This is a genomic window from Bacillus marasmi (assembly GCF_902168435.1).
In the GTDB taxonomy this organism is placed as follows: domain Bacteria; phylum Bacillota; class Bacilli; order Bacillales; family Cytobacillaceae; genus Bacillus_BU; species Bacillus_BU marasmi.
This window is the reverse complement of record NZ_LR656180.1, coordinates 1-56,583: the sequence shown is the minus strand read 5'-3', so window position 1 is coordinate 56,583 and position 56,583 is coordinate 1. Positions and strand designations below refer to the sequence as shown.

At 38.9% G+C, this 56,583-nt stretch carries 69 protein-coding genes, 1 rRNA gene, 1 pseudogene and 1 other annotated feature (1 of these 72 only partly in view); of the genes and pseudogenes, 65 read left to right on the top strand and 6 right to left on the bottom strand.

Going from position 1 to position 56,583, the window contains the following annotated elements; genetic code table 11:
- From nusG to rpsI (FXW34_RS19110), 49 genes are all read left to right on the top strand, one after another.
- Positions 1-396 carry the 3' portion of a transcription termination/antitermination protein NusG gene (gene nusG / locus FXW34_RS19350; RefSeq protein ID WP_147535700.1) on the top strand. The gene continues 141 nt to the left of window position 1, outside the view, so only the last 396 of its 537 coding nucleotides appear in the window; its start codon lies off the left edge, out of view; it ends in the stop codon at positions 394-396.
- 165 nt (positions 397-561) lie between these two features.
- Positions 562-987: a 50S ribosomal protein L11 gene (rplK, locus tag FXW34_RS19345; protein ID WP_147535699.1), complete on the top strand. Its 426-nt coding sequence runs from the start codon at positions 562-564 to the stop codon at positions 985-987.
- 110 nt (positions 988-1,097) lie between these two features.
- Positions 1,098-1,796, top strand: a complete 699-nt coding sequence (gene rplA, locus FXW34_RS19340; RefSeq protein WP_147535698.1) for a 50S ribosomal protein L1 — start codon at positions 1,098-1,100, stop codon at positions 1,794-1,796.
- A 50-nt stretch (positions 1,797-1,846) separates the two neighbouring features.
- Positions 1,847-1,989: a sequence feature (ribosomal protein L10 leader region), on the top strand.
- A gap of 32 nt (positions 1,990-2,021) precedes the next feature.
- A complete protein-coding gene (rplJ, locus tag FXW34_RS19335) occupies positions 2,022-2,522 on the top strand; it encodes a 50S ribosomal protein L10 (protein WP_147535697.1) in 501 nt (166 codons plus the stop codon).
- 56 nt (positions 2,523-2,578) lie between these two features.
- Positions 2,579-2,941: a 50S ribosomal protein L7/L12 gene (rplL, locus tag FXW34_RS19330; protein WP_147535696.1), complete on the top strand. Its 363-nt coding sequence runs from the start codon at positions 2,579-2,581 to the stop codon at positions 2,939-2,941.
- Positions 2,942-3,088: 147 nt separating this feature from the next.
- The gene (locus FXW34_RS19325; protein WP_147535695.1) at positions 3,089-3,691 is read left to right on the top strand and encodes a class I SAM-dependent methyltransferase; all 603 of its coding nucleotides are present in this window, start codon (positions 3,089-3,091) and stop codon (positions 3,689-3,691) included.
- A 220-nt stretch (positions 3,692-3,911) separates the two neighbouring features.
- Positions 3,912-7,472 carry a DNA-directed RNA polymerase subunit beta gene (gene rpoB / locus FXW34_RS19320; protein ID WP_147535694.1) on the top strand — a complete coding sequence of 1,187 codons (3,561 nt, stop codon included), beginning with the start codon at positions 3,912-3,914 and terminating at the stop codon, positions 7,470-7,472.
- A 155-nt stretch (positions 7,473-7,627) separates the two neighbouring features.
- Entirely contained in the window at positions 7,628-11,227 is a 3,600-nt protein-coding gene (rpoC, locus tag FXW34_RS19315) for a DNA-directed RNA polymerase subunit beta' (RefSeq protein WP_147535693.1), read from the top strand.
- 159 nt (positions 11,228-11,386) lie between these two features.
- Entirely contained in the window at positions 11,387-11,635 is a 249-nt protein-coding gene (locus FXW34_RS19310; RefSeq protein ID WP_147535692.1) for a 50S ribosomal protein L7ae-like protein, read from the top strand.
- Positions 11,636-11,738: 103 nt separating this feature from the next.
- Positions 11,739-12,161 (top strand): 30S ribosomal protein S12, encoded by a 423-nt coding sequence (rpsL, locus tag FXW34_RS19305; protein ID WP_026565517.1) that lies wholly within the window; start codon positions 11,739-11,741, stop codon positions 12,159-12,161.
- A gap of 39 nt (positions 12,162-12,200) precedes the next feature.
- On the top strand, positions 12,201-12,671 hold the full coding sequence (gene rpsG / locus FXW34_RS19300) for a 30S ribosomal protein S7 (protein WP_147535691.1): 471 nt from the start codon (positions 12,201-12,203) through the stop codon (positions 12,669-12,671).
- 50 nt (positions 12,672-12,721) lie between these two features.
- Positions 12,722-14,800, top strand: a complete 2,079-nt coding sequence (gene fusA / locus FXW34_RS19295; protein ID WP_147535690.1) for an elongation factor G — start codon at positions 12,722-12,724, stop codon at positions 14,798-14,800.
- A gap of 131 nt (positions 14,801-14,931) precedes the next feature.
- Positions 14,932-16,119 carry an elongation factor Tu gene (tuf, locus tag FXW34_RS19290; protein WP_147535689.1) on the top strand — a complete coding sequence of 396 codons (1,188 nt, stop codon included), beginning with the start codon at positions 14,932-14,934 and terminating at the stop codon, positions 16,117-16,119.
- Between the two features lie 312 nt (positions 16,120-16,431).
- Positions 16,432-16,740, top strand: a complete 309-nt coding sequence (rpsJ, locus tag FXW34_RS19285; RefSeq protein ID WP_009791329.1) for a 30S ribosomal protein S10 — start codon at positions 16,432-16,434, stop codon at positions 16,738-16,740.
- Between the two features lie 35 nt (positions 16,741-16,775).
- Positions 16,776-17,405, top strand: coding sequence for a 50S ribosomal protein L3 (gene rplC / locus FXW34_RS19280; protein ID WP_147535688.1), 630 nt, complete (start codon positions 16,776-16,778; stop codon positions 17,403-17,405).
- 24 nt (positions 17,406-17,429) lie between these two features.
- On the top strand, positions 17,430-18,053 hold the full coding sequence (gene rplD, locus FXW34_RS19275; protein ID WP_147535687.1) for a 50S ribosomal protein L4: 624 nt from the start codon (positions 17,430-17,432) through the stop codon (positions 18,051-18,053).
- Positions 18,053-18,337, top strand: coding sequence for a 50S ribosomal protein L23 (rplW, locus tag FXW34_RS19270; RefSeq protein ID WP_147535686.1), 285 nt, complete (start codon positions 18,053-18,055; stop codon positions 18,335-18,337). The genes rplD and rplW overlap by 1 nt, the downstream gene beginning before the upstream one ends.
- A 33-nt stretch (positions 18,338-18,370) precedes the next feature.
- A complete protein-coding gene (gene rplB / locus FXW34_RS19265; RefSeq protein ID WP_147535685.1) occupies positions 18,371-19,201 on the top strand; it encodes a 50S ribosomal protein L2 in 831 nt (276 codons plus the stop codon).
- 60 nt (positions 19,202-19,261) lie between these two features.
- On the top strand, positions 19,262-19,540 hold the full coding sequence (rpsS, locus tag FXW34_RS19260) for a 30S ribosomal protein S19 (protein WP_147535684.1): 279 nt from the start codon (positions 19,262-19,264) through the stop codon (positions 19,538-19,540).
- 18 nt (positions 19,541-19,558) lie between these two features.
- Entirely contained in the window at positions 19,559-19,900 is a 342-nt protein-coding gene (gene rplV, locus FXW34_RS19255) for a 50S ribosomal protein L22 (RefSeq protein WP_147535683.1), read from the top strand.
- 3 nt (positions 19,901-19,903) lie between these two features.
- Complete coding sequence (gene rpsC / locus FXW34_RS19250; protein ID WP_147535682.1) at positions 19,904-20,560, top strand: 30S ribosomal protein S3; 657 nt, start codon at positions 19,904-19,906, stop codon at positions 20,558-20,560.
- Between the two features lies 1 nt (position 20,561).
- Entirely contained in the window at positions 20,562-20,996 is a 435-nt protein-coding gene (gene rplP / locus FXW34_RS19245) for a 50S ribosomal protein L16 (RefSeq protein ID WP_147535681.1), read from the top strand.
- Positions 20,986-21,189: a 50S ribosomal protein L29 gene (gene rpmC, locus FXW34_RS19240; protein ID WP_003351417.1), complete on the top strand. Its 204-nt coding sequence runs from the start codon at positions 20,986-20,988 to the stop codon at positions 21,187-21,189. The genes rplP and rpmC overlap by 11 nt, the downstream gene beginning before the upstream one ends.
- Positions 21,190-21,209: 20 nt before the next feature.
- Positions 21,210-21,473 (top strand): 30S ribosomal protein S17, encoded by a 264-nt coding sequence (gene rpsQ / locus FXW34_RS19235; RefSeq protein ID WP_147535680.1) that lies wholly within the window; start codon positions 21,210-21,212, stop codon positions 21,471-21,473.
- A gap of 40 nt (positions 21,474-21,513) precedes the next feature.
- Positions 21,514-21,882 carry a 50S ribosomal protein L14 gene (rplN, locus tag FXW34_RS19230; protein WP_147535679.1) on the top strand — a complete coding sequence of 123 codons (369 nt, stop codon included), beginning with the start codon at positions 21,514-21,516 and terminating at the stop codon, positions 21,880-21,882.
- Positions 21,883-21,919: 37 nt separating this feature from the next.
- Positions 21,920-22,231: a 50S ribosomal protein L24 gene (gene rplX / locus FXW34_RS19225; protein WP_147535678.1), complete on the top strand. Its 312-nt coding sequence runs from the start codon at positions 21,920-21,922 to the stop codon at positions 22,229-22,231.
- Positions 22,232-22,257: 26 nt separating this feature from the next.
- The gene (rplE, locus tag FXW34_RS19220; protein WP_147535677.1) at positions 22,258-22,797 is read left to right on the top strand and encodes a 50S ribosomal protein L5; all 540 of its coding nucleotides are present in this window, start codon (positions 22,258-22,260) and stop codon (positions 22,795-22,797) included.
- 24 nt (positions 22,798-22,821) lie between these two features.
- Positions 22,822-23,007 carry a 30S ribosomal protein S14 gene (gene rpsN / locus FXW34_RS19215; RefSeq protein WP_009336593.1) on the top strand — a complete coding sequence of 62 codons (186 nt, stop codon included), beginning with the start codon at positions 22,822-22,824 and terminating at the stop codon, positions 23,005-23,007.
- Positions 23,008-23,037: 30 nt separating this feature from the next.
- Entirely contained in the window at positions 23,038-23,436 is a 399-nt protein-coding gene (gene rpsH, locus FXW34_RS19210) for a 30S ribosomal protein S8 (RefSeq protein WP_147535676.1), read from the top strand.
- 30 nt (positions 23,437-23,466) lie between these two features.
- Positions 23,467-24,003, top strand: a complete 537-nt coding sequence (gene rplF / locus FXW34_RS19205) for a 50S ribosomal protein L6 (protein ID WP_147535675.1) — start codon at positions 23,467-23,469, stop codon at positions 24,001-24,003.
- Between the two features lie 35 nt (positions 24,004-24,038).
- Entirely contained in the window at positions 24,039-24,401 is a 363-nt protein-coding gene (gene rplR / locus FXW34_RS19200) for a 50S ribosomal protein L18 (RefSeq protein WP_147535674.1), read from the top strand.
- A 24-nt stretch (positions 24,402-24,425) separates the two neighbouring features.
- The gene (rpsE, locus tag FXW34_RS19195; RefSeq protein WP_147535673.1) at positions 24,426-24,926 is read left to right on the top strand and encodes a 30S ribosomal protein S5; all 501 of its coding nucleotides are present in this window, start codon (positions 24,426-24,428) and stop codon (positions 24,924-24,926) included.
- Positions 24,927-24,940: 14 nt separating this feature from the next.
- A complete protein-coding gene (gene rpmD, locus FXW34_RS19190; RefSeq protein ID WP_147535672.1) occupies positions 24,941-25,123 on the top strand; it encodes a 50S ribosomal protein L30 in 183 nt (60 codons plus the stop codon).
- A gap of 33 nt (positions 25,124-25,156) precedes the next feature.
- On the top strand, positions 25,157-25,597 hold the full coding sequence (gene rplO / locus FXW34_RS19185) for a 50S ribosomal protein L15 (RefSeq protein WP_147535671.1): 441 nt from the start codon (positions 25,157-25,159) through the stop codon (positions 25,595-25,597).
- The gene (secY, locus tag FXW34_RS19180; RefSeq protein WP_147535670.1) at positions 25,597-26,895 is read left to right on the top strand and encodes a preprotein translocase subunit SecY; all 1,299 of its coding nucleotides are present in this window, start codon (positions 25,597-25,599) and stop codon (positions 26,893-26,895) included. Before rplO ends, secY begins: the two co-directional genes overlap by 1 nt.
- Before the next feature lie 55 nt (positions 26,896-26,950).
- Positions 26,951-27,601, top strand: coding sequence for an adenylate kinase (locus tag FXW34_RS19175; protein ID WP_147535669.1), 651 nt, complete (start codon positions 26,951-26,953; stop codon positions 27,599-27,601).
- Positions 27,601-28,347, top strand: a complete 747-nt coding sequence (gene map, locus FXW34_RS19170) for a type I methionyl aminopeptidase (RefSeq protein ID WP_147535668.1) — start codon at positions 27,601-27,603, stop codon at positions 28,345-28,347. Before FXW34_RS19175 ends, map begins: the two co-directional genes overlap by 1 nt.
- Before the next feature lie 110 nt (positions 28,348-28,457).
- Positions 28,458-28,676, top strand: coding sequence for a translation initiation factor IF-1 (gene infA / locus FXW34_RS19165; RefSeq protein ID WP_096155951.1), 219 nt, complete (start codon positions 28,458-28,460; stop codon positions 28,674-28,676).
- A gap of 36 nt (positions 28,677-28,712) precedes the next feature.
- On the top strand, positions 28,713-28,826 hold the full coding sequence (gene rpmJ / locus FXW34_RS19160; RefSeq protein WP_000868344.1) for a 50S ribosomal protein L36: 114 nt from the start codon (positions 28,713-28,715) through the stop codon (positions 28,824-28,826).
- Between the two features lie 21 nt (positions 28,827-28,847).
- Positions 28,848-29,213, top strand: coding sequence for a 30S ribosomal protein S13 (gene rpsM / locus FXW34_RS19155; protein WP_147535667.1), 366 nt, complete (start codon positions 28,848-28,850; stop codon positions 29,211-29,213).
- Positions 29,214-29,237: 24 nt separating this feature from the next.
- Entirely contained in the window at positions 29,238-29,627 is a 390-nt protein-coding gene (rpsK, locus tag FXW34_RS19150) for a 30S ribosomal protein S11 (RefSeq protein ID WP_147535666.1), read from the top strand.
- 171 nt (positions 29,628-29,798) lie between these two features.
- Positions 29,799-30,743, top strand: a complete 945-nt coding sequence (locus FXW34_RS19145) for a DNA-directed RNA polymerase subunit alpha (RefSeq protein ID WP_147535665.1) — start codon at positions 29,799-29,801, stop codon at positions 30,741-30,743.
- 66 nt (positions 30,744-30,809) lie between these two features.
- Positions 30,810-31,172: a 50S ribosomal protein L17 gene (gene rplQ, locus FXW34_RS19140; RefSeq protein WP_147535664.1), complete on the top strand. Its 363-nt coding sequence runs from the start codon at positions 30,810-30,812 to the stop codon at positions 31,170-31,172.
- A gap of 368 nt (positions 31,173-31,540) precedes the next feature.
- Positions 31,541-32,380, top strand: coding sequence for an energy-coupling factor ABC transporter ATP-binding protein (locus FXW34_RS19135; protein WP_147535663.1), 840 nt, complete (start codon positions 31,541-31,543; stop codon positions 32,378-32,380).
- Positions 32,356-33,225, top strand: coding sequence for an energy-coupling factor ABC transporter ATP-binding protein (locus tag FXW34_RS19130; protein WP_147535662.1), 870 nt, complete (start codon positions 32,356-32,358; stop codon positions 33,223-33,225). Before FXW34_RS19135 ends, FXW34_RS19130 begins: the two co-directional genes overlap by 25 nt.
- Positions 33,222-34,019, top strand: a complete 798-nt coding sequence (locus tag FXW34_RS19125) for an energy-coupling factor transporter transmembrane component T family protein (RefSeq protein WP_147535661.1) — start codon at positions 33,222-33,224, stop codon at positions 34,017-34,019. Before FXW34_RS19130 ends, FXW34_RS19125 begins: the two co-directional genes overlap by 4 nt.
- A 12-nt stretch (positions 34,020-34,031) precedes the next feature.
- Positions 34,032-34,769, top strand: coding sequence for a tRNA pseudouridine(38-40) synthase TruA (gene truA, locus FXW34_RS19120; RefSeq protein ID WP_147535660.1), 738 nt, complete (start codon positions 34,032-34,034; stop codon positions 34,767-34,769).
- 148 nt (positions 34,770-34,917) lie between these two features.
- Positions 34,918-35,355: a 50S ribosomal protein L13 gene (gene rplM / locus FXW34_RS19115; protein WP_147535659.1), complete on the top strand. Its 438-nt coding sequence runs from the start codon at positions 34,918-34,920 to the stop codon at positions 35,353-35,355.
- Between the two features lie 21 nt (positions 35,356-35,376).
- On the top strand, positions 35,377-35,769 hold the full coding sequence (rpsI, locus tag FXW34_RS19110) for a 30S ribosomal protein S9 (protein WP_147535658.1): 393 nt from the start codon (positions 35,377-35,379) through the stop codon (positions 35,767-35,769).
- 117 nt (positions 35,770-35,886) lie between these two features.
- Here the strand turns inward: rpsI (FXW34_RS19110) and FXW34_RS19105 are convergent, their stop codons facing one another.
- Positions 35,887-37,038 (bottom strand): site-specific integrase, encoded by a 1,152-nt coding sequence (locus FXW34_RS19105; protein ID WP_147535657.1) that lies wholly within the window; start codon positions 37,036-37,038, stop codon positions 35,887-35,889.
- Between the two features lie 66 nt (positions 37,039-37,104).
- A complete protein-coding gene (locus tag FXW34_RS19100) occupies positions 37,105-38,130 on the bottom strand; it encodes a hypothetical protein (RefSeq protein ID WP_147535656.1) in 1,026 nt (341 codons plus the stop codon).
- Between the two features lie 144 nt (positions 38,131-38,274).
- Here FXW34_RS19100 and FXW34_RS19095 point away from each other — a divergent pair, with 144 nt between their 5' ends.
- The 5 genes from FXW34_RS19095 (at position 38,275) to FXW34_RS23080 (ending at position 41,023) form a co-directional block, all read left to right on the top strand.
- Complete coding sequence (locus FXW34_RS19095; protein ID WP_147535655.1) at positions 38,275-38,460, top strand: XRE family transcriptional regulator; 186 nt, start codon at positions 38,275-38,277, stop codon at positions 38,458-38,460.
- Positions 38,457-38,732 carry a helix-turn-helix domain-containing protein gene (locus FXW34_RS19090; RefSeq protein WP_147535654.1) on the top strand — a complete coding sequence of 92 codons (276 nt, stop codon included), beginning with the start codon at positions 38,457-38,459 and terminating at the stop codon, positions 38,730-38,732. Before FXW34_RS19095 ends, FXW34_RS19090 begins: the two co-directional genes overlap by 4 nt.
- An 83-nt stretch (positions 38,733-38,815) precedes the next feature.
- On the top strand, positions 38,816-40,468 hold the full coding sequence (locus FXW34_RS19085) for a hypothetical protein (RefSeq protein WP_147535653.1): 1,653 nt from the start codon (positions 38,816-38,818) through the stop codon (positions 40,466-40,468).
- Positions 40,468-40,890, top strand: coding sequence for a hypothetical protein (locus FXW34_RS19080; protein ID WP_147535652.1), 423 nt, complete (start codon positions 40,468-40,470; stop codon positions 40,888-40,890). Before FXW34_RS19085 ends, FXW34_RS19080 begins: the two co-directional genes overlap by 1 nt.
- Positions 40,880-41,023, top strand: a complete 144-nt coding sequence (locus tag FXW34_RS23080; RefSeq protein WP_187119035.1) for a hypothetical protein — start codon at positions 40,880-40,882, stop codon at positions 41,021-41,023. Before FXW34_RS19080 ends, FXW34_RS23080 begins: the two co-directional genes overlap by 11 nt.
- Positions 41,024-41,686: 663 nt before the next feature.
- Here the strand turns inward: FXW34_RS23080 and FXW34_RS19075 are convergent.
- Positions 41,687-43,117 (bottom strand): hypothetical protein, encoded by a 1,431-nt coding sequence (locus tag FXW34_RS19075; protein WP_147535651.1) that lies wholly within the window; start codon positions 43,115-43,117, stop codon positions 41,687-41,689.
- Positions 43,118-43,448: 331 nt separating this feature from the next.
- Here FXW34_RS19075 and FXW34_RS19070 point away from each other — a divergent pair, with 331 nt between their 5' ends.
- From FXW34_RS19070 to FXW34_RS19055, 4 genes are read left to right on the top strand one after another with little or no spacing between them, the layout of a single operon-like run.
- Positions 43,449-44,930, top strand: a complete 1,482-nt coding sequence (locus FXW34_RS19070; protein ID WP_147535650.1) for a type I restriction-modification system subunit M — start codon at positions 43,449-43,451, stop codon at positions 44,928-44,930.
- Positions 44,923-46,191 carry a restriction endonuclease subunit S gene (locus tag FXW34_RS23205; RefSeq protein WP_222705338.1) on the top strand — a complete coding sequence of 423 codons (1,269 nt, stop codon included), beginning with the start codon at positions 44,923-44,925 and terminating at the stop codon, positions 46,189-46,191. The genes FXW34_RS19070 and FXW34_RS23205 overlap by 8 nt, the downstream gene beginning before the upstream one ends.
- Positions 46,188-49,127, top strand: a complete 2,940-nt coding sequence (locus tag FXW34_RS19060; protein ID WP_147535649.1) for a type I restriction endonuclease subunit R — start codon at positions 46,188-46,190, stop codon at positions 49,125-49,127. The genes FXW34_RS23205 and FXW34_RS19060 overlap by 4 nt, the downstream gene beginning before the upstream one ends.
- A 26-nt stretch (positions 49,128-49,153) precedes the next feature.
- Complete coding sequence (locus tag FXW34_RS19055; RefSeq protein WP_147535648.1) at positions 49,154-49,537, top strand: hypothetical protein; 384 nt, start codon at positions 49,154-49,156, stop codon at positions 49,535-49,537.
- A 54-nt stretch (positions 49,538-49,591) separates the two neighbouring features.
- Here FXW34_RS19055 and FXW34_RS19050 read toward each other — a convergent pair whose 3' ends face one another.
- Positions 49,592-50,323: a M48 family metallopeptidase gene (locus tag FXW34_RS19050; protein WP_147535647.1), complete on the bottom strand. Its 732-nt coding sequence runs from the start codon at positions 50,321-50,323 to the stop codon at positions 49,592-49,594.
- A 249-nt stretch (positions 50,324-50,572) separates the two neighbouring features.
- On the opposite strand from FXW34_RS19050, the pseudogene rpsI (FXW34_RS19045) reads away from it, so the two are divergent.
- The 4 genes and pseudogenes from rpsI (FXW34_RS19045) to FXW34_RS19030 all read left to right on the top strand — a co-directional run.
- Positions 50,573-50,638 (top strand): annotated as a pseudogene (gene rpsI / locus FXW34_RS19045) (30S ribosomal protein S9); the annotation flags it as partial.
- Between the two features lie 456 nt (positions 50,639-51,094).
- Positions 51,095-51,544, top strand: coding sequence for a YbaK family protein (locus FXW34_RS19040; RefSeq protein ID WP_147535646.1), 450 nt, complete (start codon positions 51,095-51,097; stop codon positions 51,542-51,544).
- Positions 51,545-51,643: 99 nt separating this feature from the next.
- On the top strand, positions 51,644-52,363 hold the full coding sequence (gene cwlD, locus FXW34_RS19035) for an N-acetylmuramoyl-L-alanine amidase CwlD (protein WP_147535645.1): 720 nt from the start codon (positions 51,644-51,646) through the stop codon (positions 52,361-52,363).
- A gap of 140 nt (positions 52,364-52,503) precedes the next feature.
- Positions 52,504-53,559: an Mrp/NBP35 family ATP-binding protein gene (locus tag FXW34_RS19030; protein WP_147535644.1), complete on the top strand. Its 1,056-nt coding sequence runs from the start codon at positions 52,504-52,506 to the stop codon at positions 53,557-53,559.
- A 51-nt stretch (positions 53,560-53,610) separates the two neighbouring features.
- Here the strand turns inward: FXW34_RS19030 and gerD are convergent, their stop codons facing one another.
- Entirely contained in the window at positions 53,611-54,195 is a 585-nt protein-coding gene (gene gerD / locus FXW34_RS19025) for a spore germination lipoprotein GerD (RefSeq protein WP_147535643.1), read from the bottom strand.
- Positions 54,196-54,395: 200 nt separating this feature from the next.
- On the opposite strand from gerD, the gene FXW34_RS19020 reads away from it, so the two are divergent.
- Positions 54,396-55,025, top strand: a complete 630-nt coding sequence (locus FXW34_RS19020) for a KinB-signaling pathway activation protein (protein ID WP_147535642.1) — start codon at positions 54,396-54,398, stop codon at positions 55,023-55,025.
- A gap of 42 nt (positions 55,026-55,067) precedes the next feature.
- On the opposite strand, the gene pdaB is transcribed toward FXW34_RS19020, so the two are convergent.
- Positions 55,068-55,820 (bottom strand): polysaccharide deacetylase family sporulation protein PdaB, encoded by a 753-nt coding sequence (pdaB, locus tag FXW34_RS19015; protein WP_147535641.1) that lies wholly within the window; start codon positions 55,818-55,820, stop codon positions 55,068-55,070.
- Positions 55,821-55,954: 134 nt separating this feature from the next.
- On the opposite strand from pdaB, the gene FXW34_RS19010 reads away from it, so the two are divergent.
- A complete protein-coding gene (locus FXW34_RS19010) occupies positions 55,955-56,185 on the top strand; it encodes a hypothetical protein (RefSeq protein WP_147535640.1) in 231 nt (76 codons plus the stop codon).
- A gap of 267 nt (positions 56,186-56,452) precedes the next feature.
- Positions 56,453-56,583, top strand: a 16S ribosomal RNA gene (locus FXW34_RS19005); the annotation flags it as partial.

Genomic DNA, 56,583 nt, shown 5'->3' with positions numbered 1-56,583 from the left:
ATTAAAAATGGTAAGAAAAAGGTTGTAAAACGTAAGGTGTTTCCAGGTTACGTATTAGTTGAAATAATCATGACGGATGATTCTTGGTATGTTGTCCGTAATACGCCTGGTGTCACAGGGTTTGTTGGTTCTGCTGGGTCTGGTTCAAAGCCAACGCCACTACTACCAGAAGAAGTAGTTGTAATTTTAAAACGAATGGGCGTCGACGAAAAGCGTGTCGATATCGACTTTGAACTAGGAGAAACTGTGAAGGTTAAAGAAGGCCCATTTGCGAATTTCACAGGAACAATTGAGGAAATTGAAAAGGATAAATCTAAACTGAAGGTATTAGTAAATATGTTCGGTCGTGATACTCCAGTTGAGCTTGATTTTACACAAATTGATAAATTAGATTAAAAGAACTTGAAATAGTTATTGAATAGTGATAAAATTTCATAGGTCAATATGTCTCGAAACGAGAGTGACAATTGTCAAGTTCTTTATATTTAGATAAAGACTTTTCTATGAGTGGGAGGGAGTTTTCCCTATTACCACATCACGGACTTTAAGGAGGTGTGTCTCGTGGCTAAAAAAGTAATTAAAGTTGTCAAATTGCAAATTCCTGCAGGCAAAGCTAATCCAGCGCCACCAGTTGGTCCTGCATTAGGTCAAGCCGGTGTTAACATCATGGGATTCTGTAAGGAGTTTAACGCTCGTACGGCTGATCAAGCTGGCTTAATCATCCCGGTTGAAATTACGGTATTCGAAGACCGTTCTTTTACATTTATTACGAAAACTCCGCCTGCTGCCGTTCTTTTGAAAGTAGCAGCTGGAATTCAGTCTGGTTCAGGCCAGCCTAACCGTAATAAAGTAGCGACAGTTAAACGTGCAACAGTACGCGAGATTGCTGAACAGAAAATGCCTGACCTTAACGCAGCTAGTGTAGAAGCAGCTATGCGTATGGTTGAAGGTACTGCACGCAGCATGGGTATTGTTATCGAAGATTAATTTCGAAGTTTACTGTTTTGTAAGAGGGGGTTGCGTGCTGAAAATTTCACTCGCAACCTTTATTCGTGGGAGGTACATCCGTTAATACCACATTCTAGGAGGATTTAAAAATGGCTAAAAAAGGTAAAAAGTATTTAGAAGCAGTTAAGCTTGTAGATCGTACTAAAGCTTACCCAATTGCAGAAGCAATTGAACTTGCAAAAAAGACTAGTACTGTTAAATTTGATGCAACTCTTGAAGTAGCTTTCCGTCTTGGAGTAGATCCTAAGAAAGCTGACCAACAAATTCGTGGTGCTGTAGTTCTTCCAAACGGAACTGGTAAAGTACAACGCGTACTAGTTTTCGCTAAAGGTGAAAAAGCTAAAGAAGCTGAAGCAGCAGGCGCTGATTATGTTGGCGATTCAGAATACATCAACAAAATCCAACAAGGTTGGTTTGAATTTGATGTAATCGTTGCTACTCCTGATATGATGGGTGAAGTTGGTAAACTTGGTCGTACATTAGGACCTAAAGGTTTAATGCCAAACCCTAAAACAGGTACTGTTACATTTGATGTAACTAAAGCAATCAACGAAATTAAAGCTGGTAAAGTTGAATACCGTGTTGATAAAGCTGGAAACATCCATGTTCCAATCGGTAAGCAATCTTTCGAAGATCAAAAATTAATCGAAAACTTTAACACTATCTTTGATACAATGTTAAAAGTTAAACCAGCTGCTGCAAAAGGTACTTACATGAAGAACGTTACTGTTACTTCAACAATGGGACCTGGCGTAAAAGTTGATCCATCATCAGTTACAGTAAAATAATGGTATTGACAAACGAATTCACGTTTATTATAATGTGATTTGTTGTTGAAAATATAATAACATTTGTACCGCAGACAGTAGGTGCGTTTACGCTTAATTCCCTACCGAGGTCATACGATAGATTTTCTGTACGTCTACTATTGTATAAACTCCTCCATGTCTGAAAAGGTGTGGGGGATTTTTATTGTCCGGTATGAATGTAGTAAATCTACAGGAGGTGTAAGGATGAGCAGCGTTATTGAAACAAAAAAACAAATCGTAGAAGAAATTGCTGATAAATTAAAATCAAGTGTATCAACTGTTGTAGTTGACTACCGTGGTTTAAATGTTGCAGAAGTAACTGAACTTCGTAAACAACTTCGTGAAGCGGGTGTTGAGTTTAAAGTATACAAAAACTCAATGACTCGTCGTGCTGCGGATGCTTGTGAGCTTTCTGGTTTAAATGAAGCTCTTACAGGTCCAAACGCAATTGCGTTCAGTACTGAAGATGTAGTTGCTCCTGCTAAAATTATTAACGACTTCGCGAAAAAACACGAAGCTCTTGAAATTAAAGCGGGTGTAATTGAAGGAAACGTTTCGACTGCTGACGATATTAAAGCTCTTGCGGAACTACCGTCTCGCGAAGGTTTACTATCTATGTTACTCAGCGTTCTTCAAGCACCTATTCGCAATCTTGCTCTTGCTGCAAAAGCTGTTGCAGATCAAAAAGAAGAACAAGGCGCGTAAGTTAGAAATCTTATTTATCTATTAAAAAAAACAAAACTCTAAGGAGGAAAATAATCATGACTAAAGAACAAATCATTGAAGCGGTTAAAAATATGACTGTTTTAGAATTAAACGACTTAGTAAAAGCAATTGAAGAAGAATTCGGCGTAACTGCTGCAGCTCCTGTAGCTGTTGTTGGTGGAGCTGCTGGTGCTGCTGTTGAAGAAAAAACTGAATTTGATGTGGTACTTGCTTCTGCAGGCGATCAAAAAATCAAAGTTATCAAAGTTGTACGTGAAATCACAGGTCTTGGTCTTAAAGAAGCAAAAGAACTTGTTGACAACACTCCAAAAGCAGTTAAAGAAGGCGTTTCTAAAGAAGAAGCAGAAGAAATCAAAGGCAAACTTGAAGAAGTTGGCGCAAACGTTGAGGTTAAGTAATTTAGCCTTTGAAAAGCTCGCTGTATAAGCGAGCTTTTTTGCTTTTTCGATTCTTTTAACATATAATACTGTTCGGAAATGTATTTATTTTTACCTCAGTATCTTCTATAAAGAAATCTCTCCCCGATGGAGGTGGTTGTAAACCATATGACTGACCATTATTATTCCCGCACACAAAATGTTGAAAGTGACCCGAAGTATTGGGATTTTCAGTTAAGGAGTCACACATTCCGTTTCAAAACAGATAATGGTGTATTTTCAAAAAAAGAGGTTGATTTTGGCTCGCGTTTGTTGATTGAAGCGTTTGAAGCAACAGATAGCAAGGGGAAAATCCTTGATGTTGGCTGTGGATATGGACCGATCGGAATATCATTTGCGAAGACTCTTCCAGAGACAACCATACATATGATAGATGTTAACGAACGAGCATTAGAACTTGCTAGAGAAAACGCTAAATTAAATCATATAAATAATGTCAAAATCTATCAGAGTGATCGGTTATTAGGTGTATCCGACACGGACTTTGCTGATATCGTAACGAATCCGCCGATTAGGGCTGGAAAACAAACGGTTCATGATATTTTTGAACAAAGTCATCGTCATCTAAAGTCAGGAGGCTCGCTTTGGGTTGTCATTCAGAAAAAGCAAGGTGCGCCATCAGCATTAACAAAACTACAGGAGCTTTTTAGTGAGGTAGAAACTGTAGATAAGAGTAAAGGGTATTTTATTTTCAAAGCAAAAAAACATTGACTCGTCAAGGGGGTTATGTTAATATTATAAAATGCCAATAGATTAGTTTCCGTTTTATTGCTAAAATCATCATTAATTGTATATATTTGGCTATTGACGGTTAAGCTAATAAAATAATAGTTCGTCATGTGAAATTGCGGTTTTTAACAGAAAAACCCTTTTTCTTTTTGTCTTATGGCAATAGATGTAATTATAACGCTTGATTTGAGGGGTGAATCAGTTGACAGGTCAACTAGTTCAGTATGGACGACACCGCCAACGAAGAAGTTATGCAAGAATCAGTGAAGTTTTAGAGTTACCAAATCTCATTGAAATTCAAACCTCTTCTTATCAGTGGTTTCTTGATGAGGGTTTACGTGAAATGTTCCAGGACATTTCTCCAATCGAAGACTTTACTGGTAACCTATCATTGGAATTCATTGATTATAGCTTAGGTGATCCTAAGTATTCCGTTGAGGAGTCGAAGGAACGAGACGTTACATATTCTGCACCATTGCGTGTAAAGGTACGTCTAGTGAACAAAGAAACAGGTGAAGTAAAAGACCAAGATGTATTTATGGGTGACTTCCCACTAATGACTGAAACAGGAACGTTTGTAATTAATGGTGCTGAGCGCGTCATTGTATCACAATTAGTGCGTTCTCCTAGTGTTTATTTTAGTGGAAAAGTGGATAAGAACGGAAAAAAAGGTTTTACTGCAACAGTAATTCCTAACCGTGGTGCTTGGTTGGAGTATGAAACAGACGCCAAGGATGTTGTGTATGTAAGAATAGATCGTACTCGGAAACTGCCCGTTACGGTTCTTTTGCGTTCACTAGGGTTCGGAGCGGATTCGGAAATTATCGATTTAATCGGTGATAATGAGTACATCCGTAATACTTTGGAAAAAGACAACACTGAAAGTACGGAAAAAGCGCTTTTAGAAATTTACGAGCGTCTTCGTCCGGGTGAACCACCAACTGTAGAAAATGCAAAGAGTTTATTAGTCTCACGCTTCTTTGATCCAAAGCGTTATGATTTAGCCAATGTGGGTCGTTACAAGATTAATAAAAAGCTTCATATTAAAAATAGACTTTTCGGTCAACGTTTAGCTGAAACTTTAGTTGATCCGGAAACAGGGGAAATTATTGCGGAAAAAGGTACAACGCTTGATCGTCGTACGTTAGACCGTATTCTTCCTAACCTTGAAAACAATATTGGTTTTAAATCTATCAATCCAATTGGTGGCGTGGTAGAGGATGATATTGTCCTTCAATCAATTAAAATTTATGCTCCAAATGATGATGGCGAAAAGGTCATTAATGTTATTGGTAATTCCAATATCGAAGAAGCAATTAAGAATATTACTCCTGCTGATATCATTGCTTCCATCAGCTATTTCTTCAATTTGCTGCACGGTGTTGGAAATACAGATGATATCGATCATTTAGGAAATAGACGTTTGCGTTCTGTTGGAGAATTGTTACAAAATCAATTCCGTATCGGTTTATCACGGATGGAACGTGTTGTTCGTGAGAGAATGTCAATTCAAGATACAGCAACGATTACTCCACAGCAATTAATTAATATTCGTCCTGTAATCGCATCGATTAAAGAGTTTTTTGGTAGCTCTCAATTATCGCAATTCATGGATCAAACGAATCCGTTAGCAGAGTTAACACACAAACGTCGTTTATCCGCGTTGGGACCTGGTGGTTTAACGCGTGAACGTGCAGGCTTTGAGGTGCGTGACGTTCACTATTCCCACTATGGACGTATGTGTCCGATTGAAACGCCAGAGGGTCCGAACATCGGATTGATTAACTCTCTATCATCATATGCAAAGGTTAATCGCTTTGGTTTTATTGAAACACCATATCGTCGTGTTGACCCAGAAACAGGAAAAGTGACATCTCGTATCGACTACCTAACTGCAGATGAGCAGGATAACTATGTAGTTGCCCAAGCGAATGTGCGCTTAGGTGAAGACGGTTCGTTCTTAGATGAAGATGTTGTTGCGCGTTTCCGTGATGAAAACGTTGTGGTTAATCGAGATCGAATCGATTACATGGATGTATCACCGAAACAGGTTGTTTCTGCCGCAACGGCGTGTATTCCATTTTTGGAAAATGATGACTCAAACCGTGCCTTAATGGGTGCGAACATGCAACGTCAAGCTGTTCCGCTTCTTCAACCAGAGGCGCCACGCGTTGGTACTGGGATGGAATATGTTTCGGCAAAGGATTCAGGTGCTGCAGTAATTTGTAAGCATCCTGGTATTGTTGAACATGTTGAGGCTCGTGAAGTTTGGGTTCGTCGTATCTCTGAGGTTGATGGCCAAGAGGTTAAAGGAAATCTTGATAAATATCGCATGCTGAAGTTTATTCGTTCAAACCAAGGTACTTGCTACAACCAACGCCCGATTGTTAGTGTTGGGAATCGTGTTGTCAAAGGTGAAATCCTTGCTGACGGACCTTCGATGGAAAAAGGCGAGCTTGCGCTTGGCCGTAACGTTCTTGTTGCCTTTATGACATGGGATGGTTATAACTACGAAGATGCGATTATTATGAGTGAGCGTCTTGTAAAAGACGATGTATATACTTCTATTCATATTGAAGAGTATGAATCTGAATCACGTGATACAAAATTAGGGCCTGAAGAAATTACTCGCGATATTCCAAATGTAGGGGAAGATGCTCTTCGTAATTTGGATGAGCGTGGAATTATTCGAATTGGTGCTGAAGTTAAAGATGGAGATTTATTGGTTGGTAAAGTAACGCCTAAAGGTGTAACTGAATTAACAGCTGAAGAGCGTCTCCTACATGCGATTTTCGGTGAAAAGGCTCGTGAAGTACGCGATACATCTTTACGTGTTCCACACGGTGGTGGCGGAATTGTCCTAGATGTAAAGGTCTTTAATCGTGAAGATGGCGATGAATTGCCTCCAGGTGTTAACCAACTTGTTCGGGTATACATCGTTCAAAAACGTAAAATTCACGAAGGTGACAAGATGGCGGGACGCCATGGTAATAAAGGGGTAATTTCGAAAATTATGCCTGAAGAGGATATGCCTTACTTACCAGATGGTACTCCTGTAGACATCATGTTAAATCCATTAGGGGTTCCTTCGCGGATGAACATCGGGCAAGTATTGGAGCTTCATTTAGGTATGGCGGCTAGAGCACTTGGAATTCATGTTGCATCGCCAGTATTTGATGGAGCGACAGAGGAAGATGTATGGTCAACGATTGAAGAAGCTGGTATGGCACGTGATGCAAAAACGGTTCTTTATGATGGCCGCTCTGGTGAACCTTTCGATAACCGTGTATCTGTCGGTGTTATGTACATGATTAAGCTTGCGCACATGGTAGATGATAAACTACATGCTCGCTCGACTGGTCCTTATTCACTTGTTACGCAGCAACCGCTTGGTGGTAAAGCACAATTTGGTGGACAGCGTTTCGGTGAGATGGAAGTATGGGCACTTGAAGCATATGGTGCTGCCTATACATTACAGGAAATCTTAACGGTTAAATCTGATGACGTTGTAGGTCGTGTGAAAACATACGAAGCAATCGTTAAAGGTGAAAATGTACCAGAACCAGGAGTTCCTGAATCATTCAAGGTATTAATTAAGGAGCTTCAAAGTTTAGGTATGGATGTAAAAATCCTTTCTGGTGATGAGCAAGAAATTGAAATGCGTGACCTAGAGGATGAAGAAGAAATTCAACAAGCTGAATCTCTTACTATTGCTCCAGAGCTTGACAGCATTGAGACAGAACCAGTTGGATCCAAGGAATAATATCAACAACTAAAGAGCTCAGTGAAGTCCTTTGACCTCACTGAGCACCGCTTTTTTCATATAAATGTCAATTGCATATGTAAACAAATTTACTATGTTGATTCCGTAATGCGGAATAAGGGTAAAACCTGAAGATCGAAAGGGAGGTAGGCCCCTTGCTAGATGTAAACAATTTTGAGTATATGAAAATTGGTCTAGCTTCACCGGATAAAATCCGTTCATGGTCATTTGGTGAGGTAAAAAAACCAGAAACGATTAACTATCGTACACTTAAACCGGAAAAAGACGGTTTATTTTGTGAACGAATCTTTGGTCCGCAAAAGGACTGGGAGTGTCATTGTGGAAAGTACAAGCGTGTTCGTTATAAAGGTGTAGTTTGTGACCGATGTGGCGTTGAAGTAACTCGTGCAAAAGTTCGCCGCGAACGGATGGGCCACATTGAATTAGCAGCACCAGTATCCCATATTTGGTATTTCAAAGGAATTCCAAGTCGCATGGGTCTTGTATTAGATATGTCTCCTCGTGCTCTAGAAGAAGTTATTTATTTCGCTTCATACGTAGTGACTGAACCTGGTGATACTGCGTTAGAAAAGAAACAGCTTCTTTCTGAAAAAGAGTACCGCACATATCGTGAGAAGTACGGAAATAAGTTTCAAGCATCGATGGGTGCAGAAGCGATTAAAAAGCTTTTATTTGATATCGACTTAGAAAAAGAAGTAGATACATTAAAAGAAGAATTAAAAACAGCACAAGGACAACGTCGTACTCGTGCAATTAAACGTCTGGAAGTACTTGAAGCATTCCGTGGTTCTGGCAACGAGCCGTCATGGATGATTTTAGATGTACTACCGGTTATTCCACCTGAATTACGCCCAATGGTACAGTTGGATGGTGGACGTTTTGCGACTTCGGACTTAAACGATTTATACCGACGTGTTATCAATCGGAACAACCGTTTAAAAAGATTGTTAGACCTTGGTGCACCAAGCATTATTGTTCAAAATGAAAAGCGTATGCTTCAAGAAGCTGTTGATGCGCTTATTGATAATGGTCGTCGTGGTCGTCCGGTAACTGGGCCAGGAAATCGTCCGTTGAAGTCTTTATCACATATGTTAAAAGGAAAGCAAGGACGTTTCCGTCAAAACCTATTAGGAAAACGTGTTGACTACTCTGGTCGTTCCGTTATCGTAGTAGGTCCGAATTTAAAAATGTATCAATGTGGCTTACCGAAAGAAATGGCTTTGGAATTATTCAAACCTTTCGTAATGAAGGAATTAGTTGAAAAAGGTCTAGCACATAACATTAAATCGGCAAAACGGAAAATCGAACGTGTGAACCCAGAAGTTTGGGATGTTTTAGAAGAAGTTATTCGTGAGCATCCGGTCCTTTTAAACCGTGCACCGACGCTTCACCGTCTGGGTATTCAAGCTTTTGAACCAACTTTGGTTGAAGGACGTGCAATTCGTCTCCATCCGCTTGTATGTACAGCATATAACGCTGACTTTGATGGTGACCAAATGGCGGTACACGTACCACTTTCGTCTGAAGCACAAGCGGAAGCGCGTTTGTTAATGCTTGCTGCACAAAATATCTTGAATCCGAAGGATGGTAAACCGGTTGTTACACCATCACAGGATATGGTATTAGGTAACTACTACTTAACAATGGAACGCGAAGGTGCCATTGGTGAGGGTATGATATTTAAAGATCGTAATGAGGCGTTAATCGCCTACCAAAATGGATATGTTCATTTGCATACAAGAGTAGCTGTCCATGCTGGCTCATTAGGAAATGTTACGTTTACAGAAGAACAAAACAATAAATTATTAATGACAACTGTTGGTAAATTAATCTTTAATGAAATTTTACCTGAATCTTTCCCGTACATTAATGAACCAACGAAGCTAAATCTTGAGGAAAAAACACCTGAAAGATACTTCGTTGAACCGGGTGCAGATGTTCGAGCGGCAATTAAAGAAATGCCATTAGTTGATCCATTTAAAAAGAAAATTCTTGGAAACATCATTGCGGAAGTATTTAAACGTTTCAAAATTACTGAAACCTCAAAAATGCTTGACCGTATGAAAGACCTTGGATTTAAACATTCAACTAAAGCGGGTATTACTGTAGGGGTAGCCGACATCGTCGTATTGGGTGAAAAGCAAGAAATTATCCATGAAGCGCAAGTAAAGGTTGATAATGTAACAAAGCAGTTTAGACGTGGTTTAATTACTGAAGATGAACGCTATGATCGTGTTATTTCAATCTGGAGTGCAGCGAAGGATACAATTCAAGCGAAACTGATGAAGTCATTGGAAAAAACTAACCCAATCTTCATGATGAGTGATTCCGGTGCCCGTGGTAACGCTTCTAACTTTACACAATTAGCAGGGATGCGTGGTTTGATGGCCAACCCGGCTGGTCGTATTATCGAATTACCGATTAAATCTAGTTTCCGTGAAGGATTAACGGTACTTGAATACTTTATTTCTACGCACGGTGCTCGTAAAGGATTGGCCGATACTGCACTTAAAACAGCTGACTCAGGTTACTTAACTCGTCGTCTTGTTGATGTTGCGCAGGATGTTATTGTCCGTGAAGATGACTGTGGTACAGATCGCGGCTTATTAATTAGCTCGCTTAAAGATGGTACTGAAGTAATTGAAGCGTTAGAAGAACGACTAATTGGTCGTTATGCACGTAAAGCGATTAAACATCCTGAAACAAATGAAGTAATTGTACCTGAAAACGGCTTGATTACTGAGGACCTAGCAGTTGAGGTATCTGAGGCAAATGTTGAACAAGTATGGATTCGTTCTGCATTTACATGTAATACTCGCCACGGTGTATGTAAAAAATGTTACGGTCGCAACTTAGCTACTGGTCAAGAAGTTGAAGTGGGCGAAGCAGTTGGTATTATTGCTGCACAATCAATCGGTGAACCAGGAACTCAGTTAACGATGCGTACATTCCATACTGGTGGGGTAGCAGGAGACGATATCACTCAAGGTTTACCGCGGATTCAAGAGCTATTTGAAGCTCGTAATCCGAAGGGGCAATCAGTTATTTCTGAAATTGAAGGTGTTGTTGTAGGTATTAATGAAGGACGGGATCGTCAGCACGAAATCGTTGTTCAAGGTGATGTTGAAAGCCGTACGTACACAGCTCCATATACAGCTCGTTTAAAGGTTGCAATTAATGATCGTGTAGACCGAGGGCAAGAGTTAACAGAGGGATCAATTGATCCTAAAGAACTATTGCGCGTTACTGATATGAAAACTGTTCAAGAATACTTACTCCGTGAAGTACAAAAGGTTTACCGTATGCAAGGGGTAGAAATTGGCGACAAACATATTGAAGTAATGGTTCGACAAATGCTTCGTAAAGTGCGAGTAGTCGATGCAGGTGAAACAAGTGTATTACCTGGAGCGCTATTAGACATTCATCAATTTACTGATGCGAATGAAAAAGCTTTACTTGCAGGAAAGCAACCAGCTACTGGTCGTCCAGTGTTACTTGGTATTACAAAAGCTTCACTTGAAACAGATTCATTCTTATCTGCAGCATCATTCCAAGAAACAACAAGAGTTCTTACGGATGCAGCAATTAAAGGTAAGCGCGATGAATTGCTCGGCTTAAAAGAAAATGTAATTATTGGTAAGTTAGTTCCAGCTGGTACTGGTATGCAACGCTATCGTCGTGCAGAACCAATTATCCAAGCTGAAACGACTGAAGATAAAGTTACAGTTGAATAAGTAAAAATAAATACTGAAAATCGCGGTACTTCGAACCGGTTATCATATCGAAGTACCGCATTTTTAATAAAAGATTTTTTTGATTGTTGACATTGTAATTTGAAGGTGTTAATATATCAAAGGTGCTCCTATTTACCTGATACTTTGGAGGATAGTAACATGTCTTATGAAAAAGTATTACAGGCAGAACACATTATTATTGGTACAAAACAAACAGTAAAAGCTCTAAAATCTGGTTCGGTCATTGAAGTAGTTGTAGCGACTGATGCTGATCTCAAAGTGGTTTCAAAAGTTGTGCAAACTGCTAAGGAAATGGAAGTTCCAATTTCTTATGTCGATTCTATGAAAAAACTCGGAAGAGCATGTAAGATAGATGTTGGAGCGGCGACTGTGGCTATTACTCGTTAAAAACTGTTTTTGTAGAAGTTATCTGCAAAAACTTTGTTTTTGCAAAAAATTGAACCACCTGGATGTGTGGGCTTACACAAAAATATGAAGGGAGGAAAAAAACATGCCTACAATTAACCAATTAGTGCGTAAACCTCGTCAATCAAAAGAGGAAAAGTCAAAATCACCAGCACTTAATAAAGGCTATAACAGCTTCAAGAAATCACAAACAAACGTATCTTCACCACAAAAACGTGGAGTATGTACTCGTGTTGGTACTATGACACCGAAAAAACCGAACTCAGCATTACGTAAATATGCCCGTGTTCGTTTAACAAACGGTATCGAGGTAACAGCTTACATTCCTGGGATTGGACACAACCTGCAAGAACACAGTGTTGTACTTATCCGTGGCGGACGTGTAAAGGACTTACCGGGGGTACGTTATCATATCGTTCGTGGAGCGCTTGATACAGCTGGTGTTAACAACCGTATGCAAGGTCGTTCTAAATACGGTACTAAGAGACCAAAAGCAGCGAAAAAATAATCAACTTAAATATTAGCTTCTTTGAAAGGAGGAAAAAACATGCCACGTAAAGGTCCAGTAGCAAAAAGAGACGTTTTACCAGATCCGATTTATAATTCAAAGCTTGTTACTCGTTTGATCAACAAAATGATGATCGACGGTAAAAGAGGTAAATCTCAAGAAATTCTTTACTCAGCGTTCGATATCATTCGTGAACGTACTGGCAAAGAGCCGATGGAAGTGTTCGAACAAGCACTTAAAAACATCATGCCAGTTCTAGAAGTAAGAGCACGCCGTGTAGGTGGTGCTAACTACCAAGTTCCAGTGGAGGTGCGTCCTGATCGTCGTACTACACTAGGTCTTCGTTGGTTAGTTAACTACGCTCGTCTTCGCGGTGAGAAAACAATGGAACAACGTTTAGCAAATGAAATCCTAGATGCAGCAAATGCAACAGGAGCATCTGTTAAGAAGCGTGAAGATACACATAAAATGGCTGAAGCAAACAAAGCGTTTGCTCACTATCGTTGGTAATCTAACCTTCAAAAAACAATACACTCATACATGGAAGGAGATAGACCAAAATGGCTAGAGAGTTCTCCTTGGAAAATACTCGTAATATCGGTATCATGGCACACATCGATGCTGGTAAAACAACCACCACTGAGCGTGTCCTTTATTACACAGGTCGTATTCATAAGATCGGTGAAACTCATGAAGGTGCATCTCAAATGGACTGGATGGAGCAAGAACAAGAACGTGGTATCACCATTACCTCTGCAGCAACAACTGCACAGTGGAAGGGCCACCGCGTAAACATCATCGACACACCAGGACACGTAGACTTCACAGTTGAAGTTGAACGTTCTCTTCGTGTACTAGATGGTGCAGTAGCAGTTCTTGATGCTCAATCTGGGGTTGAGCCACAAACTGAAACTGTTTGGCGTCAAGCTACAACTTACGGAGTTCCACGTGTTGTATTCGTTAATAAAATGGATAAAATCGGTGCGGACTTCTTATATTCAGTAAAAACAATTCATGACCGTCTTCAAGCGAATGCACATCCGATTCAATTACCAATTGGTGCTGAAGATCAATTTGAAGCAATCATTGACCTAGTGGAAATGAAAGCACACTTCTACACTAATGACCTTGGTACTGATATCCAAATTGGTGACATTCCTGAAGAATATCAAGCACAAGCTGAAGAATACCGCGAAAAATTGGTTGAAGCAGTTGCTGAGCTTGATGAAGAGTTAATGGAAAAATACCTAGGCGGAGAAGAAATCAGCATTCCTGAACTGAAAGCTGCTATCCGTAAAGGTACAACAAATGTTGAATTCTACCCAGTTATCTGTGGTTCAGCATTCAAAAACAAAGGTGTTCAATTAATGCTAGATGCTGTAATTGACTATCTTCCATCTCCGTTAGATGTACCTGCTATTAAAGGTACTCTACCAGATACTGATGAAGAAGTTGAACGTCATTCTGACGACAGCGAGCCATTCGCAGCGTTAGCATTTAAAGTAATGACTGACCCTTATGTAGGTAAATTAACATTCTTCCGTGTGTACTCTGGTACATTGCAATCAGGATCATATGTTCAAAACTCTACAAAAGGTAAACGTGAACGTATCGGCCGTATCCTGCAAATGCATGCGAACAGCCGTCAAGAGATTTCTGAAGTTTACGCAGGTGACATCGCTGCAGCTGTAGGTTTAAAAGATACTACAACTGGTGATACTTTATGTGATGATAAAGCTGCTGTAATCTTAGAATCTATGCAGTTCCCTGAACCAGTTATTCAACTTTCAGTTGAACCAAAATCTAAAGCAGACCAAGATAAAATGACAACTGCTTTACAAAAACTTCAAGAAGAAGATCCGACATTCCGTGCGCACACTGACCAGGAAACTGGACAAACAATCATCGCTGGTATGGGTGAGCTACACCTAGATATCATCGTTGACCGTATGCGCCGTGAATTCAAAGTAGAAGCTAACGTTGGTGCACCTCAGGTTGCCTACCGTGAAACTTTCCGTGCATCTGCACAAGTTGAAGGTAAGTTTGCTCGTCAGTCTGGTGGTCGCGGTCAATACGGTCACGTATGGATTGAATTCTCACCAAACGATGAGGGTAAAGGCTTCGAATTTGAAAACGGTATTGTTGGTGGTGTTGTTCCACGTGAATACATCCCAGCTGTACAAGCAGGTCTTGAGGACGCTCTTGAAAGAGGAGTACTTGCAGGATATCCATTGGTAGACATCAAAGCTAGACTATTTGATGGTTCATACCATGATGTTGACTCAAGTGAAATGGCGTTTAAAATTGCTGCTTCAATGGCACTTAAAAACGCAGCTTCTAAATGTCAACCTGTAGTTTTAGAGCCTGTTATGAGAGTTGAAGTTGTAATTCCTGAAGATTACCTTGGAGATATCATGGGTCAAATTACTGCTCGTCGCGGACGCGTTGAGGGTATGGAAGCTCGTGGTAATGCACAAGTAGTTCGCGCAATGGTTCCACTATCTGAGATGTTTGGTTATGCAACTGCATTACGTTCAAGCACTCAAGGACGTGGTGTGTTCTCAATGCACTTCGACCATTACGAAGAAGTACCTAAGTCAATCTCTGAAGAAATCATCAAAAAAAATAAAGGTGAATAATTGATTTCACCACACTTATAAAGTATAAATACTATTGTAAGCATTGGATGTATTGAAGATAGACTTGTTCTATCTTCATATACCCATATATACTTAACTATTTTTTTAAAATCAAAGGAGGATTTCCTAAAATGGCAAAAGCTAAATTCGACCGTTCTAAGCCACACGTTAACATTGGTACAATCGGACACGTTGACCATGGTAAAACAACTTTAACAGCTGCAATCACATCTGTACTTGCAAAAGTAGGTGGAGCAGAAGCTCGTGCATACGATCAAATCGATGGTGCACCTGAAGAAAGAGAACGTGGTATCACAATCTCAACTGCGCACGTAGAATATGAAACTGCAAATCGTCACTATGCACACGTTGACTGCCCAGGACATGCTGACTACGTTAAAAACATGATCACTGGTGCTGCTCAAATGGACGGCGGTATCCTTGTAGTATCTGCTGCTGACGGCCCAATGCCACAAACTCGTGAACACATCCTTCTTTCTCGTCAAGTAGGTGTACCATACCTTGTTGTATTCATGAACAAGTGTGACATGGTTGACGACGAAGAATTATTAGAATTAGTAGAAATGGAAATCCGTGATCTACTATCTGAATATGACTTCCCAGGCGATGATATCCCTGTAATCAAAGGTTCTGCTCTTAAAGCTCTTGAAGGCGAAGCAGAATGGGAAGAAAAAGTAAACGAACTTATGGCTGCTGTTGATGAGTACATCCCAACTCCAGCTCGTGATACTGAAAAGCCATTCATGATGCCAGTTGAGGACGTTTTCTCAATCACTGGTCGTGGAACTGTTGCTACAGGACGTGTTGAGCGTGGTGTAGTTAAAGTTGGTGACGTAGTTCAAATCGTAGGTTTCACTGAAGAACCAAAATCTACTACTGTAACTGGTGTAGAAATGTTCCGTAAGCTTCTTGATTATGCAGAAGCTGGAGACAACATCGGAGCTCTTCTTCGTGGGGTTGCTCGTGAAGAAATCGAACGTGGACAAGTATTAGCAAAACCAGGTTCAATCACTCCACACACTAAGTTTACTGCACAAGTTTATGTATTATCAAAAGAAGAAGGTGGACGTCATACTCCATTCTTCTCAAACTATCGTCCACAATTCTATTTCCGTACTTCTGATATTACTGGTATTTGTAACCTACCAGAAGGCGTTGAAATGGTTATGCCTGGCGACAACATCGAAATGACTGTAGAACTTATCGCTCCTGTAGCTGTTGAAGAAGGAACTAAGTTCTCAATCCGTGAAGGTGGCCGTACAGTAGGCGCTGGATCAGTTGCTAAAATCATCGAATAGTCTTTGACTATATAATAGAAGAAAGCAGATGGGTGACGACTCATCTGCTTTTTTTTATAAATTTTTCCTGATTGATTTTCATGGTTGCATTTATAGGTTGAAGTCTTTATAATAGTAAAAGTGTGCGAAACATAAAGGTGTTCAAAAAACTATTGCATTATCTTTATGGGTTCTGTATAATAGACAATGTTGGTCTTTGACTGCGATGATGCGGAAGGTTGCTGACACACCCGGCCGCTTTGCCATGGCGAGTGTGTGGGAAATTTTCGCGGAGAATGTCTATAGTAAAATAGGCGAAAAGGAGGGAAAATAATGGCAAAACAAAAAATTCGTATTCGTTTAAAGGCTTATGATCACAGAATTCTTGATCAATCTGCTGAAAAGATTGTTGAAACGGCAAAACGTTCTGGTGCAGCTGTATCTGGTCCGATTCCGCTTCCAACAGAAAAATCAATCTATACAATCTTACGTGCGGTGCATAAGTACAAAGATTCTCGTGAACAATTCGAGATGCGTACTCATAAGCGTTTAATCGATATCATTAACCCAACACCACAAACGGTTGATTCATTAATGCGTTTGGATTTACCATCAGGTGTGGACATCGAAATCAAATTATAATGAATAAATAATGAAAAAAACAGGAGGTGTGACTAATGACCAAAGGAATCTTAGGAAGAAAAATTGGTATGACTCAAGTGTTTGCTGAAAACGGAGATCTTATCCCGGTAACAGTTGTTCAAGCAGCTGGAAACGTAGTTCTTCAAGTGAAATCTGTTGAAACAGATGGTTACGAATCTATCCAATTAGGTTTTGAAGATAAACGTGAAAAGTTATCAAACAAGCCTGAAAAGGGACATGTTGCGAAAGCAAATACTGCTCCTAAGCGCTTCGTTCGTGAATTCCGCGACGTAAATTTAGGTGAGTATGAAGTTGGTCAGGAAGTCAAAGTTGATATTTTCGCAGAAGGCGAAATTGTTGATGTAACAGGAATTTCAAAGGGTAAAGGTTTCCAAGGTTCAATTAAGCGCCATGGACAATCTCGTGGACCTATGGCTCACGGTTCTCGTTATCATCGTCGCCCAGGTTCAATGGGACCAGTTGCTCCAAACCGCGTATTCAAAGGTAAAGCATTACCAGGAAGAATGGGTGGAGAGCAAATTACAGTTCAAAACCTACAGATCGTGAAGGTTGATGCTGAGCGCAACTTACTTTTAATCAAAGGTAACGTACCTGGACCTAAAAAAGCATTGCTTAAAATTAAAAGTGCGGTAAAAGCGAAGTAATTCACGTAGAAAGGAGGAAAAACAATGCCGAAAGTAGCGTTATTTAACCAAGGTGGATCACAAGTTGGTGAAATCGAACTTAATGATTCAGTATTTGGTATCGAGCCAAATAACCATGTGTTATTTGAAGCTGTAATCATGCAAAGAGCATCATTACGTCAAGGGACTCATAAAACAAAAGTACGTTCTGAAATCGCAGGCGGTGGCCGTAAGCCATGGCGTCAAAAAGGAACTGGTCGTGCACGTCAAGGTTCGATTCGTTCTCCACAATGGCGCGGTGGTGGTACAGTATTTGGACCTGTTCCACGTAGCTATAGCTATAAATTACCTAAGAAAGTTCGTCGCTTAGCGATTAAATCTGCTCTTTCTTCTAAAGTATTAGCAGAAAACATTCTTGTATTAGAAAACCTAGCTTTTGAAGCTCCAAAAACTAAAGAATTTACAAAAGTCCTAAAAGGTCTTTCTGTAGACAAAAAGGCGTTAATCGTAACAGCTGATTTAGATGAAAACGTAGCATTATCTGCTCGTAACATCCCTGGAATCACAGTTGTAACTGCTAACGGTATTAATGTTTTGGATGTTTTAAATCATGATAAATTAATCATGACTAAAGCTGCGGTTGAAAAAGTAGAGGAGGTGCTTGCATAATGGATGCGCGCGATATCATTAAGCGCCCCGTTATTACTGAAGCTTCAAGTGAAGCAATGGCTGAGAAAAAATACACTTTTGAAGTAGATGTTAGAGCTAATAAAACTCAAGTTAAAGATGCTGTACAAGAAATCTTTGGCGTAAAAGTTGAAAAAGTAAACATCATGAACTACAAAGGTAAATTCAAGCGTATGGGCAAGTTTGGTGGATACACAAACAAACGCCGTAAAGCAATCGTTAAATTAACTCAAGAAAGCAAAGAAATCGAATTCTTTGAAGTATAATAATTTCTATAACTAGAAGAGGAGGGAAAAAACATGGCGATTAAAAAGTACAAACCTACCTCTAATGGTCGTCGCGGCATGACAGTATCTGATTTCGCTGAAATCACTACTGACAAACCCGAAAAGTCTCTACTTGCTCCAGTAAAGAGAAAAGGCGGCCGTAATAACCAAGGTAAGTTAACAGTTCGTCATCAAGGTGGCGGCCATAAACGCCAATATCGTATTATCGATTTTAAGCGTGATAAAGATGGCATTCCAGGACGCGTTGCCACAGTTGAGTATGATCCAAACCGTTCTGCAAACATCGCATTAATTAATTATGTTGATGGAGAAAAGCGTTATATCTTAGCTCCAAAAAACCTAGTAGTAGGTATGGAGGTAATGAGCGGACCTGAAGCAGATATTAAAGTAGGTAATGCTCTTCCATTAACAAACATTCCAGTGGGTACAGTTATCCACAACATCGAATTAAAACCTGGTAAAGGCGGACAATTAGTTCGTTCAGCAGGTACTAGCGCACAAGTGCTTGGTAAAGAAGGTAAATACGTACTTGTTCGTTTAAATTCTGGTGAAGTTCGTATGATTCTTGCTACTTGCCGCGCATCAATCGGTCAAGTTGGTAACGAACAACACGAATTAATCAACATTGGTAAAGCAGGTCGTTCTCGTTGGTTAGGCAAACGCCCAACTGTTCGTGGATCTGTAATGAACCCTAATGACCATCCACACGGTGGTGGTGAAGGACGTTCACCTATCGGACGTAAATCACCAATGTCTCCATGGGGTAAACCAACTCTTGGATTCAAAACTCGTAAGAAGAAAAACAAATCAGATAAATTTATCGTACGTCGTCGTAAAAAATAACGGGATTGAACTACGGTTTGTAAAACGAACCGTAGAACAGTCACGAAGGGAGGTTCCGCTATGGGTCGCAGCTTGAAAAAAGGACCTTTTGTTGATGAGCATTTAATCACAAAGATCGAAAAGTTAAACGAAACTGAAGGCAAACAAGTAGTAAAAACTTGGTCTCGTCGTTCTACGATCTTCCCACAATTCATCGGACACACAATCGCTGTTTATGATGGTCGTAAACATGTTCCTGTATATGTTACTGAAGACATGGTAGGACACAAGCTTGGAGAATTCGCTCCAACACGTACTTACAAAGGCCATGCTAGTGATGATAAGAAAACAAGACGTTAATGAGAGGAGGGCATTCTGATGCAAGCTAAAGCTGTCGCAAGAACAGTTCGTATTGCTCCTCGTAAAGCTCGTTTAGTCGTAGATTTAATTCGAGGTAAGCAAGTAGGTGAGGCAGTAGCGATTTTAAAATTAACTCCAAAAGCTGCTTCTCCAATCGTTGAGAAAGTATTAAAATCTGCTATGGCAAATGCTGAGCACAACTACGAAATGGATATTAATAGCCTAGTTGTTGAGCAAGCATATGTAAACGAAGGACCAACATTAAAACGTTTCCGTCCACGTGCACAAGGCCGTGCAAGCCAAATTAACAAACGTACTAGCCATATTACAATCGTGCTATCAGAAAAGAAGGAGGGATAATCAGTGGGTCAAAAAGTAAATCCAGTCGGTTTGTGTGTCGGGATCATCCGTGATTGGGAATCTAAATGGTACGCAGGCAAAGACTATGCTGATCTTTTGCACGAAGACCTTAAAGTTCGTGAATACATCACGAAACGTTTAAAGGATGCATCAGTTTCTAAAGTAGAAATTGAACGTGCTGCTAATCGCTTAAATATTACAGTCCACACAGCTAAGCCTGGTATGGTTATCGGTAAAGGTGGTACCGAAGTTGAAGCACTTCGTAAAGCCCTTAACTCACTTACTGGCAAGCGTGTTCATATCAATATCCTTGAAATCAAAAGAGCGGATCTTGATTCTAAATTGGTTGCAGAAAATATTGCTCGTCAATTAGAAAACCGCGTATCATTCCGTCGTGCACAAAAGCAAGCTATTCAACGTGCAATGCGCGCTGGTGCTAAAGGAATCAAAACAATGGTATCCGGTCGTTTAGGCGGTGCTGACATCGCTCGTTCAGAACACTATAGTGAAGGTACAGTTCCACTTCATACTCTTCGCGCCGATATCGACTATGCTACTGCTGAAGCAGATACTACTTACGGTAAACTTGGCGTAAAAGTTTGGATCTATCGTGGAGAAGTCCTTCCTACTAAGAAGAAAACTGAGGAAGGAGGCAAATAATATGTTATTGCCAAAACGCGTTAAGTATCGTCGTGAACATCGCGGAAAAATGCGCGGAAATGCTAAAGGTGGTACCGAAGTAGCTTTTGGTGAATTCGGCCTTCAAGCTACTGAAGCATCTTGGATCACTAACCGCCAAATCGAAGCGGCACGTATTGCGATGACTCGTTACATGAAACGTGGCGGTAAAGTTTGGATTAAAATTTTCCCGCATAAGCCATATACTGCTAAGCCTCTAGAAGTACGGATGGGTTCCGGTAAAGGTGCTCCTGAAGGATGGGTTGCAGTTGTTAAGCCAGGTAAAGTAATGTTCGAAATCGCTGGTGTATCTGAAGAGATCGCTCGTGAAGCATTACGCCTTGCATCACACAAGCTTCCAGTTAAATGTAAGTTTGTAAAACGAGAAGAAATTGGTGGTGAATCTAATGAAAGCTAATGAAATTCGTGATCTAACCACTGCCGAAATAGAACAAAAAGTGAAATCTTTAAAAGAAGAGCTTTTCAACCTTCGCTTTCAATTAGCGACTGGACAACTTGAAAATACAGCTCGCATTCGTGAAGTACGCAAAGCGATTGCTCGCATGAAAACTGTAATTCGTGAAAGAGAAATCGGCGTTAACAATCGATAATTGAGAGGAGGTTCGCCCTGATGAGTGAACGTAATCAACGCAAAGTTTACACTGGACGCGTTGTTTCTGACAAAATGGATAAAACCGTTACAGTTCTTGTCGAAACATACAAAAAGCATCCTCTTTATGGTAAGCGCGTGAAATACTCTAAGAAGTTTAAAGCACATGATGAGCAAAATGTTGCTAAAATCGGCGACATCGTTCGTATCATGGAAACTCGTCCACTTTCTGCAACAAAGCGCTTCCGTCTTGTTGATGTGGTAGAAAAAGCAGTTATTATTTAATTGTTCGGATTAAGGTTTATTCCGAAGGGAGGTTACACGCATGATCCAACAGGAAACTCGTTTAAAAGTTGCTGACAACTCAGGTGCTCGTGAAGTACTTACTATTAAAGTCCTTGGCGGTTCCGGCCGTAAAACAGCTAATATCGGTGATGTTATTGTTTGTACTGTGAAACAAGCAACACCAGGTGGCGTTGTTAAAAAAGGTGATGTTGTTAAAGCTGTTGTTGTACGTACAAAGAGTGGTGCTCGTCGTAATGACGGTACTTACATTCGTTTCGATGAAAACGCATGTGTGATTATCAAAGATGATAAGAGTCCTCGTGGTACTCGTATCTTTGGACCAGTTGCACGTGAATTACGTGACAATAACTTTATGAAAATTGTTTCTCTAGCTCCAGAAGTATTATAATTGAAATTCAAATTGGCCTTTAAGGAGGTGCGCACAGATGCATGTGAAAAAAGGTGACAAAGTTATGGTCATCTCTGGTAAGGATAAAGGCAAAACGGGTGTGATTTTAGCGGCTTTTCCAAAACAAAGTCGTGTACTAGTAGAAGGTGTTAACATCGTTAAAAAACACGCTAAACCTTCTCAAATTAACCCGCAAGGCGGAATCATTAGCCAAGAGGCACCTATTCATGTATCAAACGTTATGCCTATCGACCCTAAAACAGGTACACCAACTCGTGTAGGTTATAAAACGGTTGACGGCAAAAAAGTACGTGTAGCAGTAAAATCCGGTGAAGTTCTTGATAAATAGTCTATAAATGAAGGGAGGTACACTAAATGAACCGCCTAAAAGAAAAATTTGTAAGCGAAATTAGTCCTGCTCTAGTGAGCAAGTTCAACTATAAATCCGTAATGCAAGTACCAAAGCTTGATAAAATCGTAATCAACATGGGTGTTGGTGATGCTGTTGCAAACGCAAAAGCACTTGATAGCGCAGTAGAAGAATTAACACAAATTACTGGTCAAAAACCTGTAGTAACTCGTGCGAAAAAATCTATCGCTGGTTTCCGTCTTCGTGAAGGAATGCCGATCGGTGCAAAAGTTACACTTCGTGGAGAGCGTATGTACGAATTTCTTGATAAATTAGTATCAGTTTCTCTTCCACGTGTACGTGACTTCCGCGGTGTTTCTAAAAAGGCTTTTGATGGCCGTGGAAACTACACATTAGGTGTAAAAGAACAGCTTATCTTCCCTGAAATTGATTACGATAAAGTAAGCAAAGTACGTGGTATGGATATCGTTATCGTAACGACGGCAAACACTGACGAAGAAGCTCGTGAGCTTTTAGTTCAGTTCGGAATGCCATTCCAAAAGTAATCTCTAAATAAGGGAGGCGAAATCGTGGCTAAAAAATCAATGATTGCGAAACAAAAACGCACGCCTAAACACAAAGTACAAGAGTACACACGCTGCGAACGTTGTGGACGTCCACACTCTGTATACCGTAAATTTAAGCTTTGCCGTATTTGTTTCCGTGAATTAGCATACAAAGGACAAATTCCTGGTGTCAAAAAAGCTAGCTGGTAAAACTCGAAGTTGGGAAGGAGGTAAAATCAAATGGTCATGACAGATCCAATTGCAGATATGCTTACTCGCATTCGTAATGCGAATATGGTACGTCACGAGAAATTAGAAGTTCCTGCTTCTAATATCAAAAAAGAAATCGCTGAAATTTTAAAGCGCGAAGGTTTCGTACGTGATGTTGAATATATCGAAGATAACAAACAAGGTATCATCCGTATTTTCTTGAAGTACGGTTCAAACAATGAGCGTGTTATCACTGGTCTTAAAAGAATCAGTAAGCCTGGTCTTCGTGTTTATGCAAAATCAACTGAAGTACCTCGCGTACTTAACGGCTTAGGAGTCGCTCTTGTTTCAACTTCTCAAGGTGTTGTAACTGATAAAGAAGCTCGTGCTAAACAAGTTGGCGGAGAAATTCTAGCATATATTTGGTAATTAAGTTTTTAATGAATGGAGGTGCACCAAATGTCTCGCGTAGGTAAAAAACCAATCGAAATTCCTGCAGGCGTTACTGTTACTGCTAACAATGGCCACGTAACAGTAAAGGGTCCTAAAGGTGAATTATCTCGTACGTTTAATCCTGATATTACTATTAGCATTGAAGAGAACGTTATTAACGTATCTCGTCCATCTGACGTGAAAGAACACCGCGCATTGCACGGTACTACTCGCGCAGTAATCGCTAATATGGTTGAGGGAGTTTCAAAAGGATTCGAAAGAAACCTTGAATTAATCGGGGTTGGATACCGTGCTCAAAAGCAAGGTAAAAAACTAGTTCTTAACGTTGGTTACTCTCACCCAGTTGAGATCGAGCCAGAAGAAGGGCTTGAAATCGAAGTACCAGCAAACACTAAGATCTCTGTTAAAGGTGCAGATAAAGAACGTGTCGGCGCTTTAGCAGCTAACATTCGTGGAGTTCGTCCACCAGAGCCATATAAAGGCAAAGGAATTCGTTACGAAGGTGAATTCGTGCGTCGTAAAGAAGGTAAAACAGGTAAGTAAAGTCTGCTCTTAAGCAAACGAAAGGAGTGACGTAAATGATTACGAAGCTTGATAAAAACGCTACTCGCAAGAAAAGACATGCTCGTGTTCGTGCGAAACTTAGCGGTACTGCTGCTCGTCCACGTTTAAATGTGTTCCGTTCAAACAAACATATTTATGCGCAGATTATCGATGACGTTAATGGAGTTACTTTAGCAAGTGCTTCTACAATGGAAAAAGACTTCGGTTTAGAATCAACTGGAAACCTTGAAGCAGCGCAAAAGATCGGTGAATTAGTTGCTAAACGTGCTGTTGAAAAAGGAATCACTTCTATTGTATTCGACCGTGGCGGATACCTCTATCATGGACGCGTTAAAGCATTAGCTGATGCTGCACGTGAAAACGGCTTAGAATTTTAATAGACAAAGGAGGGAAAAAAACAGATGCGTCGTATTGATCCAAACAAACTTGAACTTGAAGAGCGCGTAGTTACGGTTAACCGTGTTGCGAAAGTTGTTAAAGGTGGACGTCGTTTCCGTTTCTCTGCACTAGTAGTTGTTGGAGATAAAAACGGTAATGTTGGTTTCGGTACTGGTAAAGCTCAAGAAGTACCTGATGCTATTCGTAAAGCAATTGAAGATGCTAAGAAAAATCTTATTGAAGTACCAATGGTGGGCACAACTATTCCACATCAAGTAATCGGACATTTTGGTGCTGGTGAAATCCTATTAAAACCTGCTGCTGAAGGTTGTGGAGTTATCGCTGGTGGTCCTGTTCGTGCTGTACTTGAATTAGCAGGTGTTGCTGATATCCTTTCTAAATCATTAGGAACAAACACACCAATTAACATGGTTCGTGCTACAATCGATGGCTTAAAACAATTAAAACGTGCTGAGGAAGTAGCGAAGTTACGCGGAAAATCAGTAGAAGAACTGTTAGGATAAGGGAGGGAAATCAAATGGCAAACAAATTACAAATTACCCTCACTCGCAGTCTTATTGGTCGTCCACAAGACCAACGCGAAACTGTTAAGGCTCTTGGTTTACGTAAGGTTAACCAAACGGTTGAGCAGCAAGATAATCCCGCAATCCGCGGAATGATTAAAAAAGTTGCTCACCTTATTACTGTAAAAGAACAATAATTTGATTCTTTTTACCTATAAGGAGGTGCCCATATGAAACTTCATGAATTAAAACCTGCAGAAGGATCTCGTAAAGAACGTAAACGTTTAGGACGTGGTATCGGTTCTGGTCAAGGGAAAACTGCCGGGAAAGGTCATAAAGGACAAAACGCTCGTTCAGGCGGCGGTGTTCGTCTTGGCTTTGAGGGTGGTCAAACACCATTATTCCGTCGTTTACCAAAACGTGGTTTTACTAACATCAACCGTAAGGAATACGCAATCGTAAACCTTGATGTATTAAATCGCTTTGAAGAAGGAACAGAAGTTACTCCAGAACTTCTTCTTGAAACAGGATTTGTTAGCAGTGAGAAAGCAGGAATTAAGATTCTTGCCAATGGTAGTGTAGAGAAAAAACTTACAGTGAAAGCACATAAATTTTCCTCTGCTGCGAAAGAAGCTATTGAAGCTGCCGGTGGAACAACTGAGGTGATCTAATGTTCCGTTCAATCTCCAATTTTATGCGCGTGGGTGAAATTAGAAATAAAATTATCTTCACCCTCTTAATGTTGATTGTATTTCGACTTGGGACATTTATTCCTGTCCCTAACGTAAATGCAGAATTATTACGAGCTCAAGATGAGTTAGGTGTTTTTGGGGTTTTGAATATCTTTGGCGGCGGTGCGTTGCAAAACTTCTCGATTTTTGCAATGGGGATTATGCCATACATCACCGCGTCGATTATTATGCAGTTACTCCAAATGGATGTTGTTCCGAAATTCACTGAGTGGTCAAAACAAGGTGAAGTAGGGCGACGTAAGCTTGCTCAATTTACTCGTTACTTCACAATCGTACTTGGTTTTATCCAAGCGATTGGAATGTCTATTGGTTTCAACAACATGGCTTCAGGGATGTTAATTCAAGATGCCGGAATTCCAACTTACTTGCTTATCGCAACCGTACTTACCGCCGGAACTGCATTTTTAATGTGGTTAGGTGAACAAATTACGGCTAAAGGTGTGGGTAATGGTATTTCAATTATCATCTTTGCTGGTATTGTTGCCGGAATTCCTGCGACTGCCAATCAAATTTATGCACAACAATTTGAAGATGCAGGCGATCAATTATTCATCCGTATACTTACGGTGTTATTAATTGTATTAGCCGTTATCGCAGTTATTGTTGGGGTAATATTTGTTAACCAGGCATTACGTAAAATTCCGATTCAGTATGCTAAACGAATGGTTGATGGACGTCCTTCAGGCGGTGCGACTCATATGCCGTTAAAGGTCAACGCAGCTGGTGTTATTCCAGTTATCTTTGCTATTTCGTTTATCATTACTCCACCAACAATTGCGTCATTCTTTGGACCAAACGATGTAACGTTATGGATCCAAAAGACGTTTGACTATACAAATCCAGTCGGTATGATTATTTATGTCGCTTTAATCATTGCCTTTACTTATTTCTATGCCTTCATTCAGGTAAATCCTGAGCAGGTAGCAGAAAACCTTAAAAAGCAAGGTGGATATATTCCTGGGATTCGTCCTGGTAAGAGCACACAAGAATATTTGACAAAAGTACTTTATCGCTTAACTTTGATTGGTTCTCTTTTCTTAGCAATCATTGCGATTTTACCAGTATTCTTTGTGAAATTTGCAGATCTACCGCAATCGGCACAAATTGGTGGAACAAGTCTTCTTATCGTCGTCGGTGTAGCGCTTGACACGATGAAACAGCTTGAATCACAACTTGTGAACCGTCACTATAAAGGTTTTATTAAACAAAGTAAATAAATTGGTTTTAGGGACTAAGGGTTCCCTAAAACCGTCTAGATGAGGGGGAATAACGGTGAACTTAGTATTAATGGGTCTTCCCGGTGCCGGTAAAGGTACTCAAGCCGAGCAAATTGTCGAACAATACGGCATTCCTCATATCTCTACTGGAGATATGTTCCGTGCAGCGATGAAAGAGGGAACAGAACTTGGCTTACAAGCAAAAGCTTTTATGGATCAAGGTGCGCTTGTTCCGGATGAGGTAACAATCGGAATCGTACGTGAGCGTTTAAGCAAAGATGATTGTAAGAAAGGATTTCTACTTGATGGATTTCCTAGAACTGTACCTCAAGCTGAAGCACTCGAAGATATCCTTACTCAACTAGACAAAAAAATCGACTATGTTATAAATATTGATGTCGATCACGGAATCCTAATGGAGCGTTTAACTGGTCGCCGCATTTGTAAAGCTTGCGGAGCCACTTATCATTTAGTTTTTAATCCTCCAGCACAAGAAGGTAAATGTGACCGTTGTGACGGAGAATTATATCAACGTGCAGATGATAATGCAGAAACTGTTCAAAATCGCTTAGATGTGAACATGCAACAGGCTCAGCCTTTATTAGATTTCTATGATTCAAAAGGCTATCTACGTAACATCGATGGTCAGCGTGATATTAAAATCGTATTTGCTGATATCGCAGAGCTACTTGGGGGCTTAAAATAATGATCATTTGTAAAACCCCGCGTGAAATTGAGATTATGCGCGAAGCAGGGCGAATAGTTGCACTCACACATGAGGAACTAAAGAAACATATTCGTCCGGGGATTACAACGAAGGAACTAGATGTTATTGCCGAACAGTTTATCCTAAAACAGGGTGCAATTCCATCTTTTAAAGGGTATAATGGTTTTCGTGGCAGCATCTGTGCTTCTGTCAACGATGAATTAGTTCACGGAATACCAGGTGATCGTGTATTAAAGAATGGTGACGTCATCAGTATTGATATCGGCGCCAAATACAATGGTTATCATGGAGATTCAGCTTGGACTTACCCCGTCGGCGAAATTAGTGATGAAACGAAACGTCTATTAGAAGTTACGGAAGAATCGCTGTTTGTCGGCCTTAAGGAAGCTAAGCCTGGTGAACGCCTATCAAACATCTCTCATGCGATTCAAACGTATGTAGAGGCAAACGGTTTTTCGATTGTACGCGAGTATGTCGGGCATGGAGTAGGGCAAGACTTACATGAGGATCCTCAAATTCCTCATTATGGTCCACCTAATAAAGGACCCCGATTAAAGCCAGGCATGGTACTTGCGATTGAACCGATGGTGAATGCTGGTAGTCGATATGTCAAAACATTGACAGATGACTGGACAGTTGTAACAGTTGATGGGTGTATGTGTGCTCATTTTGAGCATACGATTGCGATCACAGAAACAGGTTACGAAATTTTAACCATAGCATAATGCTAGGTTCACGTATGCAGGCTGACTCGAGGAAACGAAAAATTCGGTCTTGTCTTTCTAATACAGTTTGTGAAGAAATACGTACTTGAACAAAGAAAGGAGACAGTTTGATGGCGAAAGATGATGTAATTGAAGTCGAAGGTACAGTTGTTGAAACTTTGCCCAATGCCATGTTTAAGGTAGAATTAGAAAATGGTCATTCTGTGTTAGCTCATGTATCTGGGAAAATCCGCATGCACTTTATTCGGATCTTACCAGGGGATAAAGTTACTGTAGAGCTTTCTCCGTATGATCTAACTCGTGGAAGAATCACGTATCGCTTTAAATAGTCCTTTGCACTCCGTACTATTAAGGAGGTTAGAATAATGAAAGTAAGACCATCAGTTAAACCAATCTGTGAAAAATGTAAAGTTATTCGCAGACGCGGTAAAGTTATGGTTATCTGCGAAAACCCAAAACATAAACAAAAACAAGGTTAATATGAAGGAGGTGCTGAACGAATGGCACGTATTGCTGGTGTGGATGTACCGCGCGAAAAGCGCATCGTAATCTCATTAACTTACATTTACGGTATTGGTAGACCAACTGCTCAAAAAATTCTTGCTGAAGCAGGTGTTTCTGAAGATACTCGTGTTCGTGATTTAACAGAAGAAGAGTTAAATAAAATCCGTGATGTAATCGATAAATTAAAGGTTGAAGGTGATCTTCGACGTGAAATTTCATTAAATATCAAACGTTTAATGGAAATCGGTTCATATCGTGGTCTTCGTCACCGTCGTGGCTTACCAGTTCGCGGACAAAATACGAAGAACAATGCTCGTACTCGTAAAGGTCCTCGTAAGACTGTAGCGAACAAGAAAAAATAATAAGTAAAGGAGGTACTCATTTAAATGGCTCGTAAAACTAATACTCGTAAACGCCGTGTGAAAAAGAATATTGAATCTGGAGTTGCACATATTCGTTCAACTTTCAACAATACAATTGTAACTATCACTGACCCACACGGTAATGCAATTTCTTGGTCAAGTGCTGGTGCGCTTGGATTTAAAGGTTCACGTAAATCTACTCCATTCGCAGCACAAATGGCGGCTGAAACAGCTGCAAAAACATCAATGGAACATGGTATGAAATCTCTTGAAGTAACAGTTAAAGGACCTGGCGCAGGACGTGAAGCTGCAATCCGTGCTCTTCAAGCTGCTGGTCTTGAAGTTACCTCTATTAAAGACGTAACTCCAGTTCCACATAACGGATGTCGTCCACCAAAACGTCGCCGCGTATAATTTTTCTGTATAGATTTTGTATCATGCGTCTATAATGGGTTATGATACTAATTTTATGCGTTCATACAGAATAATTTATCCAGTTGTTGTGCACAAACGGGATCGTATGCAGGGGGAATTTCGGTTAAGTGAATAACCGGGGTTTCGACGTTTTGAAGGAGGGTATATTTGATGATCGAAATAGAAAAACCAAAAATCGAAACGGTTGAGATCAACGATGATGCCAAGTACGGAAAGTTCGTCGTAGAACCACTTGAGCGTGGATATGGTACTACTTTGGGTAACTCCTTACGTCGTATCCTTTTATCCTCACTTCCTGGTGCAGCAGTCACATCGATTCAAATTGATGGAGTGCTACATGAATTTTCCACGATCGAAGGCGTCGTTGAAGATGTATCGTCCATTATTCTTAATATTAAAAAGCTAGCTCTTAAAATCTACTCAGATGAAGAAAAGACGCTAGAAATCGATGTTAAGGGTGAAGGTGTTGTAACGGCAGCAGATGTAACTCACGATAGTGATGTAGAGATCTTAAATCCAGACCTTCACATTGCTACACTTGGTACAAATGGCCATTTTCGTATGCGTTTAACCGCTAGACGAGGTCGCGGTTATACTCCCGCTGATCAAAATAAACGAGAAGACCAGCCAATTGGTGTTATTCCGATCGACTCCATCTATACACCAGTAGCACGTGTATCCTACCAAGTAGAAAATACTCGTGTTGGTCAAATGACTAACTATGATAAGTTAACATTTGATGTTTGGACAGATGGTAGCACTGGACCTAAAGAAGCGATTGCTTTAGGTGCTAAAATCTTAACTGAGCATTTGAATATTTTTGTTGGTTTAACTGACGAAGCTCAAAATGCTGAGATTATGGTTGAAAAAGAAGAGGATCAAAAAGAAAAAGTTCTTGAAATGACTATTGAGGAACTGGATCTTTCTGTTCGTTCGTATAATTGCTTAAAACGTGCTGGAATCAACACTGTTCAGGAATTAGCTAATAAGACTGAAGAAGATATGATGAAGGTTCGTAACTTAGGTAGAAAATCTCTAGAAGAAGTTAAAGCTAAATTAGAGGAACTAGGCTTAGGCTTACGTAAGGATGACTAGTCTGACATCTTATAATCGGTTTAATTTTAATAGAGAAGAACACTTCAACAAAGGAGGGAAACTTTCATGGCTTACAGAAAGTTAGGACGTACAAGCGCTCAACGTAAAGCAATGCTTAGAGATTTAACAACAGACCTAATCATTAATGAGCGTATTGAAACAACTGAAACTCGTGCGAAAGAACTTCGTTCGACAGTTGAAAAAATGATTACTCTAGGTAAGCGCGGAGACTTACATGCTCGTCGTCAAGCTGCTGCATACATTCGTAATGAAGTTGCAAATGCTGAAACGAATCAAGATGCGCTTCAAAAACTTTTCGCTGACATCGCTCCTCGTTATGAAGAGCGTCAAGGTGGCTACACTCGTATCATGAAACTTGGACCACGCCGTGGTGACGGTGCACCAATGGTCATCATCGAGTTAGTTTAATATTTTTGACTAACAACAAGGGCGAGGACAGTTTACTTACAAACTTGTTCTTTGCCCTTTTTCTTTAAAAAGGGAAATATCTATACTGTTACGTATAGCATTCCACGACTGAACCAAGCCCATACTGAGCGTTATGATGAGCAGGATATGTTTTAGAAATTAGATTGTATAAGCTTGCGAATTTGATCTAAGTATTTTCTATTCCTGACTCGTTTAGCTCATGCACCTCTACCTAATTTCCCGTTTGGGAATGCAAAATACGAAATGCAACGATGTGTTTTCGTATAGGTTGGGGTGCAGGCTTTTTTTATTTTCAAAAAAATAAATTAGAGATAGCTGAGCTGAGGCCGAGATAGGGGAGGACATTCATGCGTATTCCACTCGTAAAAATAGACAATATTAGCTTCCAATACGATATTCAGGATAGTTTTGCATTACATCACGTTTCGTTAGAGGTTTACGAAGGAGAATGGTTGGCAATTGTTGGTCACAATGGTTCAGGCAAATCTACACTTGCGAAAATTTTAAATGGCTTACAGTTTCCACAGGACGGTTCTGTTATAGTGTGTGGATTTGAACTATCAGAAGACACAGTTTGGGATGTCCGCAAGCAAATTGGTATGGTATTTCAAAATCCTGATAACCAGTTTGTAGGTACAACTGTGGAGGATGATGTGGCTTTTGGTTTAGAAAACTTAGGAGTTCCACGAGAAGTCATGCTGGAACGAATTCCTGATTCTTTGCAAAAGGTTAATATGGCATCATTTCTTGATCAAGAGCCGCACCATCTGTCAGGTGGTCAAAAGCAACGGGTGGCCATTGCCAGTGTTTTAGCCCTTCAGCCTTCTATCATTATTTTGGATGAAGCAACATCGATGCTTGACCCCAGAGGCCGAGAGGAAGTGTTAAGGACTGTCCGTGAATTAAAACAAGCTCGTAATATTACGGTGATTTCGATTACTCATGATCTTGAAGAGGCAGCAAAGGCTGATAGAATCATTGTCATGAATAAAGGACAGTTATATAAGGAAGGAACACCTGAGGAAATATTTGCACTCGATGAGGAATTAATTCAATTAGGATTGGATATTCCCTTCCCTGTAAAACTTGGCAAGCAGCTCCGAAGACAAGGTTTTCCACTTACAAAGAATTTTCTATCTGAAGAAGAGTTGGTGAATGAATTATGGAAATTTCACTCCAACAAGTAGAGCATCGTTACCAGCGAGGTACACCGTTTGAAAGGCTAGCAATTCAAAATGTTACGATTGAAATTCCATCAGGCTCTTTCATTGCGATTATTGGTCACACTGGTTCAGGAAAATCCACAGTTCTACAACATCTTAATGCGTTATTACTCCCTTCTAAGGGCGAGGTAAAAATAGGTGACCGACTGATAACGGCGAATAAAAAGGAAAAGAATTTAAAGTCGATTAGGCAAAAGGTCGGAATTGTATTCCAGTTCCCGGAGCATCAGTTATTTGAAGAAACGGTTGAAAAGGACATATGCTTTGGACCAATGAATTTCGGAGTGTCAGAAGCGGTTGCCAAAGAGCGAGCTCAGGCTGCTATTCATCAGGTTGGCCTAGATGAAACCATTCTTCAAAGATCACCTTTTGATTTATCTGGAGGGCAAATGCGCCGGGTTGCGATTGCAGGTGTGTTAGCTATGGAACCAGACGTCATTGTGTTAGATGAACCAACTGCAGGTTTAGATCCGCGTGGACGTAAGGAAATAATGGATATGTTTTATCGACTTCATCAAGAAAGAGCTCTTTCAACGGTTGTAGTTACTCATAGTATGGAGGATGCTGCCCGATATGCTGATCGAATTTTTGTTATGCATAAAGGGGAGGTTTATCGACAGGGGACACCCGAGGAAATTTTCTCTTCACCTGAAGGCTTAATAGAATTAGGTTTGGATGTTCCTGAAGTTATTCGCTTCCAGCAAAAATTTGAGCAACGTCTTGGGATAAAATTAGCCAAGCCTTATTTAACAATGGAAGAGCTTACTGAAGCCATTACCTCTTATTATCAAGGAGGGAACCTATTATGATGGATAAGATGATTTTCGGTCGTTATGTTCCTGCCGATTCAATTATTCATCGGATGGATCCCCGTTCCAAGCTGACACTCGTATTTTTATTTGTTTGTATCGTCTTTATTGCCAATAATCCGATTACTTACGGAATTTTAACAGCTTATACATTATTGATGGTCGCTAGTTCGAAGATTTCGATAAGGTTTCTATATGGTGGGTTAAAGCCTGTATTATGGCTAATTTTATTTACACTATTGCTGCATATCTTTTTAACAAAAGGCGGAGCACTATTATATGAGCTTGGACCTTTGAAGATTTACGAAAATGGTTTACGGCAAGGGATTTTTATTTCGATACGCTTCTTCCTGTTGATTTTAATGACGTCTTTATTAACCTTAACGACGACGCCAATCGAAATTACCGATGGACTTGAGACGCTATTAGGCCCTCTTAAAAAAGTAAAATTTCCGGTTCATGAATTAGCGCTGATGATGTCGATATCATTGCGATTTATCCCTACACTTATGCAGGAAACGGATAAAATCATGAAAGCGCAAATTGCCCGTGGAGTCGAGTTTACGAGCGGGCCGATGAAAGAACGCGTTAAAGCAATCGTCCCCTTATTAATACCGTTATTTATTAGTTCGTTTAAACGGGCTGAGGAGCTCGCGGTAGCCATGGAGGCAAGAGGATACCGAGGCGGGGAAGGAAGAACGAAATATCGTTTGTTAAAGTGGGGCATGAGCGATTCAATAATGCTGCTTATTCTTGCGGTAGTAGCTGTTGTCGCTTATTTTTTAAGAACGTAATGAGGTATAACAATGCAACGTTATAAATGTGTAATCGCATATGTCGGGACGGCATTTTCAGGCTATCAAGTTCAGCCGAATAAACGAACAGTCCAGAGTGAATTTGAGTCGGCTTTGCAAAAGCTTCATAAGGGTGAACAGGTGCGGATTTTTGCGTCGGGAAGAACGGATGCAGGTGTGCATGCTAAAGGTCAGGTAATCCACTTTGATTCACCGTTAAAAATACCGGTAGAGAAGTGGACAATTGCTCTAAATACGCTGCTGCCGCACGATATATCAGTGCTAAAAACTGAAGCTGCACCAAATGATTTTCATGCAAGGTTCGATGTTATTGCTAAGGAATATCGCTATTATTTACACTTATCTACGATTCGTGATCCGTTTCAGCATAATTTTGCCTATCAATTTAAATATCCATTAAATACAGAAGCAATCGTAACAGCATCAAAATTATTGCTAGGTACCCACGATTTTACTAGCTTTTGCTCAGCAAAAACCGAAGTTGAGGATCGAGTTCGGACGATTCATGAAATCGACATGATAGAAGATGAAGATTTACTCGTATTTCGATTTGTTGGTAATGGTTTTTTATATAACATGGTGAGAATTTTGGTTGGAACTTTGTTAGAGATTGGTTCTGGAGAGCGTGATGCCGCTACTATTCCAGCCATTTTAGCAAGCCACGATCGAACAAAAGCAGGCAAAACTGCTCCTGCACATGGATTATATTTATGGGAAGTTTTTTATTAAGGCAACTATTCCTGGTGTTGACAATTTGCCACCGACAAGTTATTATATAAAACGGTATGTATATTAACCCCACAATGAGCCCCGGAAGAGCAATTTGTGTAAAAATAATATATGGACAATCTGATTAGATTATTTAGGAGGGAAATTCATGCGTACAACGTTTATGGCTAATTCAAACAATATTGAACGTAAATGGTACGTGATTGATGCTGAAGGTCAAACTTTAGGTCGCCTTGCAAGTGAAGTAGCATCAATTTTACGTGGAAAAAATAAACCAACTTTTACACCACATGTTGACACTGGTGATCATGTTATTATCATCAATGCAGCTAAGATCGAACTTACAGGTAAAAAATTAACTGATAAAATTTACTATCGTCACACAAACCACCCAGGTGGATTAAAGCAAAGAACAGCGCTTGAAATGCGTACAAAATACCCTGAACAAATGTTAGAGCTTGCTATCAAAGGCATGCTTCCAAAGAATTCTCTTGGACGTCAAATGTTCAAGAAATTACACGTTTATGCAGGTAGCGAACACCAACAACAAGCACAAAAACCAGAAGTTTATACACTTCGCGGATAATTTTAAGAGGAGGTTATTTACTTGGCACAAGTTCAATATATCGGTACTGGTCGTCGTAAAAGCTCCGTTGCTCGTGTACGTTTAGTTCCAGGTAACGGTACAATCACAATCAACGATCGTGAAATCACAGATTACATCCCATTCGAAGCATTACGTGAAGTGGTTAAACAACCATTAAACGCTACAGAAACTTTAGGTAGCTACGATGTGCTTGTAAACGTTAAAGGTGGAGGTTATACTGGTCAAGCTGGCGCTATCCGCCACGGTATCGCTCGTGCGTTACTTCAAGCTGATCCAGAATTCCGTCCAACATTAAAGCGTGCAGGCTTATTAACTCGTGACGCTCGTATGAAAGAACGTAAAAAATACGGTCTTAAAGGCGCTCGTCGTGCACCTCAGTTCTCAAAACGTTAATTATCAACGCTTCAAAGGCTCTCAAGCATTTTGCTTGGGGGTCTTTTTTGTTGCAAAATTATGCTCGTGACCATATTTTGACCATATAAATTTTCTTTGACCACATCTGACCGTGAACTACAGCTCGATGTACTTTTGAAATTTGGATGCTGTTTGCTCTTTAAGAGTATTTGTTACGTGGGTGTAGATGTTCATTGTCATCTGAATATCGGTGTGACCTAGTCGTTCCTGTACCTCTTTGATGCTGGCTCCAGCTTCAAATAAAAGGGAAGCATGAGTATGCCTAAGACCATGAATGGTAATGGGATGAAGATCATGTTTCTTAATCAAGCTATTTAGCTTTTCGTTTAGATAAGCTAAACGTAACGGTGTCCCATCATCCCTAGTAAAAACCACGTTATTGCCACTATTTGTTTCTCCATGTGCTAATTCCTCCTTTATTTGGCTTATACGCCACTTTTTAAGTAAGGTTAGTGTCTGGGTGTCTAAACTAATTAACCGCTTAGATTCCTTCGTTTTTGGCGTCTGAAAAAGGTGCTGTCCATTGGTTTGAAATAATGTTTTCCATAGCCGTATTGAGCCAACTTCAAAATCAATATCACCCCAAGTTAGTGCTAAAAGCTCGCCTTTTCGAGCTCCGGTATAAATTAGTAAGTGAAAAAGAACGTGATCCCGAAATGAAATTTCCTTTTGGGATGTGGACAAAAATCTCCTCACTTCATCTTTCGTCCAATAATTACGCTCGTCAGCTTCATCTTCTTCATTTAACTGTTCCTTTTGCTGTTTTGGTATGGAAACATGCTCCATTGGGTTCCTTGAAATAATGTCCATTTTAACAGCATATTTAAATACCTGGTTCGCTTGGATCTTAATATCATTAACAGATGCAATAGTATCAGCAACATCGTTTATCATCTTTTGGCAGTATGCCTTGCTAATATCTTTAATTTTTAATTTTCCGAACCGGGGAAGTATATGAGTTCTAAATTTGGATTCGATTGTTTTCCTTGTGCTTGTTTTAATAGTTTTAATGTGGTTGGCAAACCACTGATTGAAAACCTCCTCATATGTAAGGCTGCAGTTATTAATCATTACACCGCTTGCGACCTCCTGTTCCAGCTTTATTGCTGCAGCCATTGCTTCCTTTTTGGTTTTAAATCCTCTACGTGTTGTTTGCTTTTTTTCTCCTGTCTCCGGGTCTGGTGTGGTGTACATTTTGAACAACCACCTTAGGCCTTCCTTTGTTTGATACTTTTGAAATGATGCCATAATGTGCATTCCTTTCCCTTTAAGTAAATTTTATAGTGACTTAATCTTAAAAGTGCAAAAGTGCGTTTAATCTAAAATTTGTTTAATCCGCTTAAGGATTTTCTTTTCGCCACTTAAACCATCCTCAATTAACGAATAGAATATGTTTTCAATCTCTTGTTCATTACGATTAGGAAATTCGGACTTAATATTGCCTAACCAAATATTCAACTTGTGTCTATATGTGTTGTCTGAATTTCGACACTTATCATCACAATATTGATTTGCTGGATTCCTAGGAATAAACGGTTTTCTGCAGTTTTTCCATTTGCAATGTGTAAAGCTTTTCCCTTCACCAAAGTCTAAAAGTAATCTTAAGTAATTTGCTGAAAGCAACGAAGTGAATCTCCATCCCATAATTCCTTTGCTTTCTTTTGCGTTCCAAAAGATTTGTGGACTTACGTCTTTGACCATTTCATTCAATTTTAAGAACGGCACTAATGCCTTCCCAACCTCATTTTCGATTGCCTTACGTTTTCTATTGTTTTCACCTGGATAGTTTGGCCCTTCATTTTGGCTCATTTTTTCAATGAAGTCTTTTTTGTTCCCTTTGCTGTAGAATTCAATCGGTAACTTATAATCGCGATATTTCACCAATTCTGTGATGATTTGCTGGTAGTCTCTTATAGCTTGCTGAAAAACTAAAAGAGGTTCACGATCTCTCTCTCCTCTCCTCCTTGTACGGTCGCGGTACAATTCTCGAATCTCCGGAAATTCCAAGCCGAAATGAGGGATTTTTAACAATTCAGCTAGGAGATTTATTTCGTTGTACTTTACTACGTGCTTCAAGCCTAGAAGACCCCAAGTGTTTACGAAAAACAAAATATCCTCGTAATTATTTGGATCAATTCTACTTAGCGCCACATGGGGTGAAGATTTCAAGTGTTCCAGCTTATTCTTCGGTCGGGAATATAAAATTTCTTGGTTTAACGGCTCGTAAACAGCCTTTTCAGATCCCCTCTTAATTATGATGTAGTCAATTCCATGCTCGTTTGATATTTCGTACTGTTGCCTGGTCCAAACGGAATTGTTGATAAATGTGTTACTCTCCATTAAAACACCTCCTTCTTTTTGATAATCACTTTATTATGGTTAAGTGATTACTAATTAATAATACAATAAATTAGAAACATCATCAACCACAACTAAAGAGTTGGTTTGAGTTTCGAGTACATTGAATGAAATGGGGGCTACGGCTTGAAACACACCGCAAACCAAGAGATCAGACACCTCATTAAGTCAAAAGGATATTCACAGTGGGAAGCTGGCGAATTTTTGGGGTTTGGTGAAAGTGTATTTTCCAGAATGCTTCGTAAGGAGCTGAATTCGGCACAAAAGGAAGATTTGATGTCTAAACTACAAAAGCTGGAGGAAAGGCAATGAAACTTAACTTTGAATTGCCGCCAGATGTATTGCTTATTAAACGTGATGACCTAAAAATAATTTTGCAAGAAATTCTGGAAGAAGTGCATCTTCAAATAAGTAGCACTGAGGTAATGACGATAAGAGAAGCTGCGGAATTTCTAAAGGTTAGTGAACCAACGATTCGAAATATGATCGCAAGCAATGATATTCCCTTTTTTCGACGAGGGCAAGTTATTCGTTTGAATCGAAGGGATATACAAGATTGGTTACGTTATTATGCCCAAAAGTAAGAGTAAGCAAAAAAACAGTCGCACGTTCACGTGTCGACTGTTAATTTTACTTATTTAGCATGAAGAAGAGGTGTTATATTCAAATGCAAAATAATAGTAATATTCCACAGGAACATTTTGAAGATGATGATAACGGAGAAAAGAAAACACAATCACAAATATTAGTCGGTCTAGCTTCTGATATTACCTTGTTTTATGACGAACAGGATAATTCTTATGCAAGGATAAAAGTCAAAGGTCATTATGAAGTTTGGCCAATTCGCTCAAGCGGCTTTAGAGACATATTGACCTATAGATATATGAATCTCCATAAAAACAAAGACAAAGTTCCGGGTAATCAAGCACTCCAAGATGCTCTTAGGGCATTAGATGCAAAAGCGAGATTAGAAGGAAAAATAGAAAAGGTTCATGTAAGGATTGCAGAGACCGTAGATAGTATTTACCTGGATCTATGCAATGATGGGTGGGAGGTAGTTGAAATAAATAAAGAGGGTTGGAGAGTGACTAATCAATATCCTGTTTATTTTAAGCGGTCCAAAATAATGCAGCCACTCCCCAAACCGAATGTTGATGGGAATATAAATGATTTAAAATCATTCATTAATTACAATTCAGAAGATGATTATAAGTTAATTATAGCATGGCTATTATCTACATTTAGGGAAAATTCCCCATTTCCGATACTCACTATTCAAGGCGAACAAGGTAGTGCGAAAAGTACCACAACCAAAGTGTTAAGATCATTGATAGACCCAAGCGCGCTCTCGTTAAGGGCATTACCTAGTGATGAAAGAGATCTTTCCATAGCGGCTAACAATACTTGGATATTAACTTTCGATAATTTGAGTGGCCTAAATAGCCAAATGAGTGATGCTCTTTGCAAAGTTTCAACAGGCGGTGGGCTGTCAACGCGAAAGTTATTTACTGATGATGAGGAATCTGTATTTAACATTATGAGACCAATCATATTGAACGGAATTGATGATATAGCTAAACGCCAGGACTTATTGGATAGATCTATAGTAATCAACCTACCCTCTATTCCGGAAAAAAGAAGAACCGATGAGAAAACCTTTTGGGAAAATTTCGCAAGCAAAAAAGACAGTATTCTAGGTGCATTATGCACAATAGTTAGCAAAACTCTTGAAGTGCTACCCCACACTGAACTTGGAAATAAGCCGAGGATGGCAGACTTTGCATTATGGATTACAGCAGCAGAAGAAGCCCTAAATTGGGATAAAGGCGAGTTTATTCGTATTTATCAAATCAATCGTGATGTGGCGATAGAACAAGGTATAGAATCAGACCCATTCGCATGCTCAATTTTAGAATTAATCAAAAGAAAAGGTAAATGGATCGGAAACGCTACACAACTGTTAGCGGAAGCAGCTTATTTTACTGATGACAGGACATTAAGGAGTAAATCATGGCCAACAGCTAGGAACGTTAGAAACCGATTAAGACGTATTAATCCGGCATTGAGGAAAATGGGCTATTTATATGTCGAATGGGAAAATAAAATGAAAAAAACATTAAAGTTAGAGAGAGTTGGAGATACATCGTCATTAACGTCATATAGTAATCAAACAGTACAAGATAAAAGGTTAACCATTGATAAAGATATGACCGAAGAAGTGGTCGATGACGGTGTACAAAAATTATCGTCATCAAGAAAACCATATGAAATCAATGTTCATGACGATAATGACGATAATGACGAAGATTTATTAATCTAATGAATCTCCAAAAACTTATGGAGCGTGTCGAAGCCTTTGGTTGTGAGTTAAGCCTAGAAGGTGAACAGTTGCGAATCAAGCATGGGAAGCGCCTTTCTGGGTTGTTAAAGGAACAGATAAAGCAAAATAAACAAGCGTTAATTGAGATATTAAATCGAGATCAAGTCGCCAGAGCAAACCATTTTCTAATCGGATTAAGAGGTACATTATATTTTAAATCTGTTAGCAAACAGAGTGTTGTATATATTGAACAGATTAATGACAAATGGAGAGCATGGAGAGAAACCTATCAATCAAATTCGGAAAGATCGGTTAGTCATAAGGTCATTTTTGAGGATGCTATTTTTAACTATGTACTGCTTAGATCAAAAGGTTATTTTGATTATATTGATCGTAAGGGGAGAGCTATGCATGGAAAATAAAGAGCTGGAGCGCAAACTAAAAGAAATGCAAGAAAAGTTGAGAAGGGCGGAAAAACGAGCAGAAATTGCTTATAGAAGTGAACAAATTGCTATAAAAAATTTAGAAAGAATTGAAAACAGACGAAAAAAATAAACCCTTACTTTAGGGTGCGATATTAATAATTTAGAAGGATGCTTGCTATAGCGTCCTTCTTTGTCTAACGTTAATTATTGATTTTCCATATGGTGACAAAACATTACATTGTAACTGCAGCATTTGGAGAAAATAGAGATTAGGTTATGAAAAACGCCAGCCAAAAACAGAGTCAAAAATATGAATGATTGCCTTGCGAATCTATGCGCTAAAATCAATTTCAATGGAATAACACGCCTTCAAAGGGGAATGTACAAGACCCATCTATTTACTTTTTTAACCGCCTTTTATGATGTGCGCACCACCTTTAGTATTAAAAAGTTAGGATTAAGCTTTCTTGGCGTATTATGAGTACGGACCATAAGGATAAAGGGGTCTAAGAGTCTGGAAATGGTATCAAAGGATTTTATTAAGGTTTACTAAGGTGAATTTTTTTAGACCAGCGAAAATGAATTAATACATTAACGTTTTATTGATCTAAAGTAACAAATACCTTAGTATTCTTGTATAACTGCAAAAGCATTAAGGCTCATAAAAAATGTCCCTCGAACCGAGGAGTGTTTAAATGAGAAGGGGTTCATTTCTTGTATTCTAAATAGTGCTAAAAGAAATAAAAATATCCAACGTAAAGAGCTTGGGATATGAACCCAAGCTCCATAATATTTAAAGAAATTTTATACATTCTTTAAGTTCTTTAGTGGTAAAAATCTTAGTTTTATAATTATTGATATTCTCAATAATAAATTCTATTGCTTCCCGAGTTCTTGCTTCTTGTAAATCCAAATTAATTAATTCTAATAATTTTTTTGTTTGATTAATACAGTTGCTTGAACTAAATAAATTACGTATTTCTGGTTGAGACATATATTTAATTAAAGTGTTAATCTGTTGTGAATTAAATAGTTTTATTAACTCATCATATATTGGTTGTGCCCCTGGTGAAACACCACCACAATAATTTACCCCATTGCCGATTCTACAAATCATTATAGTCTTAATCAACTTATCCTTGATGTTAGGTAGAATGTTACTTTCCTCTACGATATACTTTTTAATTTGTTTAATAATTGGAACTTCATGATGGAAATTATCCCACCCATTATGTGCATCAATTAAGCGGTCAAGTAGAGAGTTTAATTCCCTACATCTTGTACCTTCACTTTTAAAAGCTAGGCCATTACATTTCTCAAGGAAACTATTACCTAGAGCAAGAGATTCCTCGTCCAAATTTACGTCAAAATGGTCTAATTTAAATCCAATTTCATATTTTTTATTCTCGGGGCTAACATCCCAAACCACTGGGGCTAATTTAAGAATGTTATCTCTTACATTAGGTGATGTGTTCTTTTTTGTAAAAATACTAAACAATGTAATTAACAAATTTCCGGAAATTCTTGTATTTTGTTTTTTCAAATTTTCTTTAATATGCTCTATACGAGTTTCATCAATTACTAATTGTTCATTTTTTAAATTCACAATTAGTTGTTGTACAAATATAGCTGCTTCCGAAGGCCGATCATCTATAACATCCTTAACACATGTTTCAAGCCATCCCAAGAGCTCAAATGTTTTTATCGACTCCATCGTTGGATGTGATGCTCCAATGTTATTTCTCATAAATAAAATATGCTTTAGTTTTTCATGAAGAATGTCAGAAATTAATTCAAGTTTTCTACAAGTATCAATTAAAGTATTATCTTTAATTGAACTTAAATCTTCATATGTAGAATAAGTTTCTCTTAAGTCTCCGCCAACAGCGGCATCGAAAAATAATTCTAAACCATAGACATTTACTTTGCCCCTTAATGAAAGTACTACTTCATTCCATAAGTAATTTAAAGCGGCATCATATAAACCTATCGCAGAACTAGCAACAAACTTCGATAAATAAATAGCATCACGTTTGCTTTGAGGTGAAAGTTCTTGAATCGCTTCTGGTAAATTAGTACCCATAATTTTTCTTTCTCTATTAGAAGCAATGATGCCCTCATGTGGAAGTCCTAGTGTTTTTAAATAGTCTTCAAAATTTTGTAAATCCATTAATGAACGACTTTCATTATTGCCTTCAATTAATTCATGTTTTTCATTGCTCACCTTTAATCTCCTCCTTATTAACTGTATAGAAATATTAATTCTCTTGCCATTTTACAACAGGACGCTCTATATAAAAACATTTTTTGTGTTAAAAAATGGAAGTGCGGAATGCCATTCAATAATAGCCAAATATTCTTTAACAACGAAACTAGGCAGTAGTTCAATCAGCTTACGTTTATTTTTAGTTACTTCCTCGGAAACTGATTGGGTAAAAACCTTAAAATAAATTTACAGCTATTTCTCTGTAAGAATGGTTAGCAGATACTGAATTTGGTATATTTAAATTGGACAAATTTACATATATTACAAACACACAAAAAGGAGAATACATATGGCTCGACTTACACTTCAACAACTCGAATCCCACCTTTGGGAGTCTGCAAACATCCTAAGAGGTTCCATTGATTCATCCGATTATAAAAATTACATATTTGGTTTGCTTTTTTTAAAACGCTTGAATGACGTATTTGTTGAAACCGCTAAACGAATCGAAGAAGAAGAGGGCGACGACTACGGCTGGTATGACCATGATGAACATCAGTTTTTCGTTCCAGAACGCGCAAGGTGGGTTCATATTCAGTCTTTAACGCAAGATATAGGCGATGCCATTAACAAGGCATTTGAAGCCTTAGAAGAGGAAAACGCTTCTCTACAAGGGGTCTTGGCTACAATTGACTTCAATGATAAAGAGAAGCTGCCAGACCGATTACTGCTCCAATTAATAAGCCATTTTTCTGCGATTGATTTAAGCAATGCGAACTTATCTGAACCCGATATGCTTGGTCGTGCTTATGAATATCTCATTAAGCAATTCGCTGACGATGCTGGCAAAAAGGGCGGAGAGTTTTATACGCCAAGCAAAGTCGTTGAACTAATAGTAAAACTAATCAAGCCAGAAGAGGGCATGAGAATCTGCGATCCGACAGCTGGCTCAGGTGGTATGCTCATTCAATCTGTCGATTACATAAAATCAAAGGGTGGAAACCCACGAAACCTAACTTTACATGGCCAGGAACGAAACCTAAATACATGGGCAATCTGTAAAATGAATTTGCTACTCCATGGTTTAAGTGACCACCGAATTGAAAAAGGTGATACGATCCGCGAGCCTAAGTTACTTGAAGGTGGAGAGTTAATTCTATATGATCGTGTGATTGCTAATCCACCGTTTTCCTTAAGTAATTGGGGTAGAGAGGAAGCTGAGAGCGATGAATACGGTCGGTTCCGCTTCGGTATACCTCCAAAGGATAAAGGTGACTTTGCATTCGTTCAACATATGGTGGCAGCTTTAAATCATGAAGGAAAAGCTGGTGTCGTCATGCCGCATGGGGTTTTGTTCCGCGGTGGTGCGGAAGGCAAAATACGCCAGGGATTGCTTGAAGAGGATCTCGTTGAAGCAGTTATTGGATTGCCTACTAATCTTTTTTATGGAACAGGAATACCAGCTTGTATCTTGATTATGAATCGGAACAAGGAAGAAAACAAAAAAGGGAAGGTGTTCTTCCTAAATGGGTCTGAGGATTATCAAGAAGGTAAGAATCAGAACACGCTTCGAGACCAGGACATTGAAAAAATTGTTTCTGCTTATAATAAGTGTGATGGGGTCGAGAAATATTGTCGGCCTGTAAGAATTGACGAGATAAAAGAAAATGATTACAACCTCAATATTGCTCGTTATATTGATACAACAGAAGAAGAAGAGCAAATTGATTTAGTATCAGCAATTGCAGAACTTAGAGGTTTAGAAGCAGAACGTGATACTAACGAAAAAAATATGTACGATTTTTTAAAGGAGTTGGGCTACCTTGAATAATAAAAATATAGGTATCTCAAATGAGTGGTACCATGCTCCGCTTGAAAAGTTTTGTGAGTATATAACTTATGGGTTTACTAATCCAATGCCAACCACTACTGAAGGACCATATATGGTCACTGCAAAAGATATTAATAAAGGTAAAATTCAATATAAAACAGCTAGGAGGACATATTTAGAGAAGTTTAATAAGGATCTAACTCCCAAAAGTAAACCTGGAGTTAATGATTTGCTCATAACGAAAGATGGAACATTAGGTAGAATGGCTATAGTAGATAAAGAGAATATATGCATTAATCAATCGGTTGCTGCTATAAGACTTCATCTAGGGCTTGTTGATGTGACTTTTATGTATTACCTATTAACATCACCTATGATGCAACAAAGGATTATGTTGGACGCTGGGGGTTCAACAATTAAACACATTTATATTACTAAGTTAGGAAAAATGGATATTAAGTTACCAATGGCGAAAAGTGAACAAAAAAAAATTGCATCTGTTATTTCATCAGTCGATAGGGTTATTGAAAGTACTGAAGAAATAATTGAACAAACAGAAAAAATAAAAAAAGGGCTAATGCAGCAGCTTCTTACAAAAGGGATTGGGCATACAAAATTTAAGAAAACTGAAGTTGGTGAAATACCAGCAGAGTGGAACTTGAAAAAAGTTGGTGAAATCTCCAATGTCATTAGAGGTGCAAGTCCACGCCCCAAAGGTGATCCGAGATTTTACGGTGGGGAAATTCCGCGATTAATGGTCGCAGATGTTACTCGGGATAAAAAGTATATTACACCAAGAATTGATTTTCTAACAGAAGAAGGTGCAAAAAGAAGTAGACCAATGAAAGCAGGTTCTTTGGTGGTCGTATGTAGCGGGACGGTGGGAATACCTGGAATTTTGGCAGTAGACGCTTGTATTCATGACGGCTTTTTAGGTATTAGTGAAATATCGGAAGTCTGTACAGAGGAATATTTATTTTATTGTTTTACATCATTAAAGGATAAACTTGACGCTTCTGCAACTCACGGGGGGGTGTTCACAAATTTAACTACAAGTATAATGAAAGACTTTAAGATAACGCTTCCACCTAAAAAAGAACAATATCAAATTGTTAGTATTCTTAGTTCCGTGGATAAAAAGGTTCAGAATGAGCAAGAAAAATTAAAGAAACTTAAAAATATAAAAATAGGTTTAATGCAAGATCTTCTTACAGGAAAGGTTCGAGTAAAGGCTGATGAAGAAGAGGTGACACCCTCATGACAACTACCAGCGATTGGAACGAAAAGACTCTTGTAGAAGATCGCTTAATCAATCAATTAAAGGGATTGGGCTATGAGCATATTATTGGCTCTTCTCTTGATTCTGAACGCAACTCACAATCGGACGTACTACTAAAGGGACGGTTAGTTCGAGGAATTCAAAAATTGAATCCTTGGATTGACGAGAACAATCTGAATAAGGTTTTACGCTCCATAACTCATATTTTATCGACCAACTTAATGGAAGCGAACCAATCATTTCATGAAAACCTCATCAATATGATTTCAATCCAGCAAGATCTCGGTAAGGGAAAAAAGAACCAGACTGTTAGAATAATCGATTTCGAGCGACCGGAGAACAATGAGTTCCTAATCGTCGACCAATATTCGATAACGAATGCAAGAGGAACTATTAGACCGGATCTCGTAGTTTTTGTAAATGGATTGCCTTTAGTAGTGATCGAATGCAAAAGTCCTACCTTATCTCCAGATGAACAAATAGGGCAAGGAGTAAAGCAGCTATTACGCTACCAGGAGCAATGTGAGCAGCTTTTTTACTACAATCAGATTCTAATAGCAACGAGTAACGATCGGGCTAAAGCTGGAACCATAGGAGCTAGAGCGCAGCATTTCGGGGAATGGAAGGATCCATATCCTCGTACTGTTGCCGAAATCGGGGATAATCCATCAACACAAGATGTATTAGCTACCGGAATGTTAACAAAGGAAAACCTACTTGACCTCATCCAGAACTTTATTGTTTTCGAACCGGTTGAAGGGCGTACAATAAAGAAATTAGCACGTTATCAGCAATACAGAGCCGTAAATAAGGCCATCAGCCGCATCATTCATGCGGATAATCCTCAGCATCGTGGGGGTGTTGTTTGGCACACTCAAGGAAGCGGAAAGTCATTAACGATGGTTTTTTTGGCTGTAAAGCTCCGAAGAATTAAAGAATTAAAGAACCCAACCCTCGTTGTCGTGACTGACCGTAAAGATTTGGATGACCAAATTGCTAACACATTCCGTCGATGCGGCTTTCCAAATCCGCAGCAAGCAGAATCCGTGGCTGACTTAAAGAGATTACTTCAACAAGGTCAAGGAATAACGGTTATGACATTGGTGCAAAAGTTCCAAGAGGGTGCTGAAAAAAGTGGTTACCCGGAGCTAACAAAATCAGAAAATGTCTTTGTAATGGTTGATGAGAGCCATAGAACTCAATATAGCGGTCTAGCTATGAATATGAGAACTGCAATGCCAAATGCCTGTTACCTAGGCTTTACCGGAACGCCCATCGATAAAGAAGATAAGAGCACGATTAAAACGTTTGGAACATACATAGATAAATACACAATTGAGCAAGCAGTTGAGGATGGTGCTACCGTACCGATTTTTTATGAAGCTAGGATGGTTGACCTTCATGTTGAAGGAGATTCTCTTGATGATTTGTTTGATCGGAAATTCCGGGATTATGGAGATGAAGATCGGGAACGTATTAAAAAGAAGTATGTAACGGAGCTGGCAGTAATATCATCACCAAAGCGCATTAAGCGAATCGTGCTTGATATAATCGAACATTATGAAACACATATTAAGCCAAATGGATTTAAAGCCCAAATAGTAGCAGTTACGAGGGAAGCGGCAGTTACATACAAAGAAATGTTTGATCAATTAAGTGACTATGAATCGAAAGTGATTATTTCTGGCGGTCACAATGATGAAGAGAGAATGAGAGCTCACCATATATCCAAGGATGAAGAAAAGAAAATCATTGACCGGTTTAAAAAACCAATGAGTGAGGATCCGCTTTGTTTTATTATCGTATGTGATAAGCTCCTCACCGGATTCGATGCGCCTATCGAACAAGTGATGTATCTCGATAAGCCACTTAAGGAACATAATTTATTACAAGCTATTGCACGGACAAATCGTACATATGATAAGAAAACTTACGGATTAATCGTAGATTATTTTGGAGTTTCGCGTTTCCTTGAAAAAGCTTTAGGCATCTTTGCAGAACAGGATATAAAGGGTGCATTACAGAGCGTCGATACTGAGATTCCTCGATTGCAATCCCGACATCGGAAGGCAATGCGATTCTTTGATTATCTACGAAACGATGATGTAGAAGGCTGCATTCAAGTGTTAGAGCCAGAGGATGTTAGAAATGAGTTTGAAGCAGCATTTAAGAAATTTGCTGAGAGCATGGATATGATCTTACCAAGCCCGAAAGCAAAACCATACTTGAATGATCTTAAGTATTTGGGGAAGATACGTCAGTTAGCAAAGTCTCGTTATCGGGAAGATAGCATGGATATTTCGGATTGCGGTCAAAAGGTAAAAGAACTAATCGAAGAATATCTGTTTGTGAGAAATATTGAGGTGCTGCATGATCCAATCGATATTTTATCCAATAAGTTCGAGAAAAAGTTGGAAGAAACATCGACACCAGAAGCGAAGGCAGCTGAAATGGAGCATGCGATACGACATGAGATCAAGGTTAAAATCGACGAGAACCCTGTTCTTTATATTTCATTAAAGGAACGGTTAGAGGAACTGATTCAGCGTCGGAAAGACCGCCAGATGACCATCGAGGAGCTTTTGGAGGAATATCGCCAAATGGTCAATGAAATGCGAAATACCGCCCAGAAAAGCCAGGAACACGGTTTTACTCGTGAACAATATCCGTTTTTCCAAATGCTTGAGCAGCAGCTTCCAGATGAAGATGACAAGGAAGCATTAAAGGAGCTCACTCACATCATTACTGAGAACATTCAAGACCAGGCTGTACGTGAATGGACAGATAAAGAAGATGTAAAACGAGAAATGCGGAAGAAGATTAAGCGACAACTCCGAGCAAGTAAATGTCCGAAAGAAAAGATTGAGGGTTTGACGCAGCAACTGATGGACTTAGCTGAAGTTCATTATAGACAATAATCACTTTTCCAGAGAGGAAGCTTCTTATGTTTAAGATGAGTGTTCAAATGGAAATGACGGTTGGTCAACTTGATTGGTTATCAAGACCATTTATAAAAAAAGACTACCCGGAGTACCATGTAAAATTTAAATTGAAAATACCAGAAAGCAGTTATTATTCTGAAACTATTTGGCATGGTCATATTCCAGAAGCACATAGGCTCACGAAACCAGATGAAGAATATAGGATTGTACAATTTGAATCAAATGGATTTGAAGGACAAATTGAGGGCTTGGAACTTAGAAAATATTTACTTGACCTTAAGAAAAATATTGAAACGGCAATCAGCGAAATAGGTCTAGATAAGGATCGATTTTTTATTGTAGTGGATTTTAAAGCTGAAGAATTGCCGGATTTGAGGGTGTATTAGCTATAAGTAAGACGCATGGACTTTAATCCAAGCGTCTTTTTAGTTTTTTAAAATTTAGATTAAGGTAAGTAATGGACCGTTAACACGCAACCAATCTTTTCTGTGCTCATAATCCGGAAGTATAGATCTAACAAACCGCCAATATTCTGGTGAATGATCTTGATATTTTAAATGCGCTAGTTCATGTACCAGGACATAATCAATAATCGCCATCGGAGCCATCATAATACGCCAATTCAAGTAAATAGCGCCATCGCTAGCGCAAGATCCCCAACGCTTTTGCTGCTCCTTAATCACGAAATTAGAGGGCTCCAATAACATTTTCGGGCAATATATTTGAAGCCTTTCTTCGACCTTTTTAGATCCGTGTAGGGTATACCACTCTTTAAAACTCAATTTCAATTCATTTTCTTTTTCGCAATCTGACATTTCAGCTGGTATTTCAGCGATAAATCGTCCTTGCCGAAAACTAAGCGTTGATTTCTGTATGTTTTCAAATCTATGTACTTTTAATTTGTAATTTCTACCCAGGTAAGGGAATTTCTCTCCGCTTACAAATTCCTTCGGTTTAGCTGGCACCCCAATTTCGTCGAGTTCGTTTTTCTTTTTAATAATCCAGGGTGCTTTTTTGTAGAGGATTGTTTCAAGGTGTGTTGGCTCAATTCCAATTGGCGCACGCACCTTAATCCCTTCATCCAAACTAACTGAAATGGCTATGTCTTTTCTTTTTTCCTGTAATTCAACTGTATAGCTAAATGATGTTGTCCCATATTGGAAGCTGTGCATGATGATCCCTCCGTTATTAACCACTTCAATTTTATTAATTTTATCGGGCTTGGTCAAACGTCGACCATGGATAATGTTAGATTAGATTTAATCAAGGAATAAAGTTTTGCGACCATATCATGACCATATTTTGACCATAAAACATATATTATGGTTTTTAATCATGTTTTAAAAAAATGAAGAAAGCCTATAATATCAGGCTTTCTTAAGTATCATTTTTTTCCATGTTTCTTCATATTATATATATACATGAAAGAACGTAAAAAATACGGTCTTAAAGGCGCTCGTCGTGCACCTCAGTTCTCAAAACGTTAATTTTTTTCTTTACAAAACCAAGCCTCAGTCATTCGACTGGGGTTTTTTTATTGTTTTGGAAAGTGTAATGGTGTAGAAGCAAAATAAGCGGAAATATTCCTCTTAAACACAGAATGTAGCTCATTTTAGGGGAAATAAGGGGAGATTTTACCGTTAAGCATTGAAAAAACCATTTTTCTTGCTTGTTTTAATTCAATAAGGGGAATTTCTCCGCTTATTGAAGCTGTTTTTAATTCTAAAACAGAATTAAGCGGAATTTCTCCTCCTATTTTGGTATATAACGTTGTCGCTACTTTTCTCTACAATAATCCATTCGTTAGGACGGCATAGGAGTGTTAATTTTTCAGTAGTGTATTCTTAATTTTTCCCAATAAAATTGGAAACATTATGTCTTTAAAAAATTGTATGCCTCCCGTAAGAAGGATAAAGAATACCTTCAAAGGGGTGTAATAGGAAATGACCTTGATAACAACATTTACAGATAAACAGCGAGAAAAACAAATAAAATATGAACGAACCGTATTGCGAGAATTATCGATACAAATGTTAAAAAACAGTGTGAAACACCATTTTGGATCATCGAGAATTGCTTCAAGTGTTTTGATGAAATCCGGAATGGAGGAGGCCTGTTATGATGTTGCCATAGAAGCATATCTGCTAGGAGCAAGAATGAGCCGCTTCGGTTATTATGGTGAGCAATTACAGCAGGTTAAAGAGCGCTGTGATGCCGAACGTAAGCACTTAACTGATACCTTATATAATTTTATTTTGTATTGGGGTCATGGAATGATGGATGAGGGAATTCATAGTGAATCTCTATTTTATATGTGTGAGCAATATGTTGATTCATGGTGGCGAGAAGGGTTTCAAAAAGGGGAAAGACGTCATAAACTCCGCCTTCATTAACATATGTTGTTATAGGTAAGTAGGTGTTTCGTGTTCTAAAGCTCTCTTTTGTCCCATATAGTGAATTATGAGGACAGGCAGGAGGGAGTAGCTCAGCACATGAAACGGAAATTAAAAATCAGTGGATTTGCTCTCGGGCTAATGATTTTATTCTTTATTTTACAATATGATTTTAGGGAAGATGATTCATGGAAATCATGGAACCTCCCCTTAAGTGGGAAAATTGTCCTAATTGATCCAGGACATGGCGGACCAGATGGTGGGGCGGGCAATAAAACCGCGCTCGAAAAGGATATTGCTCTTGATGTGTCGTTAAAGCTACGTGATTATTTGCAGGAACAAGGTGCACTTGTGATGATGACGAGGGAAACTGACCGTGATTTAGCTGAAATAGATACTCGCGGCTATAGTCGAAGGAAAGTTGAAGACTTAAAGGCTCGCCTAAAGATGATTAATGAGTCGGAAGCAGATTTATTTGTCAGTGTGCATTTAAATTCCATTCCTTCACCACGTTGGAGCGGTGCGCAAACCTTCTATGCACCTAAAATACAAGAAAATCAGCGTGCTGCTAAGTTTATACAGGATGAATTAAGAAAAAATCTAGAAAATACCGATCGTAAAGCAAAGTCAATTCATCATGTTTATATATTAAAGCATGCTAAAAAACCGGGAGCGTTAGTAGAAATTGGTTTTCTATCAAATCCGCGTGAAAGAAACAATTTAAAGGAAGAACGCTATCAAGAAAAGGTAGCGGCATCTATTTATAAAGGAATTATTCGATATTTTACGGTTGAAAAAGAACTAAAAGAAGCAGACTAGAAGGTGAGAACCTTCTCTTTTTTTATTTTACGAAATAACAGCTTATAGGTGTTATTAAGTGTGATACAGATAACTGTTCTTTTTTTGAGTTTTGGTATATTATGAATTGGAAACGAATACATAAGGTGGGTGTTTTATTCATGTTAACAGAAGCAAGAGTAATTGAAGTACTTAATGGATTAAAGGAACCTTTTTTACATAAAACGCTTGAGGAAGTAAATGCGATTCTAGAGGTAAAGATTAATGAAGAGAAAGGTCACGTTAGCGTAAAGGTGGCTATTGCAAAAACTGGTACGGCTGAACAGCTACAGCTTCAATCAGAAATCGTTTCCTTGCTTAAACAGGAAGGTGCAAACACAGTTGGCTTACGATTTAGCGAGCTACCTGAAGAAATCCTGGAAAAATTCCGTTCACAATTGGCGCCTGAGGTAGAAGGCTTGCTGTCTCCAACTAGCAAAACAACGTTTATTGCGATTGCAAGTGGTAAAGGTGGAGTTGGGAAATCAACAGTTTCCGTCAATCTTGCAGTATCATTAGCGCGTTTAGGCAAAAAAGTTGGTTTAGTGGATGCTGATATTTATGGCTTTAGTGTTCCTGATATGATGGGAATTACGACTCGTCCAGCTGTGCAAAATGAAAAAATTCTTCCAGTTGACCGATTTGGCGTAAAAGTTATTTCTATGGGCTTTTTTGTTGAAGATAATGCTCCAATTATTTGGCGCGGACCAATGCTTGGTAAAATGCTAAACAGCTTCTTTAATGAAGTTGACTGGGGCGACCTAGATTATTTATTGCTTGATTTACCACCAGGCACAGGCGATGTAGCACTAGATGTACATCAAATGCTACCAGCGTGTAAAGAGGTTATTGTAACAACTCCACATCCTACTGCAGCGTTTGTAGCTGCGCGTGCAGGTGCAATGGCGATTAAGACTGATCATGAAGTCATCGGAGTCGTCGAAAATATGTCCTATTTTGAAAGTGAAAAGACAGGCGAGAAGGAATATATCTTTGGCCGTGGCGGTGGCGATAGGCTAGCTGAAGAGTTACAAACAGAAGTGCTAGGACAGCTGCCTCTTGGACAACCTGATTGGGATGAAGAGGACTTCGCGCCATCAATTTATCAAGAAGATCATAAGCTTGGTAAAATCTATATGGAAATTGCCAAAAACATTATTGAAAAAATCGAAAACTAATGCAAAAAAAATGACAGCTACTAGAATTAGGGGCTGTCATTTTTTTGAAATTTAGGCTTCGTCTGCGCTACCCTCGCCCTTTTTGCCGGTTTTTACTTCGTCAGCTGCTTTTAAAAGAAGGTCCTGTATCTTAGCTTTAAAAAGAGGACTTTCAAATGTTTCACTAACAATTTTCTGTAAATGCTCTCTGTATTCGGTGCTTTTTAATGTATCTTGGACTTCTTTTTGAAGCTCAGGGTCCTTCATGACTTCAACTAGTTTCCCACGATATTCAGGATCATTCATCATATTTTTTAATAAAGTTTCGTTTTCCGTCTTCATGCTTTTGGCCATACCCTCAGCAAATTTAGGGTCTTCATAAGCCTTTTTCCAAAATTCCATGCCCTTATCAGAAGTTAATGTTTGTTCAATCACTTCTTTAACAACGGTTTGATCCATTACCAACTGTTGTTTAATCTTTTCATCAGTGAGTACTTCTTGAATGGCCTTTTTTCCTTCATCGGTTTTTAAAATGTCGACAACCATTTTCTTTGTTTCTTCATAATCAAGTTCTCCACCTTTAGCCTCAGAGTCAGCGCAGCCAGAAATAATAAAGAAAAAGCAAAATGGGAGGAGCAGGTTCGATTTCTTTAACATATATAGGCTCCCTTCACAAAGCAGTTCATACATATAGAATGAGAATCAAGGGCAAATATTATTCATTTAGAGGGTAATATCTAGATTTTTCAAAATTTGGTTGGTACAATCATTAATGAAATAAAACATTTTTCAAAAATATAGGGTAATACTCAGGACTTTTTTGATGTTTACTAATAATTTTCTATGGGGGAAGAACCGTGAATAGCCGTAATTTGGTCAAACTATTTTTTTCAACATTATTAATCGGAGCTTTGACAACAGGGGTAGTTGGTTTTGTCGTACGCTGGGAGGAGTTTGCGCCATCGTTTGCCAATTTTGAAATGCTGGAAATCTTGTCAGTTCTATTTTGGTTAATCGGGATTGGATTTATTTTCAGTTTAGTAAGTCAAATGGGCTTTTTCGCCTATTTAACAGTTCACCGGTTTGGTTTGGGTATGTTCCGAAGTGCGAAATTGTGGAATGCTGTCCAGATCATTTTAATTGGTTTTGTGTTATTTGATCTAGTTTATCTTCGGTATATCTTTTTTGCTGAAAAAGGGGAGAGTTACTTTTCCTATATTGCACTTGCGGTTTTTGTGTTTATCGTGGGGTTAATCTTTGCGTGGCAGAAAGCAAAACAAACGAATAAAGAAGCGTTTATTCCAGCATTATTTTTCATGGTAGTCATTACAATTATTGAATGGATGCCAGTACTACGTGTAAATGAACATAGCTGGTTATATTTAATGCTTATTCCTTTGCTTGCCTGTAATGCATATCAATTACTGGTACTCCATAAACTTAATGAATCATCCCTAATGCAAAGAAAACAAACTGGTAAAGCATAAAACAGAGAGAAGCGGCTATCTTTTAGCTGCTTCTCTTTATTTTTAGTTTATTTCGGTTGACTCTGTCGTTCCGTTGGAAATCATTTGTGAAACCGATACAAATTTAAGTCCTTTTCCACGCAATTCACTGATTATTCCAGGCAATGCTTTTGCGGTTTGTTTGGCCGAATCAGATGCATGTAATAGGATAATGTCGCCATTTTTTGCTTTAGCAACGTTCTTTGTAATTTCAGCCACTCCAGGATTTGTCCAATCCTTTGAATCTAAGCTCCAATGAACGAATGTATAACCATACTGGGAAGCAATTTTTAAAGATCTTTGATCAAAATGTCCTGTCGGGGCACGAACAAGTTCAATATCCTTAACATTTAATTTTTTAAAGGCCGTTTGTGCTAATAAGAGGTCTTTACGTATTTTAGCATCATCCAATTCGGAATAATCCTGGTAGGAATATCCTAATACTCCGATTTCATAGCCTTCCTTTACAATTTTCTCTACAAGGTCAGGATGTCTTTCCGCCCAAGAGCCTGATAGAAAAAATGTAGCGGATTTTACATTTTCCTTCTTAAGCGTGTCAATAATCGGTTCAGCTTTTTCATCGCCCCAACCAATATTAAAGCTCAACGCAACATCCTTTTCCCCTTTATATATTGCTTTTGGCCCGTCTTTAGCTGTAAAAACAGCAAGATGAAAAATATTTTCCATGTACATGAAAAAGGCAGTAAAGAAAGCAGCAATCATAATTAAAAGCAGGTGTTTAATGGTCTTTCCGTTTAATATAAAGAAGAAATTCATCCAAGTCACCTCGTCCCATCGCTCAATCCTATCCTATGCGGTAAATAAGCCGATATGATAATTTGCTAATAAAAAAATCAAATTTGGAAAACACTACAAAAAAATCCAATTTCAACATCAGGAGGAAGGTTTTCATGTTAGGTATGATAATCTCTTGTAAAGAAGAACAAGAAATAAGGTATTTGATTAAGCGAGAAATGGATGAAATTTTATTTGATTTAAATGATCATCGAGTTGATCATAGTGCAAAGAAAGCTATGGAAGAGCGATATACTGTGTTATTTACGCTATTTAAAAGATTAGCTTCTCCAAAGGAATGCTTATACTATATGCCTTCAAAGCGAAAGAAATTAAAAAGAGGATAAATAAATTAATAAAATATGTTGACGATTTTTTAATCCTTTGGTATATTAATAAACGTCGCTGCTGGACATCAACTTTTTGAAAATAAAAAGTGTTGACAAGCATATGACGAAATGGTATATTTATAAAGTCGCCTCTGAGCGACAAGCAACAAATTGCTCTTTGAAAACTAAACAAACAAACGTCAACAATAAACAAATTTTTAGTGTATCTGACTTCGGTCATGAACACTAGCCAACGTAACTTTTATGAGCTAAATCAACTCAACTTTCTTGGAGAGTTTGATCCTGGCTCAGGACGAACGCTGGCGGCGTGCCTAATACATGCAAGTCGAGCGGACTTGAGGGAGCTTGCTCCCGATAGTCAGCGGCGGACGGGTGAGTAACACGTGGGCAACCTG

Coding starts and splice junctions, on each gene's coding strand:
- rpsH (WP_147535676.1), top strand. CDS start 23,038: ATGGTCATGACAGATCCAATTGCAGATATGCTTACTCGCATTCGTAAT.
- FXW34_RS19310 (WP_147535692.1), top strand. CDS start 11,387: ATGTCTTATGAAAAAGTATTACAGGCAGAACACATTATTATTGGTACA.
- fusA (WP_147535690.1), top strand. CDS start 12,722: ATGGCTAGAGAGTTCTCCTTGGAAAATACTCGTAATATCGGTATCATG.
- infA (WP_096155951.1), top strand. CDS start 28,458: ATGGCGAAAGATGATGTAATTGAAGTCGAAGGTACAGTTGTTGAAACT.
- FXW34_RS19325 (WP_147535695.1), top strand. CDS start 3,089: ATGACTGACCATTATTATTCCCGCACACAAAATGTTGAAAGTGACCCG.
- rplW (WP_147535686.1), top strand. CDS start 18,053: ATGGATGCGCGCGATATCATTAAGCGCCCCGTTATTACTGAAGCTTCA.
- rplP (WP_147535681.1), top strand. CDS start 20,562: ATGTTATTGCCAAAACGCGTTAAGTATCGTCGTGAACATCGCGGAAAA.
- rplC (WP_147535688.1), top strand. CDS start 16,776: ATGACCAAAGGAATCTTAGGAAGAAAAATTGGTATGACTCAAGTGTTT.
- FXW34_RS19145 (WP_147535665.1), top strand. CDS start 29,799: ATGATCGAAATAGAAAAACCAAAAATCGAAACGGTTGAGATCAACGAT.
- rplR (WP_147535674.1), top strand. CDS start 24,039: ATGATTACGAAGCTTGATAAAAACGCTACTCGCAAGAAAAGACATGCT.
- rpmD (WP_147535672.1), top strand. CDS start 24,941: ATGGCAAACAAATTACAAATTACCCTCACTCGCAGTCTTATTGGTCGT.
- secY (WP_147535670.1), top strand. CDS start 25,597: ATGTTCCGTTCAATCTCCAATTTTATGCGCGTGGGTGAAATTAGAAAT.
- rpsS (WP_147535684.1), top strand. CDS start 19,262: ATGGGTCGCAGCTTGAAAAAAGGACCTTTTGTTGATGAGCATTTAATC.
- FXW34_RS19090 (WP_147535654.1), top strand. CDS start 38,457: ATGAAACTTAACTTTGAATTGCCGCCAGATGTATTGCTTATTAAACGT.
- rplA (WP_147535698.1), top strand. CDS start 1,098: ATGGCTAAAAAAGGTAAAAAGTATTTAGAAGCAGTTAAGCTTGTAGAT.
- rpsG (WP_147535691.1), top strand. CDS start 12,201: ATGCCACGTAAAGGTCCAGTAGCAAAAAGAGACGTTTTACCAGATCCG.
- rpsJ (WP_009791329.1), top strand. CDS start 16,432: ATGGCAAAACAAAAAATTCGTATTCGTTTAAAGGCTTATGATCACAGA.
- FXW34_RS19040 (WP_147535646.1), top strand. CDS start 51,095: ATGACCTTGATAACAACATTTACAGATAAACAGCGAGAAAAACAAATA.
- rplQ (WP_147535664.1), top strand. CDS start 30,810: ATGGCTTACAGAAAGTTAGGACGTACAAGCGCTCAACGTAAAGCAATG.
- truA (WP_147535660.1), top strand. CDS start 34,032: ATGCAACGTTATAAATGTGTAATCGCATATGTCGGGACGGCATTTTCA.
- rplJ (WP_147535697.1), top strand. CDS start 2,022: ATGAGCAGCGTTATTGAAACAAAAAAACAAATCGTAGAAGAAATTGCT.
- FXW34_RS23080 (WP_187119035.1), top strand. CDS start 40,880: ATGGAAAATAAAGAGCTGGAGCGCAAACTAAAAGAAATGCAAGAAAAG.
- FXW34_RS19055 (WP_147535648.1), top strand. CDS start 49,154: ATGTTTAAGATGAGTGTTCAAATGGAAATGACGGTTGGTCAACTTGAT.
- FXW34_RS19030 (WP_147535644.1), top strand. CDS start 52,504: ATGTTAACAGAAGCAAGAGTAATTGAAGTACTTAATGGATTAAAGGAA.
- rpsQ (WP_147535680.1), top strand. CDS start 21,210: ATGAGTGAACGTAATCAACGCAAAGTTTACACTGGACGCGTTGTTTCT.
- rplD (WP_147535687.1), top strand. CDS start 17,430: ATGCCGAAAGTAGCGTTATTTAACCAAGGTGGATCACAAGTTGGTGAA.
- rpsL (WP_026565517.1), top strand. CDS start 11,739: ATGCCTACAATTAACCAATTAGTGCGTAAACCTCGTCAATCAAAAGAG.
- FXW34_RS19060 (WP_147535649.1), top strand. CDS start 46,188: ATGACAACTACCAGCGATTGGAACGAAAAGACTCTTGTAGAAGATCGC.
- rplB (WP_147535685.1), top strand. CDS start 18,371: ATGGCGATTAAAAAGTACAAACCTACCTCTAATGGTCGTCGCGGCATG.
- rplX (WP_147535678.1), top strand. CDS start 21,920: ATGCATGTGAAAAAAGGTGACAAAGTTATGGTCATCTCTGGTAAGGAT.
- tuf (WP_147535689.1), top strand. CDS start 14,932: ATGGCAAAAGCTAAATTCGACCGTTCTAAGCCACACGTTAACATTGGT.
- map (WP_147535668.1), top strand. CDS start 27,601: ATGATCATTTGTAAAACCCCGCGTGAAATTGAGATTATGCGCGAAGCA.
- rplL (WP_147535696.1), top strand. CDS start 2,579: ATGACTAAAGAACAAATCATTGAAGCGGTTAAAAATATGACTGTTTTA.
- rplN (WP_147535679.1), top strand. CDS start 21,514: ATGATCCAACAGGAAACTCGTTTAAAAGTTGCTGACAACTCAGGTGCT.
- FXW34_RS19105 (WP_147535657.1), bottom strand. CDS start 37,038: ATGGCATCATTTCAAAAGTATCAAACAAAGGAAGGCCTAAGGTGGTTG.
- FXW34_RS19100 (WP_147535656.1), bottom strand. CDS start 38,130: ATGGAGAGTAACACATTTATCAACAATTCCGTTTGGACCAGGCAACAG.
- rplF (WP_147535675.1), top strand. CDS start 23,467: ATGTCTCGCGTAGGTAAAAAACCAATCGAAATTCCTGCAGGCGTTACT.
- FXW34_RS19050 (WP_147535647.1), bottom strand. CDS start 50,323: ATGCACAGCTTCCAATATGGGACAACATCATTTAGCTATACAGTTGAA.
- rpsM (WP_147535667.1), top strand. CDS start 28,848: ATGGCACGTATTGCTGGTGTGGATGTACCGCGCGAAAAGCGCATCGTA.
- FXW34_RS19130 (WP_147535662.1), top strand. CDS start 32,356: ATGGAAATTTCACTCCAACAAGTAGAGCATCGTTACCAGCGAGGTACA.
- rplM (WP_147535659.1), top strand. CDS start 34,918: ATGCGTACAACGTTTATGGCTAATTCAAACAATATTGAACGTAAATGG.
- rpmC (WP_003351417.1), top strand. CDS start 20,986: ATGAAAGCTAATGAAATTCGTGATCTAACCACTGCCGAAATAGAACAA.
- FXW34_RS19080 (WP_147535652.1), top strand. CDS start 40,468: ATGAATCTCCAAAAACTTATGGAGCGTGTCGAAGCCTTTGGTTGTGAG.
- rpsK (WP_147535666.1), top strand. CDS start 29,238: ATGGCTCGTAAAACTAATACTCGTAAACGCCGTGTGAAAAAGAATATT.
- cwlD (WP_147535645.1), top strand. CDS start 51,644: ATGAAACGGAAATTAAAAATCAGTGGATTTGCTCTCGGGCTAATGATT.
- FXW34_RS19085 (WP_147535653.1), top strand. CDS start 38,816: ATGCAAAATAATAGTAATATTCCACAGGAACATTTTGAAGATGATGAT.
- FXW34_RS19010 (WP_147535640.1), top strand. CDS start 55,955: ATGTTAGGTATGATAATCTCTTGTAAAGAAGAACAAGAAATAAGGTAT.
- pdaB (WP_147535641.1), bottom strand. CDS start 55,820: ATGAATTTCTTCTTTATATTAAACGGAAAGACCATTAAACACCTGCTT.
- FXW34_RS19070 (WP_147535650.1), top strand. CDS start 43,449: ATGGCTCGACTTACACTTCAACAACTCGAATCCCACCTTTGGGAGTCT.
- rplV (WP_147535683.1), top strand. CDS start 19,559: ATGCAAGCTAAAGCTGTCGCAAGAACAGTTCGTATTGCTCCTCGTAAA.
- rplO (WP_147535671.1), top strand. CDS start 25,157: ATGAAACTTCATGAATTAAAACCTGCAGAAGGATCTCGTAAAGAACGT.
- rpmJ (WP_000868344.1), top strand. CDS start 28,713: ATGAAAGTAAGACCATCAGTTAAACCAATCTGTGAAAAATGTAAAGTT.
- gerD (WP_147535643.1), bottom strand. CDS start 54,195: ATGTTAAAGAAATCGAACCTGCTCCTCCCATTTTGCTTTTTCTTTATT.
- rpsE (WP_147535673.1), top strand. CDS start 24,426: ATGCGTCGTATTGATCCAAACAAACTTGAACTTGAAGAGCGCGTAGTT.
- FXW34_RS19125 (WP_147535661.1), top strand. CDS start 33,222: ATGATGGATAAGATGATTTTCGGTCGTTATGTTCCTGCCGATTCAATT.
- FXW34_RS19135 (WP_147535663.1), top strand. CDS start 31,541: ATGCGTATTCCACTCGTAAAAATAGACAATATTAGCTTCCAATACGAT.
- rplE (WP_147535677.1), top strand. CDS start 22,258: ATGAACCGCCTAAAAGAAAAATTTGTAAGCGAAATTAGTCCTGCTCTA.